A 57,671-nucleotide genomic window follows, 5' to 3' on the forward strand; every position below is an offset into this window, starting at 1 on the left:
AGCCGGTGGCCGTTCATCTATGCGGGCACCATCCCGATGCCGGAGCAAACCCCCGGATCAGGTCGAACCCGTACACCATCTCCCTGGACGCAACCCGCTACGTGATCGCCCCGGAGGCAGCTGGGCAGGGTGTGATCAGATCTCGGCCCTTCGTATCGTATGCGGCGGATTTCACCTGCGCGGTCTGCAACAGGCTGCGGCCGTGGCAGACGACCAGGTGATCGGCGGAACAGTGCGCGTCATCGGCGCGCAGGCCGCGGGGCGCGCCCCCGGTGCCTCCCCCGGCTGCCCGGCCGGGCGAGGACGGTAAGCCTCTTGTCCTTCGAGCGCCACGTCTGCCACGGTCTGTTCGCCGGCCGCGACCAGTCCGAAGGCGTGGGAGCTCTCTCCTGAACAGGCCTCTCCGCCCTTCGCTTTGGGAGAGACGTCGACGGGGTGGAGCCAGGATCATCCTGGCTCCACCCCATGATGCGGGGTGTCACTGGAACTGTGCGAAGAACCTCCAGATCTCTGCTTTGGTCCAGGTGGCGACGCCGCTTTCGCCGGAGGAGCCGTCGACCGGACCGGGTATGTGGCCTCCGTCGAACGCGGCCCACTGAACCGGGTATCCGGCACGGCAGCCCGAGTAAGTGGTGGTGATGTGCGTTCGACTGCCCGGCGCGGGCTCGCGCGGGCTCTGGGGGGTGCAGCCGTTGTTGCTGACGAATTTGTCGCGCAGGGACCGTCCTTGCGCGATGTTGAGGACGGAGTCGCTGATGCCGTGGATTCCGAAGTAGGCGATGGGCTGGGTGCCGCCGCTGCATCCGCTGATCTGAGCCCCGGATATGACCGCGACGGCCCTGAAGACGTTCGCCCGGCTGCATGCGAGTGCGTAGCTCATACCGCCGCCCCAGCTGAATCCCGTGGCGAAACGCTGTGCCGGGTTGACACAGAGGCCGCCCTCGATGCGCCGGATCATGTCGTCGACGAAGGTGATGTCCTCACCGCCCGCATTGGCCCAGCCGTTGCCGAGGCCCTGGGGGGCGACGAGGATCGCGCTGTTGTTCGCCTGTTCCTGTTGGCCGTAGTAGGACCAGGCGTTCCCGCTCGTGCCGCCCGAGGCGACGTCGCCGGCGGTTCCGCCCCGCCAGTGGAACGCGAAGATCAGCCGGTAGCGGTGGCTGTTGTCGTAGTTGGCGGGAACCCTGAGGATGAAGCTGCGGCTCTTGCCGCCGCTCTGAATCGTGTGCGTACCGCTCGCCAGAGTCGGAGCGCTGCCGCATCCGCCGCCGCCACCGGACGACAGCTTGACCAACTGCCATTGCTGGTTGGCGCCGCCCCAGTCGGTGTACTGGACGACGTTGCCTCCGTCGGCGGTGGAGGCGCCCTGCACCTCCACCGCCTTGCTGCTGGTGCGGTTGACCAGCCGGACGTGGCCCGCGTCGGAGTCGGCCAGGCGGAACTGCTGGTTGGCCCCGTTGTGGTCGGCCCACTGCTGGATCGCGGCACCGTCCGCGGTCGAGGCGCCTGCCACGTCGAGAACCTTGCCCGAATGCCGGGCCTTGAGACGGTAGAAGCCGTCGCCGGAGGCCACGAACTGCCACTGCTGGTTGGCTCCGTCGGTGCGCGACCACTGGCTGACCCGCGCGCCGTCGGCGGTGGACGCGCCGGAGACGTCCAGCGCCTTGCCGCTGTTGCGATTGACCAGGACGTACCAGGCATTGGTGTCCACCGTCGCCGCCTCGGCGGGCGCCGGATTCACCGCGTTGAGCATGCCGATCGCGAGGGTCGCCGCCAGCACGGCGGCGATCCGGGACCACCAGCGATGTCTTCCTGGAGGGACGAGACGAGCCGCATCGTAGGCCGTCATCGATTCACCCTTTCGTTTGTGGCCGGCCTCATCAGGTGCGGGTCCAGCGTTGGTTGCTGCCGTTCGAGCAGGAGTAGAGCTGGATCAGGGTGCCGTTGGCGGTGCCGCCCGCGGCGGCGTCGAGGCAGAGGCCGGATTGGACGCCGACGATCGTTCCGTCGGAGTTGAGGCGCCATTTCTGGTTGTCGCCGCCCCAGCAGCTGTAGATCTGGACTTTGGTGCCGTTGCCGGTGCCGGCGGCGTCCAGGCACTTGTTGCCGTAGACCCTGAGCTCACCGGCGGCGGTGTGCGTCCACTGCTGGTTGGTGCCGTTGTGGCAGTCCCACAGGTGGAGCTGGGTGCCGTCGGTGGTACTGGTGCCGGGCACGTCCAGGCAGCGGCCCGACCCGACGCCCTTGATCTGTCCGGAACCCGAAGGGGGCGTGGAGGAACCGCCGTTGAGTGCGTTGAGGACGGCGGTGTAGGCGGGCTTCTTGCTGCCGTCGCCGTTGAACAGCAACGGCGTGTGCTGCGGTCGCCAGGAGTCGGAGTCGCGCACACCCCAGACGGTGATGCCGAGGCAGCGCGGTACGGCCAGGCAGTCGTTGGTCACGTTGGCGTAGGTCGTGGCCGAGGCGCCCTGGATGTCGAGTTCGGTGATGGCCACGTCGACGCCGAGGGCGGCGAAGCTCTGCAGGGTGGTGCGGAAGTTGCTGTTGTAGGGGCTGTCGTTGTTGAAGTGCGCCTGGAAGCCGACGCAGTCGATCGGTACGCCGCGCTGCTTGAAGTCCCGGACCATGGCGTACATGGCCTGGGTCTTGGCCCACGTCCAGTTCTCGACGTTGTAGTCGTTGTAGCAGAGCTTGGCGGCCGGGTCGGCGGCGCGCGCCGTGCGGAAGGCGACCTCGATCCAGTCGTTCCCGGTGCGCTGCAGGTTGGAGTCGCGCCGGGCTCCCGAACTGCCGTCGGCGAACGCCTCGTTCACGACGTCCCACTGGACGATCTTGCCCTTGTAGTGGGCCATCACGCCCTTGATGTGGTCGATCATCGCCTGGCGCAGCGCGCTGCCGCTGAGCGCCTGCATCCAGCCGGGCTGCTGGGAGTGCCAGGCCAGGGTGTGGCCGCGCACCTGCTTGCCGTTCTGCACCGCCCAGTTGTAGACGCGGTCACCGGCGGTGAAGTTGAACTGGCCCCGTTGCGGTTCGGTGGCGTCGATCTTCATCTCGTTCTCGGCCGTCACCGAGTTGAACTCACGGCCCGCGATCGCCGTGTACGCCGAGTCGCCCAGCCTGCCCGAGGCGATGGCGGTACCGAAGTAGCGGCCGCTCTGCGCCGCCGCGGCGCCGAGCGTGCTCTCTGCGGCGTGCGCGGTCGGCGGCGCGACCAGTGCGGTGACCGCACCGAGGACGCCGACGACCAGCGCCAACAGCAGGCCGCGGATCTTCCGGCGGATAGCGGGTCTGGGAAGGGCATACAGGCCCATGGCTGTGCCTCCAAGGTAGACATCACGGATTGACTGGAGCGCGGGGAAAGGGGCGTCCGCTCCCACTCGGCAAACGGATCCCACTCGACGGACGGACGGGGCGGGGCGGAAGCCGGGCCGCACGGAATCACCGGACGCCGAGGTCATGGGACCAGGACGATCTCAACCGGCACGGACGGCGATCGGTCGGCCGCCGGGTGACGTACGGCGGGCGGCAGCGGTGTGTCGACACAGGCACGGTGGCACTCCATCGCGGCTCAGCCGGGGGCCGTCACGCGGCGTCGCGTACCTCTCCGACTGCACGGAGAGCCAGGATGCGCTGGTGCGAACCTCACCGGAACGAAACGGGGTGGCGCAGGTGCTTCGGTGCGCGGATCTGCGGTGCAGCTGTGCGTGATCTGCCGTGCGGCACGGTTTGCCCAGGGTCGGCGTAGTTCGAAATCGCGAACTATGGCCGGTCACTCAGAGAGGGATGTTGAAGGATTGACAGTAACTCGTCAATACTCCTCGCGGAGAAAGTTTCCGTTCCTCGTACGCAACTTTCGAACCCTTCGAGCCGGACGATGAATCCCATCGGTGCCGCCTTCGGCAGATCCCGTAGGGCCTGCGCAGGGACCGGGACGAGCGTGCGGACGCTACTTGCTCACCCATCCTCCCTGTATGGACGCTTGAACTGACGAGCCGTATCGCGAACTCCCGGACTGCTTCCGGCCGGCGCGGCGGCTCGCCGAGCCACCCGGGGGAGGATCTGTTTGTGGACAGATCGGCAACAGACCTTGACCAGAGGGCCCCGCATTCCTAGCTTGTGGCGTCACAGGATCGGGGGACTCTTCGAATGTTTCGAAACTCCCCTTCCCCTCGATTCAGCCGCTTCTCGGTTCATCGGCGTCACCTCGCCCCACCCCCAAGGAGGCCCTCTGATGTGGTTTCGCCACCCACCCCCGGTTCGAATGAGACGCTTACTCGCCGTCCTTTCGCCCTTGCTGCTCGTGGCCACCTTCCTCGGTGCCCAGCCCGCCAGCGCGGCGACCGTAGACCCCAACGCCTCGTATGTGCTGGTCAACCGCAACAGCGGCAAAGCCCTCGATGTCTACAACTTGGCGACCGGCGACGGCGCCCGCATCACCCAGTGGACCAGGAACGATCAGAACCAGCAGCAGTGGCAGTTCGTCGATTCCGGGGGCGGCTACTACCGCATCAAGTCCCGGCATTCGGGCAAGGTGCTGGATGTCCACAACTGGTCCACCGCGAACGGCGGCTCGATCGTCCAGTGGGCCGACCTGAACGCGACCAACCAGCAGTGGAGGCTGGCCGACAGCTCCGACGGCTACGTGAGGCTCATCTCGCGCCACAGCAACAAGGCCCTCGAAGTACAAGGCGCCTCCACCGCCGACAACGCGAACATCGTCCAGTACGACGACTGGGGTGGCAGCAACCAGCAGTGGCAGTTCGTCAAGGTCGGCGCCGGCAACCCCGGCACGTGCGATCTTCCGTCGTCATACCGCTGGACATCAACGGGCGCGCTGGCGCAGCCCAAGCCGGGGTGGGTCTCGCTCAAGGACTTCACCGTCGTCCCCTACAACGGCAGGCAACTCGTCTATGCGACGACGCACGACACGGGGACGCGCTGGGGTTCGATGAACTTCGGCCTGTTCACCAACTGGTCGGAGATGGCCTCGGCCAGCCAGAACACGATGTCGAATTCCACCGTCGCGCCCACGCTCTTCTACTTCGCGCCGAAGAACATATGGGTGCTCGCCTACCAGTGGGGCGGGACCGCCTTCTCCTACCGGACGTCGAGCGACCCCACCAACCCGAATGGCTGGTCATCGGAGCGGGTGCTCTTCTCCGGAAGCATCTCCGACTCCGGAACAGGACCCATCGACCAGACGCTCATCGGTGACGGGACGAACATGTACCTGTTCTTCGCCGGTGACAACGGCAAGATCTACCGGGCCAGTATGCCGATCGGGAACTTCCCGGGCAGCTTCGGCTCGACCTCGACAGTGGTCATGAGCGATACGAGGAACAACCTGTTCGAAGCGCCGCAGGTCTACAAGCTGCAGGGCCAGAACCGCTACCTCATGATCGTCGAGGCGATCGGCGCGCAGGGCCACCGCTACTTCCGCTCGTTCACGGCCACCAGTCTGAACGGCTCGTGGACACCCCAGGCCGCGACCGAGACCAATCCTTTCGCCGGCAAGGCCAACAGTGGCGCCACCTGGACCAACGACATCAGTCATGGCGAACTGATCCGCACCAGCCCTGATCAGACCATGACCGTCGATCCCTGCAATCTGCAGTTGCTCTACCAGGGGCGCAGCCCCAACTCAGGCGGCGACTACGGCCTCCTCCCCTATCGTCCGGGTCTGCTGACACGGCAGCGCTGACGGTATGACACGGGTCCGGCTCCGGTAGGGAGCCGACGTGGCGGGCTCGGCTGAAGGCCGAGCCCGCGCGCGTCAGGCGACAACGTCAGCCCTCAGGCGCGGGCCTCGCGGTACCGCCACGAACCACTCACCAAGATCTGGACCGGGTGCGGCCCAACGCAGCGCGGCACTCGACGTTTTCACTCTTTGTCGCAGGTCAGAAGTGAGGTCAGGTGAGTACCACCAGCAGACGAAGAACCTGCTGGTGTCGTACTGACCGAAGAAGCCAGGTCGTCGCGCGCTCTTTCTCCGCCGTGCCGGCCAGCGCGGTCCCATGGGTGGGCGACGGAAGCCAGAGCGGGCGGCGCCAGGACGACCTGTCTGCCCAGTTGACCGGTGGCGAAGTGCGGCGTGTGCGCTCGATGGTGGCGCAGGAAACACGTCCGGGGTGAGCCACGTCGCATCGGAGCGGGTGAGACTTGCTATGCAACGAGTTGCATAGCACGATCGTCGTCATGGCGCTCGAGCACGCGATCCTGGTGTCGCTCTTGGAGAAGCCGGGATCCGGCTATGAGCTGGCCCGGCGTTTCGACCGGTCCATCGGCTACTTCTGGACCGCGACCCACCAGCAGATCTATCGCGTGCTCAGGCGCATGGAGAACGACGGCTGGGTCGAAGCCCGGGACGTGCCGCAGCAAGGCCGGCCGGACAAGAAGGAGTACTCCGTCGCCGACCTCGGCCGGGCCGCACTGTCCTCGTGGCTGCACGATCCGATCGAGCCGGAGAGCGTCCGCCACGACCTGGCGGTGAAGATCCGGGGTGTCGCCTTCGACGACCCGGCCGCCCTGATCCGCGAGGTGGAGCGGCACCGGCAGGCGCACCGGGACCGGCTGGCGCGGTATCTCGCGGGCGAGGAGCGGGACTTCACGGGGCCCGAGGCGAGCGCGGCCGCTTCGCAAGCGCCGCTCGACGCGGAGCGAGAGCTCCAGCACGTCGTACTGCGCGGCGGCATCGCGTACGAGCGGATGATGATCGACTGGCTGGACGACGTGCTCGCCACGCTGGCCCGGTTCGGCCCTGGCCGCTGACCGCCACCGCCACCGCCACCGCACTCACACCCGCACCCGCACCCGCACCCGCACCCGCACCCGCACCCGCACCCGCCAGTCTCCTCGCCCCCGGCTCCTCAGCCGCCAGATCTCCCGTTCCCCATCCATCCACAGCCGAAAGGGACCCTCACCATGGCTGACCAGCTGCTCTTCAACCCGCGCACCTACGACCCCGCGCACTTCGACCCCGAGACGCGCCGCTTGCTGCGCGCCACCGTCGACTGGTTCGAGGAGCGCGGGAAGCGGCAGCTGATCGAGGACTACCGGACCCGCGCGTGGCTCGGTGACTTCCTCGCCTTCGCCGCGAAGGAGGACCTGTTCGCCACCTTCCTGACGCCGTCGTCCGCCGCAGGGGAGGAAGAGCCCGACAAGCGGTGGGACACCGCCCGTATCGCCGCGCTCAACGAGATCCTCGGCTTCTACGGCCTGGACTACTGGTACGCCTGGCAGGTCACCATCCTCGGCCTCGGGCCGGTCTGGCAGAGCGACAACGCCGCCGCCCGCGCCCGCGCCGCGGAACTCCTCACCCAGGGTGAGGTGTTCGCGTTCGGCCTGTCCGAGAAGGCCCACGGCGCCGACATCTACTCCACCGACATGCTGCTCGAGCCCGACGGCGACGGCGGCTTCCGCGCCACCGGTTCCAAGTACTACATCGGCAACGGCAACGCCGCCGGGCTCGTCTCCGTCTTCGGCCGCCGTACCGACATCGAGGGCCCCGACGGCTACGTGTTCTTCGCCGCCGACAGCCGTCATCCGGCCTACCACCTGGTCAAGAACGTCGTCGACTCGTCCAAGTTCGTCAGCGAATTCCGCCTGGAGGACTATCCCGTAGCGGCCGAGGACGTCCTGCACACCGGCCGCGCCGCCTTCGACGCCGCCCTCAACACGGTCAACGTCGGCAAGTTCAACCTGTGCACCGCCTCGATCGGCATCTGCGAGCACGCGATGTACGAGGCCGTCACCCACGCCCACAACCGCGTCCTCTACGGCCGCCCCGTCACGGCCTTCCCGCACGTGCGGCGCGAGCTGACCGACGCCTACGTCAGGCTCGTCGGCATGAAGCTGTTCAGCGACCGCGCCGTCGACTACTTCCGCTCCGCCGGCCCCGACGACCGCCGCTACCTGCTCTTCAACCCGATGACGAAGATGAAGGTGACCACCGAGGGCGAGAAGGTCATCGACCTGATGTGGGACGTCATCGCCGCCAAGGGCTTCGAGAAGGACAACTACTTCAGCCAGGCGGCCATCGAGATCCGCAGCCTGCCCAAGCTGGAGGGCACGGTCCACGTCAACCTCGCGCTGATCCTGAAGTTCATGCGCAACCACCTCCTCGACCCGGCCGAGTACCCCGGCGTGCCGACCCGCCTCGACGCGGCCGACGACGACTTCCTGTTCCGGCAGGGCCCCGCCCGCGGCCTCGGCTCGGTGCGCTTCCACGACTGGCGCCCGGCCTTCGAGGCGTACAAGCATCTGCCCAACGTCGCCCGCCTGCGCGAACAGGCCGACGCGCTCCGCGAGTTCGTCGCCACGGCAGCCCCCGACGCGGAGCAGAGCCGCGACCTCGACCTCGTTCTCGCGATCGGCCAGCTCTTCGCGCTCGTCGTGCACGGGCAGCTCGTCCTGGAGCAGGCCGCCCTGACCGGTCTCGACGAGGACGTGCTCGACGAACTCTTCGCCGTCCTCGTACGGGACTTCTCCGGGCACGCCGTCGAACTGCACGGGAAGGACTCGGCGACCGAACAGCAGCAGGAGTGGGCGTTGGCCTCGGTCCGCCGCCCAGTCATCGACACGGCACGCACGGAGCGGGTCTGGCAGCGGGTCGAGGCGCTGTCCGGCGCGTACGAGATGGCCCCGTAGGCACGCCGTACGCACGACTGGTGGCCGGGCCGCTTGGGCCCGGCCACCGGTCCGTGAGGGTTCGGCTCCCGTGCGGGACATGGAAAACACCCGCCCCAACACCCCACCGATGCCGCCGGCCCAAGGTCACAGCCCGTTGTCTTTGTGTCCTGGGACCGGAGGTTCCGGGGGCCGGGCGGGCTGCTCCGGAGTTCGCGGGTCGCCGAGGGGGAAAGCGGTACGGCGGACGAGGGCTGCTGCCCCTCCTGCGGCTCCGGCTTCCCGGCCCCCGCCCCGCGCTTGGTGGTCGTCCACGCTGGCTCACCTCGACTTGTTCGCTCATTGATCAGTCCGGGTGAAGTTGGGGCGGCACGCCGAGCCCGGTCCCGGCCGTCGATCCACCGTCATCGGGATACCTCGTTCTCCCGGCATCGCGCGGCCCGCGACAGCCTTCGCGCCCGCGGGGCCGAGGCGCTCCCGGAACCGGCGCGCCCATGACGGCCTCCGGTGTCACTGTGGGCACGCCGAGCGTCTTCCCCGGCCGACGCGCCTGCGCGCCCGCGCGCGCCCGGCAGCGCTGCTTCGCAGGCCGCGAGCAGCGGCGCCTGGTCCGCTCGGGGTTCAGACGTGCAACGAGCGGTAAGCCGCCACCGCCCCGGGGTGCAGGGCGCGTCAGTCCGGCCTCCGGGCCCGCTCCCGTGTCGCGGCGCTTCGATCGGCGGGTACCCAGAGGACCTGGTGACCCGACCTGGTCGCCGGAATGGCCACGGACGCCCCCATGGCGCCCGGGTGCAGCACGGTCAACGTGGTCACTGCTTACCTTCCTGTCGGCAAGTCGGGCCGTCCGCCGGGCGGTCCGGCGGACGGCGTGAGAACCGGTCAGCGGGTCGTGCCGGCCATCTCCCTGACCGGCGCGTCGGTGGCGTCGAGGCTGCGCAGGATGTCCTCGACGCGCTGCTTGGCGTCGCCGAAGAGCATCTGGGTGTTCTCCCGGAAGAACAGCGGGTTCTGCACACCCGCGTACCCGGTCGCCATGGACCGCTTGAAGACCACGACCTGAGCCGCTTCCCACACATGCAGCACCGGCATCCCGGCGATGGGGCTGGCCGGGTCCTCGGCGGCGCCCGGGTTGACGGTGTCGTTGGCGCCGATGACCAGCACGATGGAGGTGGCGGGGAAGTCATCGTTGATCTCGTCCATCTCCAGGACGATGTCGTAGGGCACGTTGGCCTCGGCCAGCAACACGTTCATATGCCCCGGCAGTCGGCCCGCGACCGGATGGATACCGAAGCGCACCTCGACGCCCCGCTCACGCAGCTTGCGCGCCAACTCCGCGACCGGGTACTGGGCCTGGGCGACCGCCATCCCGTACCCCGGGGTGATGATCACCGAGGAGGCGTCACGCAGCAGTTCCGCGGTCTCCTCAGCACTGATCTCGCGGTGCTCCCCCTGCTCGCCGCCGTCGCTCGCCACCACCGTCTCGCCCCCGAAACCGCCCGCGATGACCGAGAGGAAGGAGCGGTTCATCGCCTTGCACATGATGTACGACAGGTAGGCGCCGGAGGAGCCGACCAGCGCGCCGGTGACGATGAGCAGGTTGTTGGCGAGGAGGAAGCCCGAAGCCGCCGCGGCCCAGCCGGAGTAGCTGTTGAGCATCGAGACCACCACCGGCATGTCACCGCCCCCGATGGACGCGACCAGATGCGCGCCGAGGGCGAGCGCGATCACCGTGACGGCGATGAGCAGGCCCATGTGGGGGCGGGCGACGAACGCCACCGTGAGGCCGACGAACGCGACGAGCGCGCCCAGGTTGAGGGCGTGTCTGCCTGGCAGCATGAGCGGACGGGACTTGATCCGCGCCGACAGCTTCAGGTAGGCGACGACGGAACCGGTGAAGGTGACCGCGCCGATGAACACCCCGATGAACACCTCGGCGTGGTGGATGCGCAGCAGTGAACCGCTGAGCTCGGGGTCGACGTCGAGGTAGCCGTTCCAGCCGACGAACGCGGCGGCGAGGCCGACGAGGCTGTGCATGATGGCGATCAGCTCGGGCATGCCGGTCATCTCGACCACCCGGGCCCGCCACAGTCCGATGCCCGCCCCGACCGCCGTGGCCACGGCGATCAGCACGAGACCGGTGACGGTGATGCTGCGGGAGGCGAGTCCGACGGTGGCGGCCAGGGCGATGACCATGCCGGCTATGCCCCAGACGACCCCCGCGCGGGAGGTGCGATGCTGCGACAGTCCGGCCAGGCTGAGGATGAACAACAGCGCGGCGACGACGTAGGCGGCCTCTGCGGCCGTAGCGGTGGTCATCCCTGATCAGCCCTTCGAGAACATGCCGAGCATCCGGCGGGTCACGGCGAATCCGCCGAAGACGTTGATACTCGCCAGCAGGATCGCGGCGAACGACAGCACAGTCACAGCGGTATTGCCGTGCCCGATCTGCAACAGCGCACCCACCACGACGATCCCCGAGATCGCGTTCGTGACCGACATCAGCGGGGTGTGCAGGGCATGGTGCACATGACCGATCACGTAGAAGCCGATGACGATCGCCAGGACGAACACCGTGAAGTGAGCGATCAGTTGAGGCGGCGAAAAGGCCGCCACCAGAAAGAGCGCACACGCACCGGCACCGACGAGGGCGTACCCCGACCACGCGGAGCGGGTCGGCTTCGCCGGCACCTCGGACGCCGTGGCCGGTTCCTGCCCCTGGGCAGGAGCGGGAGTGGGCGCGGCGGACACCTGCACCGGTGGCGGCGGCCAGGTCTTCTCGCCCTCGCGCACGACAGTCATCGACCGCTGCACCACGTCCTCGAAGTCCAGGACGAGCCGGCCGTCCTTGCCCGGGGTCAGCAGCTTCATCAGGTTGACGAGGTTGGTGCCATACAGCTGCGACGCCTGGGCCGGAAGCCTGCCCGGCAGGTCGGTATAGCCAATGATCGTCACATCGTTGTCGGTGACGACCGCCTTCCCCGCAACCGTGCCCTCGACATTGCCGCCCTGAGCCGCAGCCATATCGACGATCACACTGCCCGGCTTCATACGCGCCACATCCTCAGCAGTGATCAGCCGAGGAGCCGGCCGGCCCGGGATCAACGCGGTGGTGATGATGACGTCGACATCGGCCGCCTGCTCCGCGTAAAGCCGCGCGGCGAGCCGGTTGTAGTCGTCCGAAGTGGCCTTCGCGTAACCGTCGCTGCTGACGTCCTGCTCGGCCTGTTCAGGACCTACCTCAAGGAACTCCCCGCCCAGCGAGCGCACTTGCTCAGCGACCTCAGGCCGCGGGTCCGTGGCACGGACCACAGCGCCCAGGCTGCGCGCCGCACCGATCGCCGCCAGCCCGGCCACACCCGCACCAGCCACCAGCACCTTCGCCGGCGGCACCTTCCCGGCAGCGGTCACCTGACCCGTGAAGAAACGCCCGAAAGCATGCGCCGCCTCCACCACAGCCCGGTAGCCAGCGATATTCGCCATCGAACTGAGCACATCCAACGACTGAGCCCGCGAGATACGCGGCACCGCATCCATCGCCAGCACAGTGACCGGCCGCCGCGCCAACTCCTCCACCAACCCCGGGTTCAACGCAGGGCCGATCAGCGCGACCAGCGTCACTCCGTCACGCAGCCGGCCGATCTCCTCACTCGACGGACCATTGACCTTCAGCACGACCTCCGCCGACCACGGGTCACCCAACCGGGCACCCGCCTCCTCGTACGCCGCATCCGAGAAACGGGACAACTCCCCCGCCCCCGGCTCCACCACCACGTCGTACCCCAGCGCGACAAGACGCCCCACAGTGGCCGGAGTCGCCGCCACCCTGGTCTCGCCCGCAGTGGACTCGGCGGGTATGCCGATCCGCTGGGCTTGCTGTTCCGGCTCCCGTTCCGATGGGACCATCGTCTTCCTCTCTGATCGGGTTCGCCCCCCGCCCGAAGGTCTGCCCTCCCTCAGCCGTCGGGAAGCCGAGGTTGATGTCCCCGTGGGACGGGTCGAGCCAGCGCCGGGCGGCGCCCTTGGTGGTACCGGCGTCGGTCAGGTCGAGGCCTTGAGTGCTCGTTCGACGAAGGCCTCATTGCGTGAGGAAGGAAGGAGTGGCGATGCGCCACTTTCCCGTCACCGGGGTGATTTCGGTGGCCCACACCGGATAACCCATCTGCCGGGAATGGCCGGCATCACGGATACCACCAGAAATGACGGCGCCGGCCTCACCCTGCCGCTTGCCCGTCTGCGCCGAGATACCGCCCACATCAGTCGAATCCGTCCGGGCTGATCTCTCCGGTCGGCTCCAATAGCACGTCTTCGACGGGAGCGTCTATCATCGCGGCGAATATCCTTTCCACGTCTCGCATCTCGGACGCCCGTCACCGACTGCAATCCGCGCGGTAACAGCCCGGCCCGTCCGGCGCGTTCGTGCTGATAGCGTGACCCAGAGCTCCGAACGGGTCCAATTCACAGTCTGGGGGTATCGCCATAACCCAGGTGAATAACGTACGGCTCGACCTCAACCTGCTCCTGGTCATCGAAGCCGTCATGCTCGAGCGGAAGTGACACGCGCCGCGACCAGCCTGTCGATGAGCCAGCCGGCCGTCAGCAACGCCCTGCGGCGTGCCCGCAAACTGATGCAGGACCAGTTGTTTCTCAGGGTCTCCGACGGCGTGCAGCCGACATCGCGGATGCTGGCCATCTGGCCCGAGCGCCATCGGTCGCTGGCGACGATCCGGTCCTCGATCGCGCCCCAGCACTTCGCCCCCCGGACGGATCCGACCGGTTTCCGGCTCTCGGTCACGGACAGCCTCGCGTCCGAAGCGGTGTGCGGCATCACGCTGAAGCTGAGAGAGAGTGCGCCCTATGCCCGCGTGGCTTTCGCGTTCCACACCAATGCCAGCTCACTGGACGGTATTGGACGCGGCACGTTGGACTGCTCGGTCGGCATGTTTCCCGCACTTCCTCGCGACATCCACGTGCGGGTTCTTCGCACAGAGCACTATGTGTGCGTGATGCGCCGCGGGCACCCGTTGACGCAGAAGATGACTTTGGATCAGTTCGCGGTGGCCGACCACGTGTTGGTCACGCCATCAGGCATGGATCTGGGCGTGGTCGACGGCTGGCCTGCAGAGTCGCACACGCACCATCGCGGCCGTCGTCAATCACTTCGCCGACGCATTGCGGATCGTGGCGAAGAGCGACCTTCTGACGTGCGTGCCGAGCGGATTCGTCGAAGGGCATGGTCGATCTCTCATCGCCGAGCACGAGTTGGAGGTCGCCCCGTTGCCCTTCGAAAGCGAGAGGCTGGCCTACAAACTCATCTGGCACGCTCCCGGCGCGTCGGCCAGGACCACGCCTGCTCCCGATGCCGTCACTACCTCGTCGGCCAGACCAGGGCCTGAGCGATGATGACGCGTTCGCCGTTGAAAGTGACGGCGGGACCTTCGTACAGTTCGAAGCCAAGGCCGAACGCCTCGCTCACACGCCGGCAGAACGTCTCGTCATCCGGGCCGGTCAGGACTCGATAGGTGGGCAGTCCGTCTGGTGGTGTGCTCATGAGGCGAGGATCTCAGACTCATCCGATCTCATCCGATTGCCTGTCGGTGGCTCTGTGCATGGGTCTGGTCCGGCTCAGGCCAGCACGCGATAGGTCAGGTGTGTGACCAGACTCGCTGACCGAGACCCCACCTGCTCCAGCCTCAGCGGCGGGACGCCCTCGAACAGCCGTGTGCCCGCGCCGAGCGTGAGCGGCACGATGTGCAGGCGCAGTTCGTCGATCAGGCCGGCGGCGAGGTACTGGTTGATGGTGGTCGCGCCGCCCTGGATCGCGACGTCGCCGTCGCCGGCCGCCGCACGTGCCTGAGCCAGGGCCGAGGCGATTCCGTCGGTGACGAAGTAGTACGTCGTGCCGCCGTCCATCGGCTGCGGCTCGCGTGCGTGATGGGTGAGCACGAACACCGGGGCGTGGAACGGCGGATCGTCGCCCCACCAGCCCTTCCACCGCCGATCCCACGCGCCGCGCACCGGGCCGAACATGTTGCGCCCCATGATGAATGCCTTGGCGGCGGTCATCTGGTCGACCTCGGCCCTGTTCTCGTCGGGGGTGTCGAACATCCAGGCGTGCAGCTTGTCGCCCGAGCCGTCGCCACCGTCGTCGCCGAACGGGCGTTCCTCGGTCTGGTTGAGGCCGGCCGAGTACCCGTCGGCCGAGATCGTGATGTCGCAGACCACCCTGCCCATGCGTTTGGTCACCGCCTTCTCCGCGTCGTCGCGGCCTCCGTCGCCACGGCCGTCGTCATAGCATCACCCGTCGGCCTCCACCGGGAAACGCCCCGGCCTCGCGTGCATGGGCCGTGACCACCGTGGCACCCGGTCATTCATGAGCACGACCAGAACGCCAGGCGTACAGCGAAACCGAGCCGTCACCGCCGTCTTCACCTGGCAGGTGCGGCCCGGCCGGGAGGCGCAGTTCGAGGAATGGACGCACGGTGTCACACGGGTCGCCTCGAAGTTCCCGGGCAGCGAGGGTGTCGTCTGGGTCCGGCCCGAGGAGGGGCACCTGTTCCACGCCATCGCGCGTTTCAGCGACCCCGAACGGCTGAAGGCGTGGCTGGTCTCCCCCGAGCGAGCGGCATGGCACCGGCGGATCGCCGACATCGCGACCGAGGTCAGCAGTGAGCGGCAGGCCACGACCGGCATGGAGACCTGGTTCAGCCTGCCGGGCACGACCGTGCACTCCCCGCCCCGCTGGAAGATGGCCCTGACCACCCTGCTGGCCGCCTACCCCCTCGTACTCCTGCTGCAGTGGCTGGTCGTGCCCGCGACCACCGACTGGCCTCTGCCGCTGCGCGCCGCGCTCTTCCCGGCCGTACTCCTGCCGTCCCTGACCTACCTGATCATGCCGTCGCTCAGCCGACTGCTCAGGCTGTGGCTGTATCGCCCACCGTCCTGATACGACGAGCGGCCACTCAGCAGCACGGTTCGCTGCCCCCTACGGGCCCGGCTTGACGGTCTTCATCGTGAAGTGCGAGGTCACGTTCTTGATCCGGGGAATCGTCATGACTCGTCGGCTGAGGAAGGTCTCGTAGGCCGGCAGATCGGCGACAGCCACGCGTACGAAGTAGTCGGGGCTGCCGAACAGCCGCCGCAGCTCCCGTACTTCCTCCGCCTGCGCGAGGGTCTTCTCGAAACGCTCGACCGTCTCCGCGTCCTGCGCCTCGAGACTGAGGTCGATCAGGACCTCGAAGGAACGGCCCACGGAGGCCGGGTCGATCACGGCCCGGTAGCCGCGGATGACCCCGTCGGCCTCCAGCCGCTGCACCCGGCGCAGACAGGGGCCGGTGGTCAGCCCGACCCGCTGGGCCAGCTGCACGTTGGTCAGCCGCCCGTCCTGCTCCAGCTCGGCAATGATTGCCTTGTCGATCGCGTCCACAGTCAGAATGTTGCCGGAAGCGGGCCAGTCACTGCAATATTCGCAACCATCTGCCACGGCTTCTACGGGACGATGGACCCGTGCGACACGACGTACTCCCCCATCCGGCCGCCCCGGCGCCGACCACCCGCCGCATACAGATCGCCCAGGGTGTCCGCGACTCCTTCTCCGCCGGCCTCGGCATCTTCCCCCTCGGTATCGCCCTCGGTCTGCTGATCATCCAGGCCGGGCTGCCCTGGTGGCTCACCCCCGCCCTCTCCCTGGCCGCGTTCGCCGGTTCCCTGGAGCTGTTGCTGGTGGGCATGACGGCCACCGTCACACCGCTTGCCGCGGTCGCCCTCACCGTCCTCGTGGTCAACTTCCGGCACGTCTTCTACGCCTTCTCCTTCCCGCTGTACCTGGTCAGGCACCCGGTGGCCAAGGCGTACGCCGTCTACGCCATGATCGACGAGGTGTACGCCGTCAACGCCTCCCTGCCCGAGCACGAGCGTTCGGCGCCCCGGCTGCTGGCCATGCAGATCGCCTGTGAGGCGTACTGGGTCGGCGGCGGTCTCATCGGCGTCGCCCTCGGCGCGGCCCTCCCGGCCCCCGTGAAGGGCTTGGAGTTCGCCCTGTGCGCCCTGTTCACCGTGCTCACCCTGGACGCGTTCCGCTCCCGCAAGGAGCTTCCGTCCCTGCTGCTGGCGGGTGCGAGCGTCACGGTCGCCCTGATCCTCACCCCGGGCATGGCCATGTTCACCGCACTGCTGCTGTTCGTCGGCCTGCTCCTGGCCCGCCACGCCATCGCCGCCCGCCGTACCTGCCAGGAGGCCACCGGTGCCTAGCACGTCGTATCTCGTCGCCGTCCTGGCGATCGTCTTCGCCATCACCCTCGCCCTGCGCGCCGTCCCCTTCGCCGTGCTGGGCCGACTGCGCGGCTCGGCGGTCGTGCGCCACCTGGCGGTGTGGATGCCGGTCGGCATCCTCGCCATCCTCGCCGTGACCGCCCTGCACGGCACGGTCACGGCCGACCCGCACGGCACCTGGTACGCGCTGCTCGCCGTCGCCGTCACGGCCGGCGTCCACCTGACCTTCGGCCGTCGCACCATCCTCAGCGTGGGCGCGGGCACGGTCGTGTACGTCGTCCTGCTGAACGCCCTCTGAACCCCGCAGCCGGCCTCCGCACATCCGTATACCTCCACAACTCCCCGACTCCCCGACTCCCCAACTCGCCGAGGAGAAAGAACCGTTGATCCCCGACAGCTACTACGAACCCATCGACGACCACCGCTACAAGCCGACGGCCCACGCGAGCGGAGCCTGGAGCACGGACGAGCAGCACTTCAGTCCGCTCGGCGGGCTCGTCGCGCACGCCATCGACCGCCACCGGGCCGCCCGGCCGGACGACGGCCTGCTTCTGTCCCGGATCAGCTACGACATCCTCGGCCGCCTCGCGCTCGACGAGTGCGCGATCGAGGTGGAGACCGTCCGGCCCGGGCGGACCATCGAACTCCTCGAAGCGGTCGTACGGATCGCCGGCCGCCCGGTCGTCCGGGCCCGCGCCTGGTTCCTGTCCGGCCACGACACCACCGCGGTCGCGGGCGGCTCCGACGACCGCCTCACCTCGCCGGAGTCACTCGCCCCGTGGCCGATGTCCGACGTGTGGCCCGGCGGCTACATAGCCTCCCTGGACGTCCGCCCCGTCGCACCGCCCCGACCGGGCCGTGCGACGGTGTGGGCCTCCACGCCACTGGACCTGGTCTCCGGCGTTCCCGTCAGCCCGCTCGCGTCGTATCTCACCCTGGTCGACACGGCCAACGGCATCGCCGTCCGCCAGCAGCCCAGCGCCTGGGTCTTCCCCAATGTCGACCTGACCGTCCATCTCCACCGACAGCCGCGAGGGACCTGGACGGGACTGGACACCACCGTCACCTTCGGCCCTTCCGGACAGGGCCTCACCAGCACGGTCCTGCACGACGTCGACGGCCCGGTCGGTCACGCCCAGCAGATCCTCACCGTCCGACCCGCCTCGGGGGCATGAGGACCTCCCCCTCCAGGCCGCTGGCATCCCCGCCCCCAAGCCACACCCACATCCACATCCGTACAACTATGCCAAAATCGCCTATAAGCATCAGAGGAGAATCCGCGTGAGCAGCTCCGCCGACAAGGTCGACTACGGCAGTATGCGACTGGACCGCACCGGCCAGGCCGAGGCCTTCGACGCCATCGGTGAGCGCTATGACGAGGCCTTTCCCCACAAGGAAGGGCAGGTCGCGTCCGCCGAGTGGCTCGGTGTGTCCCTGCCGGCCGGGTCCCGGGTGCTGGACCTCGGGTGCGGCACCGGGATGCCGACAGCGCGCCAGTTGGCGGAGGCGGGCTTCGAGGTCGTAGGTGTCGATCTGTCGGACGAGATGGTCTCGCTGGCCCGTCGGCAGGTGCCCGCCGGGGAGTTCCATCGGGCGGACATCGCGGATCTGCGGCCCGGAGGCCCCTTGGACCTCGGCCGCTTCGACGCGGTGGCGGCGTTCTTCTCGCTGCTCATGCTCCCGCGCGCCGAGATCCCGCTGGCCCTTCGGACCATCCACCACCTGCTGGTTCCGGGCGGTCTGTTCGCGCTGTCGATGGTGGAGGCCGACGTGGACGACTTCTCGATCCCGTTCATCGGCGAGAGCATCCGTGTCTCCGGCTATCTGAGGGACGAGCTGCGTGACGTCGTCGAGGCGGCCGGCTTCGAGATCACCGACGAGTCCTCGTACACGTACGCTCCCGCGTCCGCGGACGTCCAGCCGGAGGTGCAGATCTTCCTGCGCTGCCGACGGCGCCCTGCCGACGACTCCTGATCCGCCCGCTCCGGCGCGGGCCCGCACGGCGGGAAGGACACGATGACGAAGCGTCTCGGGGCCGGTGAAGGCACCGGCAGGCAGGAGACCGGCGCGCAGCGGCACGCCGGGCTCCCGCATCGGCCGCCTCGGCCGCAGCACTCCGCTCCGTCAGCCCCGTCGCCGTCAGCCCCCTCAGCGCCGTCAGAGCCCTCGACGCCGTCCAGCGACCGTGCCCCGGCAACGCTGCCGACGGCCGCGAGAGCCCCTGCCGCCGGGCTGGGTGATCACCGGCGCGACGTGCCGGACGCCGTCGAGCCGCAGACCGACAGGCTCCGCTATCTCGACGCGGCGACCCGGCAGATCGCCCGCGGTATGAACCTCGACGAGACGTTGTACGAGCTGTGCCGGGTGGCCGTTCCCGCATTCGCCGACGCGGCGTTCGTCCATCTGTACGATCCGCTGCCGGTCGGCGACGAGGTCACCGCCGCTCCCGGCGTCCTGCGGCTGCACACCACGGACCGCGTCTCCCCGCAGGAACCGCCCAGGCCGGCCCTTACGGGCTCCCCTGGATTTCCGGCCGCACCGGAGCTGCCGGACCCCCCTGGCTCCGAGCCGGCCGTGCAGCCCACGGAAGTCGTACGCCCGGCCGCCGACGGTCAGCTCGCCAAACTGCTGGAGGAGGGGCGGCCGGTGCTCGGGAGCACCGCGGGCGTCCCCTCCACCGCGGCCGAGCTGCTGGGCGGCGCGAACGCTCCGCAGGCCATGCCGCCGGGGCAACGGCTGATCATCGCCCCGCTGCACGGCCGTAGCCATGCCCTGGGCAGCGTCGTCCTCCTCCGCGGGCCCGGTCGGGCCGACTTCACCGGCGACGACCTTCTCGTGGCCTCCCAGCTCGCCACCCACACCGCTCTGGGCATCGACAAGGCGATGCTGTTCGCGCGCGAGGCCTCTGTCGCGGACGCGCTGCAGCGCACGATGCTCCCGCCGTCCCTGCCCGAGCCCCCCGGCGTCAGGCTGGCCAGCCGCTACCTGCCGGCCTCGCGGACCGCGCAGGTCGGCGGCGACTGGTACGACGCGATCCCGCTGCCCGGCAACCGTGTCGCCCTCGTCATCGGCGACGTGATGGGCCACTCCATGACATCGGCCGCGATCATGGGCCAGCTGCGCACCACCGTGCAGACCCTGGCCCTGCTCGACCTGCCCCCCGACGAGGTTCTGCACCACCTCGACGAACAGGCGGTGCGTCTGGGCACCGAGCACACGGCGACCTGCCTCTACGCGATGTACGACCCCGTCCTGCACCGGCTGCTGGTCTCCAACGCCGGCCATCTGCCGCCGGTGCTCCTGCACCCCGACGGCCGCGGGGAGATTCTGCGGGTCCCGCCCGGGGCGCCGATCGGCGTGGGCATCGGCGGTTTCGAGTCCACCGAGCTGCACGCGCCGGCCGGGGCGACTCTGCTGCTGTACACCGACGGCCTGGTCGAGTCCCGTGACGCGGACGTGCTGACCGGGGTGGAGCGGCTGCGGGCACGGCTGCGCGCCGTGGCGTCGGGCCCGGTGCCGCCGGTGCTGGAAACGCTGTGCGACGAGGCGCTCGGCACTGTGAGGGCGGGTGACCGGGACGACGACATCGCACTGCTCGCCGCCAGGTTCGAGGGCATCCTGCCGGAGACGGTCGCGTACTGGTACCTGGCGCCTCGCCCGCAGACCGCGGGCCAGGCCCGCCGGCTGACCCGCAGGACGCTCCACCTGTGGGGACTCGACTCCCTGATGGAGTCCACCGAGCTCCTGGTCAGCGAGGTGGTGGCGAACGCCGTACGTTTCGCCTCCCGGCCGATCACGCTACGGCTGCTCTGCACGGACGTCCTGCGCTGCGAGGTCGGTGACGACTCCCCGGTGGTGCCGAGGATGCGGCACGCCCGGCTGAGCGACGAGGGCGGCCGAGGACTGTTCCTGGTCGACCAGTTGGCACTGCGCTGGGGAGCGACGAGGGTGAGCACGGGCAAGGTGGTCTGGTTCGAGCAGCCGCTGCCCGGGGATCAGGGCCGGGGCTGAGGCGTCGAGCCCGCCCCGTGCAGGGCCGCGTGGAGGAACCCCGCCGTGCACGGGATGCTTGAGGGGGGCGACCTACGAGGGCGGCCGGGAGGTGATGGCGGTGATCGCCGTCAACCCGATGGACAGTGCCTCGGTGCTGGCGGCCTTCGGTGCGCTCGGTGTCCTCGTGGTGATCTTCGCGGAGTCGGGGCTGCTGGTGTTCGGCTTCTTCCTGCCCGGTGACACGCTGCTGTTCCCGGCGGGTGTGCTGTGTGCGGGGACCGCCCAGCAGGCGCCTCGACTGGTGCTGTGGCAGGTGTTGCTGTGCGCGGCCGTCGGCGCCGTCGCGGGAGGCCAGGTGGGCTTCCTGCTCGGGCGGCACGGCGGGCGGGCGCTGCTGGCCCGCACCTCCAGACGGGGCGTGCGGGAGACGGCGGCCCGCGCGGAGCGGCTCCTGGCTCGCTACGGCTACGGCAAGGCCCTGGTGATCGGCCGTTTCATCCCGATGGTGCGGACCGTTCTGCATCCGGCGGCCGGCGCGCTCGGTGTGCCCGCTCGGGCCTTCACCGTCTGGCAGGTCGTCGGCGGGCTGCTCTGGTCGCAGAGTCTCGTCCTGGCCGGATACGCCCTCGGGGCCTCCGTCCCCGACGTCGACGACTTCCTGCTGCCGCTGGTCGCCCTCGTCGTCGTGATCTCCCTGCTGCCCCTCCTCCCCCTGCTGACCGAGGCGCGCCGCGCGAGGCGGAATCGCTGACCCTCGTTCGAGACGTTCGACCTGTCGGACATTGTTCGAAACCTCTTGACGCTGCGCCACACCCCGCCTGACACTCTCGCAACACGACGTCACACAGCCGAAACGGCAGGGTGCCCATGGCCGCGGCCGGAGGCCCCGCCATGCCTCAGCAGGGACTCCACATGCCGTACATCGCACGCGACCTCGCACGCGTCCGTGGCCGCGCGAGACGCCTGGCGGGTCGACTCGCCGGACTGACCGCCGCTTCGCTGGTCCTGGGACTCGCCGCGTCCACCGTTCCCGCACTGGCCGCGGACACGGCCGAACCGGCGGAGATCACGGACGGTCTCGCCCTCTGGTACAAGCTCGACGCCGCCTCCGGCAGCACCGTGACCGACGCCTCCGGCAACGGCCGCGACGGCACGGTGAGCGGCGCCGCCGACTGGTCGGGCACCGGTGAGGGGCTCGCCTTCAACGGCTCGGACACCTACGTCAAGGTGCCGAACGACGTCATGAAGGGCATGGACTCGATCACCGTCTCGATGGACGTGCGGATCGACTCCACGCAGTCCACGCCGTACTTCCTCTACGGCTTCGGCAACTCCAGCGGTACCAGCGGCAACGGCTACCTGTTCACGACCGGGAACTCCTACCGGACGTCCATCGCGACCGGCAACTGGTCGACGGAGCAGACCACCCGGCCCGCCGACTCGCACAATCTGACCCGCTCGGTGTGGAAGCACGTCACCTACACCCAGACCGGCGGCACCGGCGTGCTCTACGAGGACGGCGTGGAGGTCGGCCGCAACACCTCGGTCACCATCACCCCCGGCGCCATCGGCTCCGGCACCACCACCGCCAACTACATAGGCAAGTCGGTCTACTCGGGCGACAAGCTCTTCAAGGGCCGCATCCGCGACTTCCGGGTCTACGACCGCGCCCTGGCCGGCTCCGAGGTCGAGCAGCTCGCCCTCCCCGTCGCCATGCAGGGCGTCGCCGACGACAAGGCCGCGCTGAGCCTCGGGGACACCAGTGCCGTCACGGCCGACCTCGACCTGCCGAGGACCGGCACGGCGGGCGGCTCCTCGATCAGCTGGGCCAGCGACAACCCGGCGGTCGTGTCCGACTCCGGCGCGGTGACGCGCCCGGCGGCCGGCGAACCGGACGGCCACGCCACGCTCACGGCGACCCTGAAGAAGGGCACGGTCACCGACACCAAGGCCTTCGACGTCACAGTCCTGCCGGCCTTCGACGACGGGACGGCCACCGAGCAGGCCGCCGAGTCCCTCGCCGTCCACAACCTCGACGACGTACGCGGCAACCTGACACTCCCCGCACAGGGTGACTACGCCACCGACGTCTCCTGGTCCTCCGCGAACCCGGACGTCATCTCCGCCGACGGCGTGGTCCACCGCCCCGCGCACGGCGACGGCGCCACCAACGTCGAGCTGACCGCCACCGTCACCAAGGGCGCGGCGAAGGCGACCCGCGCGTTCACCGCGAAGGTGCCCGAACTGCCGAAGCGCGAGGCCCTCAAGGGCTACATGTTCAGCTACTTCACCGGCGAGGGCACCGCGGACGGCGAGCAGCTCTACGCCGCCCTCAGCAAGGGCAACGACCCGCTGAAGTGGCGGGAGCTGAACGACGGCAAGCCGGTCCTGACCTCCACGCTCGGCGAGAAGGGCCTGCGCGACCCGTTCATCATCCGCTCCCCGGAGGGCGACAAGTTCTACCAGATCGCCACCGACCTCAGGATCTACGGCAACGGCGACTGGGACGCCGCCCAGCGCACCGGCAGCAAGTCCATCATGGTGTGGGAGTCCACCGACCTGGTCCACTGGACGAACCAGCGCCTGGTCAAGGTCTCCCCCGACAGCGCGGGCAACACCTGGGCGCCGGAGGCGTTCTACGACGCGCAGCGCGGTGAGTACGTCGTCTTCTGGGCGTCGAAGCTGTACGACAACGAGGCGCACTCCGGCGACACGTACAACCGCATGATGTACGCGACCACCCGCGACTTCTACACCTTCAGCGAGCCCAAGGTCTGGATCGACCGCGGCTACTCGGTCATCGACTCCACGGTGATCGCACACGACGGGACGTACTTCCGTCTCTCCAAGGACGAGCGGAACAACACCTCCTCCACCCCCAACAGCAAGTTCATCTTCGAGGAGAAGAGCGACTCCCTGCTGGACCTGTCCTGGGACGCCGTCGCCGAGGGCATCGGCAAGGGCGCGATGAGCGCGGCCGAGGGGCCGCTGGTGTTCAAGTCGAACACCGAGGACAAGTGGTACGCGTTCCTCGACGAGTTCGGCGGCCGCGGCTACATCCCCTTCGAGACGACCGACCTGGCCTCCGGCACCTGGACCCCGTCCACCAACTACGACCTCCCGGCCAAGCCCCGCCACGGCACCGTGCTCCCGGTGACGCAGGCCGAGTACGACCGGCTGCTGAAGACCTATCAGCCGGATCAGATCATCACGAGCGCCGAGGACGTCAAGGTCGAGACGCGCGTCGGGGAGGCCCCGGTCCTGCCCGCCACCGTCATCGCCGAGTCCGCAGACGGTGTGAAGCGGCCCGTCGCCGTCACCTGGGAGGACGTGGCCGAGTCGCAGTACGCGCAGGCCGGCACCTTCACGGTCAAGGGCGACCTGGCGGGCGACTCGGCGATCGACGTCAACGCCGAGGTCACGGTCTCGGCGGACGGCCCGGACGTCCCGGCCGACCTGCTCCTGCACTACGACTTCGACGAGACCGGCGGCAACATCGCCCGTGACTCCAGCGGCCACGGCTACCACGGCACCTACGTCCGTACGCCCGACTTCGGGACCGGCGTGGACGGCGGCTCGTTCAAGATGTCCGGCGGCAACAGCGGCTCCAGCTCGCCGTACGTGAAGATCCCGGGCGGGGTGCTGAAGGACACGACCGGCGTCACCGTCTCCACGTACGTCAAGTGGAAGGGCGGCGACAACTTCCAGTGGCTGTTCGGGCTCGGCCCGGACAGCAACAAGTACCTCTTCGCCACCCCCTCCAACGGCGGCGGCAAGCTGTTCTCCGCGATCACCAAGGCCACCTGGTCCGGTGAGAAGCCGATGATCGGCGGCTCGCCGCTGCCCGCCGGTGAGTGGAAGCACGTCACCGTCACCCTGAACGGCGCGACCGAGACGGCGATCCTCTACGTGGACGGCGCCGAGGCGGCCCGGGTGAACGGTGTCACCATCAAGCCGTCCGAACTGTACGACTCGGCCAAGGACTACTCCGGCTACATCGGCAAGTCCCTGTACTCCCCGGACCCGTACTTCGGCGGTGAGGTCGACGACTTCCGGATCTACAACCGGGCCCTGACGCCCGCCGAGGTCCTGGAGCTCAGCGGCAACACCACCGGCATCGCCGCGGCGACCCACCCGGCGCTCAAGGTCGACGCGATCATCAACGACAAGGACAGCAAGGTCGTCCTGCCGTTGACCGAGGGCAGTGATGTCACCGCCCTGGCACCGGAGTTCACCCTGGCCCACGGCGCGCGCATCAGCCCCGCCTCCGGCACCCTGCACGACTTCACCGAGCCGGTGAAGTACGAGGTGACGGGCTCGGACGGGAAGACGCGCACCTGGACGGTGTCCGCGGTGGTCATGAAGAGCCCGGTCCTCCCCGGCCTCAACGCCGACCCGCACATCGTCCGCTTCGGCGACACCTTCTACCTCTACCCGACCACCGACGGCTTCGAGGGCTGGAGCGGTACGCAGTTCAAGGCGTACTCGTCCAAGGACCTGGTCAACTGGACGGACCACGGCGTCATCCTCGACCTCGGACCGGACGTGTCCTGGGCCGACAGCAGGGCCTGGGCTCCGGCGATGGAGGAGAGGAACGGCAAGTACTACTTCTACTTCTGCGCCGACGCGAACATCGGTGTCGCGGTCTCCGACTCGCCGACCGGCCCGTTCAAGGACGCGCTGGGCAAGCCGCTGCTGAAGGCGGGCGACTACCGGGGCCAGATGATCGACCCCGCCGTCTTCACCGACGACGACGGCCAGTCGTACCTCTACTGGGGCAACGGCCGCGCCTATGTCGTCCCGCTCAACGACGACATGGTCTCCTTCGACGCCTCGAAGGTCACCGACATCACCCCCAGCGGCTACAACGAGGGCACCTTCGTCATCAAGCGCAAGGGCACCTACTACTTCATGTGGTCGGAGAACGACACCCGGGACGAGAACTACCGCGTCGCCTACGCCACCGGCCCCTCCCCCACCGGCCCGTGGACCAAGCACGGCGTGATCCTGGAGAAGGACCTCTCCCTCGGCATCAAGGGCCCCGGCCACCACTCGGTGGTCCATGTCCCGAACACCGACGACTGGTACGCGGTCTACCACCGCTTCGCCATCCCCGGCGGCGACGGCACGCACCGCGAGACCACCATCGACAAGATGGAGTTCGGCTCCGACGGCCTGATCAAGAAGATCGTCCCGACCCTGGAGAGCATCGACCCGGTCACCATCGTCCACGCCGGCCCGGACGCCGACGGCAAGGAGGGCGACAAGGTCGAGTTGAACGGCAGGATCTCCGGCGCGGGCAGCCCCAAGTGGACGGTCGAGGAAGGAGCCCCCTGCGCCTTCGCCGACACCGGTTCGGCGAAGACCACGCTCACCTGTACCGACAACGGCACCTACACGGTCACCCTGACCGGGGGCCGCAGCAGCGACACGGCCACCGTCAAGGTCGCCAACGCGGCTCCGGCGATCACGTCCGCGAGCGGGCCTGCGTCCCCGGTGCCGGCCGGCAAGCGCACGGTGGTCACCGCCGCGCTGGCCGACCCTGGCACCGATGACACCCACACCTGCCGCATCGACTGGAAGGACGGCACCGAACCGACGGACGGCACGGTGAGCGGCACCAACTGCCGGGCCGAGCACACCTACACCGGCGCCGGCATCCACCGTCCGGTGATCACGGTCACGGACGACGACGGCGCCTCGGACAGCACCACCCTCCCCGAGCTGATCGTCTACGACCGCGCGGCGGGCCCCGCCCTCGGCACCGGCGTGATCACTTCCCCGGCCGGCGCCCACCCGGCCAAGCCGGACCTGACGGGCAAGGCGGCGTTCTCCTTCGCCGCCGTCTACGCGAAGGGAGCCACGGTCCCCACCGGAAAGGCCGACTTCGACTTCGGTCCGGCGAGGCTGAAGTTCCGCTCCACCGGCTCCGACTGGCTCGTGGTCAGCGGTTCGCGGGCTGTCTACCAGGGCAGTGGCACGGTCAACGGGAGCAGCGGCTACGGCTTCCGCGTCACCGCCACCGACGCCCCGGACACCTTCCGAATCAGGATCTGGAAGAAGTCCACCGGTGACGTCGTCTACGACAACGTCACCGGCGCGAAGGCCGCGGGCTTCGTCACGATCGGCGACGACCGTCGATAGGCCCTACCTGCCCTGAGCCGGCGCCGAGACCTCGGCCTGGCTCAGGGTCAGCAGCGGCAGGGGTCGGTGCCCCACCCCAGGCCGCCGATGTCGTCGTCCCTCAGGGCTCCGGCGTAAGCCTGTACCTCGTCGACGTCACCGTGCAGGAACTCGCCCCAGCCGTCGCCCGCCTTGGCGCGACCGATCTGCAGCGCGCCGGAGCTGTGCAGGCCGTCGGGGAAGGAGGCGGTCGCACCGGCGTTGGTGTGGCCGTCGAGGTAGAGCTTGATCCGGTCGGTCGCGTCGTCGTAGACGACGGCCAGCCGGTGCCCCTGGCCCTCGCCGCCGTCCGCGGCCTCGATCTGCGAGACCACGACCTCGGGCGCGCCCGCCTCGTCCCGCAGCGGCATCACCAGCTGCCAGGAGTGGACCGCCGGGTCGTAGCGCACCTTGAAGACGTCCGTGTGCTCACCGGCCTGCGACAGCACGGTCATCGGGTGGGCCGGTTCGGCGTCGGTGAGGCGGACGACCACGCCGAGGGTGAAGCTGTCGGAGGTGTCCACGACGGGGCCTTCGGTTGCGGCGTACCCGGCCTCGCCGTCCAGCTCGAGGTGGCCGTCGCCGACGAGGGCGTACGGCACGGCCGGGCAGTCCGGGTCGAGCTCGGGCAGGCAGGAGCCGTCGGGGCCGCGGTGGATCGTGGCGCCCGGGCCGAGCGTGAGCGGCGCCTTGCCGCTCTGCTCGGGGCTGACGCCGTCCGTGGCGGTCTCCAGAGACCAGTGGCCGAGCGACGTCGGCTTGCGGTGGGCCAGTTCAGCGGCCTCGTCGGGTACGACGACCCGGTCGTAGGCACGGACGCCGCCGAGTTCGCCGTGCCAGCGGTCGCGGTAGCCGTCGCCGTTGCGGGAGCGGCCGATCTGGAAGGCGCCGGAGGTCGCGGACGGCGTCGCCTCTGCCCTGGTGCCGACTTCCTGGCCGTTGACGTACAGCTGAGCCTGACCGGTCTCCTTGTCGTACAGGCCCAGCAGGTGGGCCCACTCACCGGTCTCGGGGGCGCCGCCCGTGATGCGGGTGCCGCCGACGGTGAACGACCAGAGGGGGCCCTCGTCCCGGGTGCGCAGCCCCAGTTCGAAGGCGGTGGAGTCGCCCGCGTCCTGGCCGGCGACGGCCATGTTCCGGTCCGTCTGCGCGGGCCGCGCCCAGGCGCTGACCGCGAAGGTCTTGCCGGTGTCGACGGCCGGGGCGTCCGGCGTGAGGAAGGCGTGGCTGCTGCCGTCGAGGCTCGCCGCGGAGGCGAGCGACGTCCCGCGCGGTGCGCTCGCGCCGAAGGTCACCCCGGAACCGGCGCCCGCGCCAGGGCCGGTCTCGGCCGCGGCGGTGGTGGATCCGGGGGCGTCGGCGAGGGTCCAGTGGGCGACGGGCGCGCGGCCGGACTTGACCCGGAAGTGGTAAGTCGTGGTCGTGCTGCTGCGGCCGGACCGGTCGATCGCGCGGACGCTCAGGTAGTCCGGGGCGCCCTTCAGCGGCAGGTGGCGGATCGTGACCGGTCCGCCGAGTTCCGTGGGGCGGGCGGTCAGCTGGGGACCGCCGATGAAGCTGTAGACGTACTGCGCGACATCGTCCGACGGCGAGTCCATGGTGAAGCTGCCGTAGACGCCGACGCCGTCCTGCCACTGGTCCTCCGGGTAGTCGGAGGAGGTGACGGCCGCCTTCTCGGGGCTCGCGTCGTCGTACACGAACGCGCAGACCGAGCCGTCGCCCTCGTCGCTCCACGCGGAGGCGGCGGTGCCGTCGTTGGCGCGCACGTGCCAGGAGACGACCGTGTTCGCCGGGATGTCCTCCGGCATGCGCCAGAGCTGCCGGGCGCCGGAGAGCGTCGCGAACGTCGTGTACGTACGGCGCTGCTCGACGCCGTCCGCGCCCGTCCACCAGGCCTCGAACTCGCCCTTGACAAGGTTCGCCTCGGCCGGCTGGTTGTCCTCCTCCGGGTCGTACAGCACGGCGCTGAGGGTGGGCGGTGCCCCGACGTACGCCTTCTGCTCGCCCGTGGCGCACGCCTTGGTGCCGGTCTGCAGGTCCTGGACCAGTGGCTGACGCGGCGGCAGGTTCTCCGCGGCGTGGGCCGTGCCGGGCACGGTCAGCGCCACGGCGGTGACCAGGCAGCCAACGGCGAGCCGTCGGGGTCTGCACCGACTCCCGCCGATTCTGACAGCGTTCACGTATTTCCCTCCCCTGTGGAACCCGTGTCACACGGGCCGCAGGAGGCTAACAGGGCCCACTGACACCGCCGGAACGAATTTCCGCCAGAAGCGGCCCCTTCCGGGCCGCCCGCCACCCTGAAACCGACCTGAAACCGCGCGGAAGGCGGCACGCCGCACGCTCTGCGGCATGAACCAGACGACACCGGCCATCGAGGCCGCAGGGCTGCGCAAGGCGTACGGCGACAAGGTCGTCCTCGACGGCATCGACCTGCGGGTACCGCGCGGCACGATCTTCTCGCTGCTCGGGCCGAACGGCGCCGGCAAGACCACCACCGTCCAGATCCTCTCCACCCTGATCCGTGCCGACGGCGGCACCGCCCGCATCACCGGGCACGACGTGACCGGCGAGCCGCAGTCCGTGCGTGCCGCGATCGGGGTCACCGGCCAGTTCTCCGCCGTCGACAACCTGATCACCGGCGAGGAGAACATGGCGCTGATGGCGGACCTGCACCACCTGGACCGCCGCGAGGGCAGGCGCGTCACCGCCGAGTTGCTCGAACGCTTCGACCTCGTGGACGCCGCGAAGAAGCCCGCGTCCACCTACTCCGGCGGCATGCGGCGGCGTCTGGACCTCGCGATGACGCTGGTGGGCTCTCCCGAGGTGATCTTCCTCGACGAGCCGACGACCGGCCTCGACCCGAGCGCACGGCACGCCGTGTGGCAGATCATCCGCGAACTCGTCGACGGCGGGGTCACGGTCTTCCTCACCACGCAGTACCTGGAGGAGGCCGACCAGCTCGCCGACCGCATCGCGGTCCTGAACGGCGGCCGGATCGTCGCCGAGGGCACCGCGGACGAGCTGAAGCGGCTCGTCCCCGGCGGCCATGTCCGGCTCCGCTTCCTCGACCCGGCCGAACTCGCCCGCGCCGCAGAGGTGTTGGGCGTTGGCCTCAGGGACGAGGAGGCGCTGACCCTCCAGGTGCCGGGCGACGGCAGCGTCCACACCCTGCGCGCCCTGCTCGACGCCCTCGACGGCGCCCGTGTCGCCGTGGACTCCCTGACCATGCACACCCCCGACCTCGACGACGTCTTCTTCGCGGTCACCGGCCGCCCCGAGCACGAGAAGGTGCAGACCCGATGACCACCGCCGCCCAGCCCGCCACCCCGCATCTGCGCGACTCGCTCACCATGCTGCGGCGCAACCTGCTGCACGCCCGCCGCTACCCCTCGATGACGCTCCAGGTCGCGCTCATCCCCGTCTTCCTGCTCCTGCTCTTCGTGTACGTCTTCGGCTCCGCGCTCGGCACCGGAACCGGCCAGGGCGGCGACCGCACCGCCTACCTCGCCTATCTCGTCCCCGGCATCCTGCTGATGACCGCGGGCGTCGGAGCCGTGCCGACCGCGGTCGCCGTGTGCACGGACATGACCGAGGGCATCGTCGCCCGCTTCCGTACGATGGCGATCTCCCGGGCGTCGATCCTGGTCGGCCATGTGGTCGGCAGCGTCATCCAGACGGCGATCACCCTGGTCCTGCTGATGGCCGTCGCCCTCGCCATCGGCTTCCGCCCCGACGCCAGTGCCGTGGAGTGGCTGGCCGCCTGCGGGCTGCTCGCGCTCTTCGTCCTCGCGCTGACCTGGCTCTCGGTCGCCCTGGGACTGATCAGCAAGACGCCCGAGGGCGCCAGCAACGCCCCGCTGCCGATCTCGTTCCTGCTGCCCTTCGTCAGCAGTACCTTCGTGCCGGTCGACTCGATGCCCTCCGGGATCCGCTGGTTCGCCGAGTACCAGCCGTTCACCACCGTCATCGAGACGGTACGCGGGCTGCTGACCGGCACGGGCATCGGCCACAACGGCTGGCTGGCCGTGGGGTGGTGCGTGGCGATCGCCGTCCTCGGGTTCCTGTGGTCGCTCCGCCTCTTCGACCGCGATGCCCACTGAACACCCCTACCGCAGAAGGGCAGTTGCCATGACCGCCGTCCGCCTCACCCCCGAACTCGTCGAGAACCCCGTCGGCGCCTACGCCGGCCTGCGCACCCGCCCCGGCCTCGGCCACGTCCTCCTGCCGGGCCTCGACACCCCCGTACGGCTGGTCACCCGCCACGAGGACGTGCGGGCCGCGCTGAGCGAGCCGCGCCTGATCCGGGACCGGTCGACGATCGCCGGCTCCGACATGCCGGATCCGCAGGCCGAGTTGCTGGCCCAGGGACTCGACGGCCTCCCGCCCGAGTACGCCCGGTACCTCTCCGGTCACCTGGCCCTGTTCGACGGAGACGAGCACACCCGCCGCCGGAGCCCCCTCACCCGCGCCTTCACCGCCCGCCGGGTGGCCGCACTGCGCCCCTTCGTGGAGAAGACGGCACGGGAGCTGATCGAGGCCCTCGCCGGACGCGAACAGGCCGACCTGCTCGGTGAGTTCGCCTATCCGTTGAGCACGGCCGTGATCTGTTCCCTGGTCGGGGTGGACGCGGCCGCCCAGGACAAGGTGTGCGGCTGGATCCGGGACTTCGCGTACGGCGACGGCAGTCGCGTCCTCGAAGGGCTCGGCGGTGTCGTGGAGTACACGAAGGACCTGGTCACCCGGCGCCGAGCAGAACCGGCCGACGACCTGGTGTCGGCGCTGCTGGCCGACGGCGGCATGACCGACGACGAGATCGTCTCCGTCTTCTTCCTGCTGATCAACACGGGCATCACCCCGCCCGCCCTGTTCCTCGCCCACGCCGTCCTCGCCCTGCTGGACCACCCGGACCAACTGGAACGGCTGCGCACCGAGCCGGAGCTGCTCGACCGCGCGGTCCCCGAACTGCTGCGGTACGTGACGCTGGTGCGCATGGGCGCCACGCTGTACGCCACCGAGGACTTCGTGTTCGCCGGCACGCCCCTGTCGAAGGGTGAGGCGGTGACGGTGGCGCTGTTCGCCGCGGACCACGACCCGGCCGCGTACGACGCCCCCGAACGCCTCGACGTGACCCGGGAGTTCGGCCGCGGCGACGGGCACCTCGCGTTCGGGCACGGCCCGCACTACTGCATCGGCGCGGCGCTCGGCCGGCTGGTGACGGGCGTCGTCTTCGAGCAGCTTCTGGTACGGCGCCCCACGGCACCGGAGTTGGCCGTGGAGCGCGTCGGCCTCCGCTTCGGGCACTGGCCCGGCGACGGCTTCCATCTGCTGGGCCTGCCGGTCAGGCTGTGAGCCGGCCCCGCACCAGAGCGAGCGCGGCCTCGCGCAGCCCGTGGTCGTCCAGGGCGGCGTACGCGGACAGCGCGTCCTCGTACGCCGCCTTGTCGGCGTGCTCGGCGTCCTCGCGGGCGCGGGCCGAGGACATCGTGGGCTGGAAGCTGCGCAGATACCGGAACCGCTCGGCGAGCGCGATCAGCCGAACGCCGCCCTCGTCCCCCTTGGCCAGATCGGCCGTGCCGAGCGCGAGCAGCAGCGCGCCGCACAGCGGGAAGTAGGCCGGCTGGACGGCGGGCGAGCGGGTCAGCAGGCTCGTGAGGCGGTCGGGGAAGCCGGCGAGGAGGTGGGCGACGAGGTCCGCCCGGCCGTGCCGGGCGTGTGCGGTCACGGCGACCGACTCCAGCTCCGGCCCCCAGGCCTCCATCACCGATTCTCCCCCGGGTACCGAATGGGCGATGTGCGCCAGCCGGTCCAGGGTCCGGCGCCACAGGCCCAGTCCCGTCTCGATGTCGCCCCGCGCGAGCGCCATCTCGGCACGGGCGCCCAGGTCGGGTGTGAACGGGTCGGACACGGCGCTCTCGCGCTGGTACCGCAGCGCCTCCTCCAGCCAGCGTTCGGCCTCGTCGAGGTCCCCGGCCTGCAGACTGGCCAGCATGATCCCCCAGCGCAGCCCGATCGAGTCGGTCCACTCGCCGTATTCCCGAAGGGCTTCGAGCGCGGCCTTCATGGGCCCGATCGACTCCGCGCCGCGTTCCATCTGCAGGCACAGTTCGGCGAAGCGGGCCCGCGGCCAGATCCGGAGCACCGGGATGTCCTGTTCCCTGACCGCGTCGAGCATCCGGCGGGCGGCCACGAGGGCCCGGTCGGGCTGTCTCTCGTGCTCCCACACATAGCTGGCGGCACCGTTGGCGATGCCCGCGAGCAGCGGCTCGTCGCTGGCGCACAACGCGTGGAGCGTGCCGCGGCCGCCGGGCGCGAGTATCTCCGGCAGGGCGCTGAGCACCGTCGCCACGGCGCGGACCAGGGTGTCCGGCGGGGCGGGCGGCAGGCGGCGCAGCGTCACGAGGGTGCGCGGTGCGCCGGGGCCGAGGCCGAGGAAGGCGTTGGCGGTCAGCAGGGCGGTGGCGGTGCGGGCCGGTTCGACGTACTCGGGGCCCGGCCGGTAGTGGGAGAGCAGCGGCGCGGTGTCCGCCATGAGGGCGATGAGCCGGGCGTAGTTGGTACTGGCCTCGGTGGACCACAGGCTCCCCAGCACGGCCGTGACCGCGGCGACGGTGTCCGCGTCCGCGAGGCCGAGCGCCGGCCGCAGGGCGTGCACGAGGTTGTCCTGCTCGGCGCGGATCAGATGCCAGGACGCGAAGGGGTCGGTCCCGAAGGGCGCGTCGTGGTGGGCGGCCCCGAAGTCCCGTGCCCAGCGCAGGAATCGCTCGGTGACCGCCTCGTCCTCGCCGGCCCGCTCCCGATGGACGGCCGCGAACTCCCGTACGGTCTCCAGCATCCGGAAGCGGGTGCCGTGCGGGGTGTCGGTCACCCTGAGCAGGGACTGGTCGACGAGGTCCTCGAGGATCTCCAAGGCGTCGGGGTCGTCGAGGAGTTGTTCCGCTGTCTCGGCGGTGAAGCCGGCCGGGAAGACCGACAGGGCGCGCAGGGCGGCCTGCCCCGGCTCCTCCAGGAGGTTCCAGCTCCAGTCGACGACGGCGTGCAGGGTGCGGTGGCGGTGCGGTGCGTCGCGGGGGCCGCCGCGCAGCAGGGCGAAGCGGTCCTCCAGGCGGCGGGCGATCTCCGGGACCGAGAGCACGCGGACCCGGGCGGCGGCGAGTTCGGTGGCGAGCGGCAGCCCGTCCAGGCGGTGGCAGAGGGCGGCGACGGTGTCGGCGGGCAGGTCGACGTCGGGGCGGGCGGAGCGGGCGCGCTGCTCGAACAGCTCGACGGTGGTGGCGAGGTCGAGCTCGGGGAGGGGGTAGACGGTCTCGGAGGACAGTCCGAGCGGGGCCCGGCTGGTGGTGAGGACGCGCACCTCCCGCGTCCTCGACACGAGTGCCTGGACGAGGTCGGCGACGCCCTGGACGACCTGCTCGCAGTTGTCCAGGACGAGCAGCGCGGGCCCGGAGCCCAGCGCCCCCACGATGCCGGCGATCAGGTCGCCCCCCGCGGCGGGCCGCAGCCCCTCGCCGACGCCCAGTGCGGAGGCGACCTCGGGGGCGACGTCCGCGTCCTGGCGGACACCGGCGAGCGGCACCAGGTGCACGATCCGCTGCTCGGCATCCCGGGCGACGGCGCCGGCGAGCCGTGTCTTGCCGAGGCCGCCGGGGCCGACGACCGAGGTGACGCGGGTGCTGTTCAGCAGCCGCCGCACGGCTGCGACGTCGGCGTCCCGGCCGAGCAGCGGGTTGGGTTCGTGCGGGACGCCGCGCCGGACGGTGGGCGCCTCGCCGCGCAGCAGTTCCTGGTGCAGTTCCTGCAGGGCGGGCCCCGGATCGGTGCCGAGCTCGTCGCGCAGGCGGCGCCGGTAGGTGTCATACGCGGCCAGCGCGGCGGCCGCGCCCGCCGTGGCGGCCTGACAACGCATCAGCTCCAGCAGCAGCTCCTCGTCGAGGGGATGCGCGCTCACCAGCTCGCCGAGCGGCCCCGCAGCCTCCTCCCGGCGCCCCGAACGCGCCAGCGACAGCGCCCGCAGACGTGTCAACGACCGGTGGGTGACGGCGAGTTCGAGCCGCAGCGCCGCCACGGGGTCGTCGTGGTGCCCTTCTTCCGCGGGGCCGCCGTCCCACAGCGCGAGCCCCTCCTCGGTCTCGGCGACAGCGCCGTGATGGTCGCCGGCCCGCGCCTTCTCCGTGGCCGCGGCGGCGTGCAGCTGGAGGGCCCAGGCGTCGACCTGGTCCTCGCGCAGGGCGACGCGGTAGCCGGTGGGTGTGCTGGCGATGACCTCCCCGCCCAGCAGTGAGCGGGCCCGCGAGACCAGGATCTGCAGCGCCTTGGTCGGGTTCTCCGGCTGCTCGTCCGGCCACAGCCCGTCCACGAGCCGCCCCCTGCCGCATCCGGCCCGCGGCTCCCCGGCCAGCAGCGCGAGCAGGGCGCGCAGGCGGGGAGCGGTGATCTCCTTGCCCCGGTGGGACACGGACGTCAGCAGCGTCAACTCGATGGTCACCCGAGCAGGTTAGTCAGAACGGGTGGTCGGGGCGGGGCCGGAACAGGCGCAACCCTTTCGCAACGTTCCCCGTGCTGCCCTTGCTCCCATGTATGAGGAGACCCCGCGCGTCGAACTCACTCCCGCCGCCGCCGACCTGCTGCGCCGTCTGCGCGCGACGCACGGCCCGCTGATGTTCCACCAGTCCGGCGGCTGCTGCGACGGCAGCGCCCCGATGTGCTACCCGGCGGGCGAGTTCCGCACGGGCGACTCGGACGTGCTGCTCGCGGAACTGGACGTCGAGGGGGTGGCGGAGCCGGTGACGTTCTGGATGGCGCGCAGCCAGTACGAGGCGTGGAGCCACACCCGGCTGATCGTCGACGTCGTCGAGGGCCGGGGCAGCGGCTTCTCGCTGGAGGCACCCGAGGGGGTGCGTTTCCTCACCCGTTCGCGGGTCGTCGGCGCCTAGCAACCCTGCAGGTCATCGCCGTCTGGTGCACTTCCCCTGAGCCCTGGGACATTTGACGAGACATCAGGGGGGACCATGACGCGTCGTCAGAAACGGTTCGGAGCAGGCAGAGCGGCGCTCACGCTGCTCACGGCACTCAGCGCGCTGGCCGGTGCGGCCCTGGCGGGGGCGGCCCCGGCCGGCGCCGCGCAGCGGGGCACTGAAATCGCGCCGGGCGTCGTGTACGACGAGTTCGACATCGCGGCGGCGAAGGGCACCGCACATGCCCATCTGCTCACCGTCGACCTGCGCAATCCGCACGTACGTCTCGATCTGCTGTACCCCGGGGCGGTGGCGGCGCGGGCGACCGTCTCGCAGCAGGCCACCGCGCAGGGTGCCGTCGCGGGCGTGAACGGCGACTTCTTCAACATCAGCGAGGCCCAGCACCCGGGCGTGCAGGCGACCGGCGCGAGCGTGGGTCCGGCGATCGCGCGCGGCCGGGCGCTGAAGGCGGCGGTGCCGGACGGTCAGCGTTTCGGTCCGGCGCTGCCGCCCGGCACGAACACCAAGGACGTGCTCGGCGTGGGCGTCGACCGCAGAGCCCGACTGGACGGCCTGCGCCTGGCCGGCTCGATCCGGACACCCGAGAGCCGGCTGCCGCTGCGCGGGCTCAACCAGTACGCGCTGCCGGTGGGCTCCATCGGGGCGTTCACCGCCGCGTGGGGCAGCGCCTCCCGGGTGCGCGCCACGTGCGGCACGGACACCGACCGGGCGGCTCCGTGCAGCACCGACACCTACGAGGTGACGGTCCGCGGGGGCCGGGTCGTATCGATGGCCGACACCCCGGGGAACGGGCCGATCGCGCCGGGCACCACCGTCCTCGTGGGCCGGGAGAAGGGCGCGCAGCAGCTGCGGAAGTTCTTCGCGGGCGAGCCGGTGAAGGTACGGCACCGGCTGGTGGCGTCGGCGTCACGGGTCCCGTACCGCTTCGCCCTCGGCGGCTACCCCGTGCTCGACGACGGTCAGCCGCTGCCCGGCCTCGACGACCGGACCTCGGCCGTGCGCACCGCCGTGGGCGTCGCGAACGGCGGCCGGCGCCTGCTGCTCCTCGCGCTGGACGGCGCACGGGAGTACCGCACCGGGCTGACCATCGCCGAAGTAGCTTCTGTCATGCGGGAGTTGGGATCGGTCGACGCGTTCAGTCTGGACGGCGGCGGTTCGTCGACGCTGGTCGCCCGCGAGCCGGGAGCGGCGAACGTCTCCGTACGCAACCACCCCTCCGACGGCGTGGAACGCCCTGTCCCCAACGGCATCGGAGTCTTCTCGACTCGCTGAGAGCACTCTCCGACGGTCACGGTCTGAGGCTGCTGACGATGTCCGCCGTGGCCGTCAGACCGCTGTTGATGGTCGGCGCCATGCTCGTGCTGGCCAGGTAGAAGCCGAGCAGCAGACACACCAGCGCATGGGTGATCTTCAGTCCGCCGCTGCGTACGAAGATCACCGCCAGAATGAACAGCAGCAGCACCACAGAGATGGAAATGGCCATCGTCAACCTCCTCCGCCACGCCGCCTTGCCCGGTTCACGGCGTTCGGCCGCAAGTGTGGCGTAGCGGAGGGTTGGTCCGGGCGGCTGAGCTGTACTCCGAACGTGTGGTGTCCCGCGCGGCGTGCCGGGCGGTGCGCCTACGCCGTCCGGTGGGCGTCGAGGAAGGCCTCCAGACCGGCGAGGTCGTCGGTGTTGAGGAAGTCGACGTCGGCGGCGAGCAGCTCGCTCCACAGGGCGTCCCGGGCGGGACCGGCCACGTCCGGGGTGGCCCAGAAGCGCACCTTCTGCCCCCGGGAGTGCGCCGCCCGGACGATGCCGTGCAGTTTCTGCCGCTCGGCGTCCGGGAAGGCACCCACGCCGAGCCAGGTGAAGTTGAGCGTCCAGTTGTCGGAGATCAGCGGGATGAAGGAGGCGGGCGCGGCGCTGCCGAGGTCGGCGAGACGGCCGTCGTAGAAGGCCCGGCGGACGGTCTGTGCCTCCATCGGTACCCGGGCGGCCCGGTCACCGGAGATCACGGCGGTGACCGCGCCGGGGAAGACGCGGCCGTGGGCGTAGGTGGTGAACAAGCGCTTGTAGCGCCGCAGGTGGCGGTCGAGTTCGAGGTACGTCGACGAGCCCTCGGTCTTGATGTCGATGAGGAGTTGGACCGGCTTGCGGTGTCCCCGGTAGACGGAGCCGTGGTTCGCCCTGACCCGGGCGGCGAGCGGGTCGAGGTACAGGGACTCCAGGGTGCGGGCGGGATCGAGGTCCTCGGGGTCGTGGGCGACGAGGAGTTGGTCGCCGACCAGGTAGATATCGGCTTCGAGGCTGCCGAAGCGGTGGTCGAGGGCGTCGAGGAGGGGACGCGGGTGCTCGTAGTCGTTGTGGGCGTGGGCCCGCCACAAGGGGCGCGGGCCGTGCTGCTGTCCGCCCGCCGAAGCACGGGTGACGGGCAGGGCGACCGTGCCGGCGAGGGCGGCGCCGAGGGTGGTGAGTGCTCTGCGACGAGTGGTGGGGGCCATGCTCTGCCTCCCTGACAGGGGTGATCGGGGCGTAGGGAACCGCTGCGAGTATGCGTTCGAGAGGCCCCCAAACAGCAGAGCCGGGCACGGAGTTGGCCGGACTGCCGTCCTGCGTTCACTTCGTCCGTCAGGGCGCGCGCGAGGCACACGAAAAGGCCCGCCCCAGGTGGGGCGGGCTTTCCGCGTGGTTGGCTCAGGTGTACGTCAGGGAGCCTGGAGGTCGACGAGTTCGGCCAGCGCGGCACGGTGGCCGCCCGCGGTGCCGTAGGCGATCGAGTCGGCCTTGGCCCGCTTCAGGTACAGATGGATCGGGTGCTCCCAGGTCATCCCGATGCCGGCGTGCAGTTGCAGCGCCTCCTCGGCGGCGTGCACGGCGACGGGCGCCGCGTACGCCTGGGCGACGGCCACCGCCACGTCGACGTCGTCGCCCGTCGCGAGCGCGTCGGCGGCACCCCGGGCGGCCGCGCGCAGGTTGACGACCTCCAGCCACAGCTGGGCGAGCCGGTGCTTGAGGGCCTGGAAGCCGCCGACGGGACGGTTGAACTGCTTGCGGTCCTTCAGATAGCGAACCGTCTCGGTCAACGTCCAGTCGGCGAGCCCGAGTTGCTCGGAGGCGAGCAGACCGGCCCCGGCCCGCAGCCCTCGCCGTACGGCGGGCTCGGCGTCTCCCAGCAGTCGGCCGGCCGCACCGTCCAGCACCACGGTCGCCACCGGCCGGGTCAGGTCCAGGGACACCTGCGGGGTGACGGTCACGGCGTCGGCGTCCACCGCGTACAGCCCACCGTCGTCCGCGGGCACGAGCAGCACATCGGCGACGGCCGCGTCCGCGATCCCGGTCAACTCACCGTGCAGGGCACCGCCTTCATGCCGTACGACCTGGTAGGCGCCGCCGGGGGCGATGTGCAGGGCGACGGCGAGGGCGCCGATGCGCCGACCGGACGCCAGCTCGGCGAGCAGGCCCCCTTCGCCCTCGCAGGCGAGCAGCGCCTCGGTCGCGACGACGGCGCTCGTCAGATACGGCACCGGAGCGACGGCGCGCCCCAACTCCTCCAGCACGACGGCGACTTCGCGGTGCGTGGCACCCTGGCCGCCCTTCTCCTCCGGCACCAGGAGCCCCGCCAGGCCCATGCCGTCGGCGAGCGCCTTCCAGGCCGCCAGGTCGTGCGGGGCGTCGGACTCCGTGCGCGCGATGACGCCGGGCGCGTCGCAGTGGTCGGCGAGCAGGTCCCGTACGGCGGCCCGCAGCGCCTCTTCCTCCTCCGAGTACAGCAGGTCGGGCTGTGTGCGCTGTGTTGGCGGCGTCTTCATCGGGCCAGGTCCTTCCACGCGACGTCCTTGTCGGTGCGCGGCTCGCTGGGCAGGCCCAGAACGCGCTCGGCGACGATGTTCAGCAGGACCTCGCTGGTCCCGCCCTCGATGCTGTTGCCCTTGGAGCGGAGGTAGCGGTAGCCGGCGTCGCGGCCGGTGAAGTCCACCAGTTCGGGTCGGCGCATGGTCCAGTCGTCGTACAACAGGCCCTCCTCGCCGCGCAGTTCGACCTCCAGGCCGCTGATCTCCTGGTTGAGGCGGGCGAAGGCGAGCTTCATGCCGGCACCCTCGGGGCCGGGCTGGCCCGCGACGAGCTGCTGGCGCAGCCGCTCCGCGGTGAGGCGGGAGACCTCGGCGTCCACCCACAGCTTCAGCAGCCGCTGGTGCAGATCGTGGGTGCGCAGCTCGGGCCGTTCACGCCAGGTCTTCGCGACCGGTCCGATCATGCCGCCCTCGCGGGGCAGCCGCATGCCGCCGATGGCGACGCGCTCGTTGTTCAGCGTGGTCTGCGCGACCCGCCAGCCGTCGCCGACCTCACCGAGGCGACGCGAGTCCGGGATGCGGACGTCGGTCAGGAACACCTCGTTGAACTCGGCCTCGCCGGTGATCTGACGCAGCGGCCGGACCTCGACTCCGGGGTCGGTCATGTCGCAGAGGAAGTAGGTGATGCCCGCGTGCTTGGGCACGTCCGGGTCGGTGCGGGCGATGAGGATGGCCCAGCGGGAGTTGTGCGCGCCGGACGTCCACACCTTCTGCCCGTTGACGACCCACTCGTCGCCCTCACGGGCGGCCCGGGTGCCGAGCGCGGCGAGGTCGGAGCCGGCGCCGGGCTCGCTGAACAGCTGGCACCAGACCTCCTCCCCCACCCACAGCGGCCGCAGATAGCGCTGCTTCTGCTCCTCGGTGCCGTACTTGAGGATCGTCGGGGCGGCCATGCCGAGCCCGATGCCATTGCGGCGCGAGTCGTTGTCGGGGGCTCCGGCGGCCTCCAGCTCGGCGTCCACGACGGCCTGGAGGGAGCGCGGGACACCCAGTCCGCCGAGGCCCTCCGGGTAGTGCACCCACGCCAGGCCCGCGTCGAAGCGGGCGCGGAGGAACTCCAGGCGGTCGGTCGTGGCCGGCGGATGGTCGGCCAGCAACCGGGCCGTACGGCGGCGCAGTTCGGCGGCGTCGATCATGCCGCTCCTCCTTCGGTGAGTCCCGGGATCACCGCGACGCGTCCCGTGGTGACGCCGTCGGCGACCCGCTGCACGGCGGCCGCGGCCGCGCCCAGCGGTACGCGCTCGCTCACCAGCGGCTTGATGGCGCCGCGGGCGGCCAGCTCGGTGAGCTGCTCGTGGCAGTGCTGGATCAGCTTCGGGTTCTTGGTGTTGTACAGGCCCCAGTGCAGGCCGAGGATCGAGTAGTTCTTCACCAGGGCGTGGTTGAGCCCCGGGCTGGGGATCGTGCCGCTCGCGAAGCCGACGACCACGATCCGCCCCTCGAAGGCGACGACCTTGGTGGACTGGGCGTAGGCCTCACCACCGACGGGGTCGTAGATGACGTCGGCGCCACGGCCGCCGGTTGCCTCTTTCACGGCGGCGATGACGTTCTCGCCGCGCCGGTCGACGACGACGTCGCAGCCCAGCTCCCGCGCGACGGCCGCCTTCTCGGCGCCGCCGACGACACCGATGACGGTGGCGCCGGCGGCCTTCCCGAGCTGCACGGCCGCGCTGCCGACCCCTCCTGCGGCAGCGTGGACGAGCAGGGTCTCCCCGGCCTCCAGCCCGGCCCGGCGGTGCAGGCCGAACCAGCCGGTCTGGTAGCCGATGTGCAGGGCGGCGGCCTCCGCGTCGTCCAGCGCCTCGGGCGCGGGCAGGACGGCGGCGGCGTCCGCGACGGCGTACTCGGCGAAACCGCCGTACGGCAGCGCGGGGTTGGCGATCACGCGGCGCCCGTCCTCGGTCTCGCCGCAGATCTCCACGCCCGGCGTGAACGGCAGCGGCGGCCTGACCTGGTACTGCCCCCGGCACAGCAGCGCGTCCGGGAAGTTGATGTTCGCGGCACGCACCTTCAGCAGGACCTGGCCGTCACCGGGCGTGGGCGTCTCGACGTCCTCGAGGCGCATCACCTCGCTCGGCTCGCCGTTCTCGTGCACTTGCCATGCCTGCATGCGGGGCCTCCACGGGGGACTGCTTCGTCTGACCGGGGTCGGTTCGCATACTAAGCGGTCGCTTGCTGATCAGGGAACAGGTGGCCGCGGAACAGTGCGGAACAGTAGCGAGCGTCACGACCGCCGGGGCTTCGCCCGTACGTGCATCCGCTCCCCCTGCGGCCCGAACAGACTCAGGAACTCCGCCGGCCCCTCACCCGTCGACCCGAACCAGTGCGGCACCCGCGTGTCGAACTCCGCCGCCTCCCCCGCCGTGAGCACCACGTCATGCTCGCCCAGCACGACCCGCAGCCGCCCGGACAGCACGTACAGCCACTCGTAGCCCTCATGGGTGCGGGGCTCGGGCTCTTCCCTGCGCTCCGGTACCAGCACCTTGAAGGCCTGGAGGCCGCCGGGCTGGCGGGTGAGCGGCCAGTAGGTGCGCCCGTGCCGTTCGAGGGGCTTGGCCCGCACCCGCGGGTCGCCCACCGGGGGCGTGCCGACCAGCTCGTCCAGCGGCACCTGGTGGGCCTGCGCGATCGGCAGCAGCAACTCCAGGCTGGGCTTGCGCAGCCCGGACTCCAGCCGGGACAGGGTGCTCACGGAAATCCCGGTCGTCTCGGACAGCGCCGCGAGGGTCACCTCCCGGTCCTTGCGCAGCCTCCTGAGCCGTGGCCCCACTTCGGCGAGAACGTCGTCGGTACTCATGGCCTTATTGCAGAATCGGCAAAGATGTTTGTCAATCCCGCGCCTCCGGGGCGACCGTCGTCGTGGAGGTGGTCACCATGACCGAGAAGCACACCGATCAGTACGAGGTCGTAGTCGTCGGGGGCGGCGCGGCCGGCCTGTCCGCCGCGCTCGTCCTGGGCCGCGCCCGGCGCCGCACCCTGGTCGTCGACGCCGGCGAGCCACGCAACGCGCCCGCCGCCCATATGCAGGGCTATCTGTCCCGGGACGGCATGCCGCCCGCCGAGTTCCTGGCCGCCGGGCGCGAGGAGATCGCGCGGTACGGCGTCGAGCTGGTCCGGGACCGGGTGGTGGACGTCGAGCGCGGCGAGGGCTTCGCGGTCGCGCTGGCCGGCGGACGGCACGTGCACGCCCGACGGCTCGTCATCGCCACCGGCCTCAAGGACGAGCTGCCGGACGTCCCCGGCGTCGCCGAGCGCTTCGGCAAGGACGTGCTGCACTGCCCGTACTGCCACGGCTGGGAGGTCCGCGACCAGGCCTTCGGCGTGCTGGCGAGCACTCCGATGAGCGTGCACCAGGCGCTCATGGTGTCGCAGTGGTCGAAGGACGTGACGTTCTTCCTGCACGAGGTCGCCGACGAGGAGTTGTCGGACGACGATCTGCGCAGGCTCGCGGCGGCCGGGGTGAAGGTGGTGCCGGGCGAGGTGGCGGAGCTGGTGATCGACGGGGACCGGCTCACCGGCGTGCGACTGGCCGATGGCACGGTGCACACGCGCGAGGTCGTGTTCACCGCGCCCCGGGCGGTCCCGCAGACCGGGCTGCTGGAGAGACTCGGCGCCGAAATGCAGGAGACCCCCTTCGGCTCGTACCCGGTGGTCGACGCGACCGGACTCACCTCCATACCGGGCGTCTGGGCGGTCGGCAACGCGATGGGCTTCTCGGAGCAGGTCATCAACGCGGCGGCGGGTGGCTACCGGGCGGGGGCCTTCATCAACGGGGAGCTCCTCTTCGCGGACCTCGACGCGTGAGCGAACCCAGCCTGCGGGCAGTCGTGCCGCTGGGGCGGCACGGGTGGGCGCAGGCGGCACCCCGCTAGCGCCGGGCTGCGCGACCCACCCGCCCCCGACCCCCACGTAGCCCAGGGTGTAAACCGGCGGAGCCCGTTGCACCATGGGCTGCATGCTGCTGACCCGGCTGACCCAGGTGTCCCAGGAGGTCGCCGCGACCTCGGCCCGGTCCCGGAAGATCGCTCTGCTGGCGGAGCTCTTCCGGGACGCCGAGGCGGACGACGTGCCGATCGTCATCCCGTATCTGGCGGGACGGCTGCCGCAGGGGCGGCTCGGCATCGGCTGGAAGGTGCTCAGCCGCCCGGTCGCCCCGGCCGCCGAACCGTCCCTCACCGTGCGCGAGGTGGACGCGCGGCTCACCGAACTCGGCAAGGTGTCCGGCACCGGTTCGCAGGCCGAACGGGCCCGGCTGGTGGGCGAGTTGATGGGTACGGCCACGGAGGGCGAGCAGCGTTTCCTGCTCGGGCTGATCACCGGCGAGGTGCGGCAGGGGGCGCTGGACGCCGTGGCGGTGGAGGGCCTGGCCCAGGCGACCGAGGCACCGCCGGCGGACGTGCGGCGGGCGGTGATGCTCGCCGGGTCGCTCCAGACGGTGGCCCAGGCCCTGCTCTCCGAGGGCCCCGCCGCCCTCGCCCGCTTCCGGCTCACCGTCGGCCGCCCGGTCCTGCCGATGCTGGCGCACACCGCCTCCGCGGTGGCCGAGGCGGTCGACAAACTCGGCGCCTGCGCGGTCGAGGAGAAGCTGGACGGCATACGGGTGCAGGTCCACCGCGACGGCGACACGGTGCGGATCTACACCCGCACCCTCGACGACATCACCGACCGCCTCCCCGAACTCACGGCCGCCGCACTGGAGTTGAGGGGCGAGCGCTTCATCCTGGACGGCGAGGTCATCGCTTTCGACGACGCGGGCCGCCCCCGCTCCTTCCAGGAGACCGCGGGCCGCGTCGGCTCCCGGGTGGACGTGGCGACAGCGGCGAAGGAGGTCCCCGTCTCGCCCGTCTTCTTCGACGCCCTGTCGGTCGACGACCACGACCTGCTCGACCTGCCGTTCACCGAGCGGCACGCGGAACTGGCCCGGCTGGTCCCGGAGCCGATGCGGGTGCGCCGCACGCTAGTGTCCGGCCCCGAGGACCTCGCGCAGGCCGAGGACTTCCTCACCGAGACCCTGAGCCGCGGCCACGAGGGCGTGGTCGTCAAGGCCCTCAACGCCCCCTACAGCGCGGGCCGGCGCGGCGCCTCCTGGCTGAAGGTCAAGCCCGTCCACACCCTCGACCTGGTGGTGCTGGCCGCCGAATGGGGCCACGGCCGCAGGACCGGCAAGCTCTCCAACCTCCACCTCGGGGCCCGCACGGCGGACGGCGGTTTCGCCATGCTCGGCAAGACCTTCAAAGGCATGACCGACGTGATGCTGACCTGGCAGACCGAGCGGCTGGAGGAGCTGGCCGTCGAGCACAAGGGATGGGGCGTGACCGTACGCCCGGAACTCGTCGTCGAGATCGCCTACGACGGTCTGCAGCGCTCCACCCGCTACCCGGCCGGCGTCACCCTCCGCTTCGCGCGCGTGGTCCGCTACCGCGAGGACAAGCGGCCGGAGGAGGCCGACACGGTCGAGACCCTGCTCGCCGCCCACCCCGAGGTGAAGCCGTGACAGCGGGAGTGAAGCCGTGACGTCGTCCCGCGGAAAGCACAGCGCCGGCCTGCTCCTGTTCCGCCGCACCGATGACGGCCTGGAGGTGTTGCTCGGCCATATGGGCGGCCCGTTCTTCGCCAAGCGCGACGCCGGGGCGTGGACGGTCCCGAAGGGCGAGTACGACCCCGACGAGCCCGCCTGGGAAGCGGCTCGCCGCGAGTTCCGGGAGGAGCTGGGGCTGGCGCCGCCCGACGGGGAGGCCGTACCGCTCGGCGAGGTCAGACAGGCGGGCGGCAAGGTCGTCACGGTGTGGGCGGTGGAGGCCGACCTCGACCCGGCGACGGTCGTCCCCGGCACGTTCGTGATGGAGTGGCCGCCGCGCTCGGGGCGGACGCGGGAGTTCCCGGAGCTGGACCGGGTGGAGTGGCTGGGCGTCGACCGGGCGCGCGAGGTGATCGTCAAGGCCCAGGCCACGTTTCTCGACCGGCTGGCGGAGCACTCGGCCTGAGCGGCCGTACACGCGTTGCGGTACCCACCGCCGCGCGCGAAGGTCGAAGCATCAGCCCGCTCCCAGGAGGTCGGTCATGCCCATCGCAACGGTGAACCCGGCGAACGGCGAGACGCTCAAGACGTACGAGGCCATGAGTGCCGAGGAGATCGAGCGCAGGCTCCAGCTCGCCGAGGCCACGTTCCGCACGTACCGGATGACGAGCTTCGTCGACCGCGGGCGCCTGCTGGTCCAGGCCGCGAACCTCCTGGAAGCCGACCAGCAGGACATCGCCCGGGTGATGACCACCGAGATGGGCAAGCCCATCAAGCAGGCGCGCGCGGAGGTCGCCAAGTGCGCCAAGGCGATGCGCTGGTACGCCGACCACGCCGAGGACCTGCTCGCCGACGAGGAGCCGGCCGAGTCCGACGTCAAGGACTCGGGTGCCTCGCGGGTGCGGGTGCGCTATCGCCCGCTGGGCCCGGTACTCGCGGTGATGCCGTGGAACTTCCCCCTGTGGCAGGTGATCCGCTTCGCCGCCCCCGCGCTGATGGCGGGCAACGTCGGCCTCCTCAAGCACGCCTCGAACGTCCCCCAGACCGCCCTCTACCTGGAGGACCTGTTCCACCGGGCGGGCTACACGGAGGGCTGCTTCCAGACCCTGCTCATCAGCTCCGGACAGGTCGACGAGATCCTGCGCGACGACCGCGTGAAGGCGGCCACGCTGACCGGCAGCGAGCCCGCCGGCCGCGCGGTCGCCGCCACCGCCGGGGAGATGATCAAGAAGACGGTGCTGGAACTGGGCGGCAGCGACCCGTACGTCGTCATGCCGTCGGCCGACCTCGACCGGGCCGCGCAGACCGCGGTGACCGCGCGCGTGCAGAACACCGGGCAGTCGTGCATCGCCGCCAAGCGGTTCATCGTGCACCGGGAAGTCTACGACGCCTTCGCCGAACGGTTCGTCGAGGGCATGAAGGCGCTGGTGGTCGGCGACCCGATGCGGGAGGAGACGGAGGTCGGCCCGCTGTCGACCGAGCAGGGGCGAGCCGATCTGGCGGAACTCGTCGACGACGCCCGGCGCAGCGGAGCGGCCGTGCTGTGCGGCGGTCACCAGCTCCGCCGGCCCGAACTACCGGGCTGGTACTACGCGCCCACCGTCCTCGCCGACATCACCCGTGAGATGCGGATCCACCGGGAGGAGGCGTTCGGCCCGGTCGCCACGCTGTACCGGGCGGGCGACCTCGACGAGGCGGTGCTGATCGCCAACGACTCGCCCTTCGGGCTGAGTTCGAACGTCTGGACGCGCGACGAGGCCGAGGTCGACCGGTTCGTACGCGATCTGGAAGCCGGGAGCGTGTACGTCAACGGGATGACGGCGTCCCATCCGGCGTTCCCGTTCGGCGGCGTGAAGCGGTCCGGCTTCGGGCGTGAGCTGTCCGGGCACGGAATCCGCGAGTTCTGCAACATCACTACCGTTTGGCACGGTGCGTGAACGCTGCGGAGCTACGATCCCGAGTGTGAACCGCGAAGTTACTCTGCCGCTGATCGTCGATGCCCACGGGACCTTGCAGGTGGCTGCCGCCGATGTGAGCAAGCTGCTGCGCACCGTGGGCGGGCGATGGCTGCACCTCGTCGAGGCCGGGGAGGACGGACTCGACGAGGACACGGTGGCTGCGCTGACCATCGAGCTGGCGAAGCTCGCGGATCGTATCGACGTGGCCTGCATCGCGCACAGCAGCGGGGGTACGCCGTAGGGCAACGGTTCGGTGACGCGCCCAAGGGGCGCGGGGAACTGCGCGACCAGCCACGGACCAGCCGCAGACCGCATCGCGCAGCAACCACTACGGCGCTACCGAATCGACATCCCCGACAACGTACGGGCGATCACGAGCCGCTGGATCTCACTTGTCCCCTCGAAGATCGTGTAGATCGCGGCGTCACGGTGCATCCGCTCCACCGGGTACTCCCGCGTGTAACCGTTGCCCCCGAGGATCTGTATCGCCTGCGCCGTGACCTTCTTCGCCGTCTCACTCGCGAACAGCTTCGACATCGACCCCTCGGCCGCGGTGAACGGCTTCCCGTTGATCGCCATCCAGGACGCACGCCACACCAGCAGCCGCGCGGCATCGATCTGCGTCCGCATCTCGGCCAACTGGAAGGCCACACCCTGGTTGTCGATGATCGGCCGCCCGAACTGCTCACGCGTCATCGCGTAGTCGAGGGCGACTTCGTACGCGGCACGGGCCGTGCCGACGGCCATCGCACCCACGGCCGGCCGCGAAGCCTCAAAGGTGGCCATCGCCGCGTTCTTCACGCGCTCACCGCCCGCCTTGGCCCGCTCACGGGCCCGCGCCAGCCGCTCGTCCAGCTTCTCCTTGCCGCCCAGCAGGCAGGAGCCCGGCACCCGCACGTCGTCCAGGATGACCTCGGCGGTGTGCGAGGCACGGATGCCGTGCTTCTTGAACTTCTGGCCCTGGGCAAGACCCGGCGTGTTCGGCGGGATGATGAAGGACGCGTGCCCCTTGGAGCCCAGCTCCGGGTCGACGACCGCGACGACCACGTGGACATTGGCGATACCGCCGTTGGTCGCCCAGGTCTTCGTGCCGTTGATCACCCACTCGTCCTTGGCCTCGTCGTACACGGCACGCGTCCGCATCGAGGCCACATCCGACCCGGCGTCGGGCTCGGAGGAGCAGAACGCGGCCAGCTTGACATCGTTGGCGTCGCCGTACATCTGGGGCACCCAGGTGCCGATCTGCTCCTCGGTGCCGTTGGCCAGGACGCCGACGGCGGCGAGGCCGGTGCCGACGATCGACAGGGCGATGCCCGCGTCACCCCAGAAGAGCTCCTCCATCGCCATGGGGATGCCGAGACCGGTGGAGTCGAAGTACTGCTGGGCGTAGAAGTCGAGCGAGTAGATGCCGACCTTCGCGGCCTCCTGGATGACCGGCCAGGGAGTCTCCTCACGCTCGTCCCATTCGGCGGCCGCGGGGCGGATCACATCGGCGGCGAAGCCGTGCAGCCAGTCCCGGACCTCCTTCTGTTCGTCGTTGAGCTCCATGGTGAACTCGGCCATGTCCCCTCCAGCGGCGTACGTGCATGCTTTGATGCTTGTTACTTGCGGTAACGCTAGTTTGTTACCCGCGAGTAGTAAAAGTCAACCTCTGATGACCGATCGGCAGCCCGTTCGATGATGGAGGCAGGCTGAGTGTTAGTTTGCGCAGGCGTCACCGATACAGGGGGAGAGCTCATGGACACCACACAGCGGACCGAACAGCAGCGGTCGGCCGACCGCCGTCGGCGCGAGCTGCTGGAGGCCGCCGACCGGGTGGTGCTGCGCGACGGCCCACAGGCCTCGATGAACGCGATCGCGGCGGAGGCGGGCATTACGAAGCCGATTCTGTATCGGCACTTCGGGGACAAGGGCGGACTTTACGCGGCGTTGGCCAAGCGCCACACGGACGCGCTGCTGGACTCACTGAGGGCGGCGTTGGACGCCCCGGCGGACCGGCGGGAGCGGGTCGAGGCCACGCTCGACACCTACCTCGCGGCGATCGAGGCGCGGCCTCAGGTGTACCGGTTCCTGATGCATCCGGCGGAGGGCGGCCAGCCGGGCGACCCGGGCTTCGACGTCGGCAAGCACAGTGCGCCGTTGCTCCGCAGGATGGGCGAGGAGCTGGCCACCGTCATCGAGGAGCGGTTGGATCTCGGGCCCGGGAGTCAGCAGCTGGCTCGGGTGTGGGGGCATGGGATCGTCGGGATGATGCATGCCGCCGGGGACTGGTGGTTGGGGGAACGGCCTTGTTCGCGTGCGGAGTTGGTGCGCAGTCTGGCTGACCTGTTGTGGGGTCGGCTGGCTGCGGCTGGGGACAAGATGGGCGGTCCGGGGTTCTGACGGTCGCCTTCCGGGTGCGGCTGAGTGGGGGCTGGTCACGCCCACGCGGCGGAGCCGCATGTTGATACAGCCCCGCGCCCCTAGGTGAGCGTCCCCGGCCTGCGCCAAGAGGCTCGGGCCACTTGGCGCATCAAGCGTCTGTGGCGCCAACCCGTCACGCGGTCCGCGTACACCGTGCCCTCCACGTGGTCGCACTCGTGCTGGAGGCAGCGGGCGAAGAACCCCGTGCCATGGATCGTCACCGGCTCTCCCGTCATCGTGAAGCCCTCCACCACCGCGTGGTCGTACCGCTCCGTGCCCGCCTCCAGCCCCGGCAAAGACAGGCAACCCTCCGGACCCCGGATCACCACCCCGTCCGTCTCCACCAGGCGCGGGTTCACCACGTGTCCCAGGTGTCGTACGTCCTCGTCGTCCGGGCAGTCGTATACGAAGACCCGCAGCGACTCCCCCACCTGGTTCGCGGCGAGGCCCACGCCCTGCGCCGCGTACATCGTCGCGAACAAGTCCTCCACCAGCGTCCCCAATTCGGGGCCGAAGTCGGTGACCTCCTCACAGGGCGCGTGCAGCACCGGGTCGCCGAGCAGGCTGAGGGGACGGACGCGCCCGTGCGCGCCCGGAATGGAGGCGTTTCGCATGGCCGCAAGGGTACGGCGATTCGGGAGTGCGAATGGATCTCGATAGGCTGACCACCACCACGTTGCCGTAGGGCAGAAGCGCGGCGCGTACGCAAGGAGGATCGAGAACTGATGGCAGGCAACTCGGACCCGCTCACGCCGCGGGCCAAGCTCGCCGTGACCGCGGGCAAGGCGGTCGCGGCGGCATCGCGTGCTGCGGGACGCGGCAGCGGTTCGGTGATCGGCGGCCGGGTGGCGCTCAAGCTCGACCCCGACCTGCTCGCGCGGCTCGCGCAGAACCTGGACGTGGTCCTGGTGTCGGCGACCAACGGCAAGACGACGACCACCCGGCTCATCGCCGAGGCGCTGCGGGCCGCCGGGCCCGTCGTGTCCAACGCGCTCGGCGCCAACATGCCGGCCGGTATCACCTCGGCGCTCGCGGGCAGCTCGGACGCGCGCTACGGCGTCATCGAGGTCGACGAGAAGTACCTCGCCGGGGTCGCCCGGGACACCGACCCCAAGTGCATCGCGCTGCTCAACCTCTCCCGCGACCAGCTGGACCGCGCCGCCGAGACCCGCATGCTCGCGGAGAACTGGCGCGAGGGGCTGTCGGGTTCGAAGGCCGTGGTCGTCGCCAACGCCGACGACCCGCTCGTCGTATGGGCGGCCTCGTCGTCCCCGAATGTGATCTGGGTCGCCGCCGGGCAGATGTGGAAGGACGACGCCTGGTCGTGCCCGTCCTGCGGTGGTGTGATGCAGCGGCCGGGAGACGACTGGTTCTGCGGCGAGTGCGGGTTCCGGCGGCCCACGCCGAGCTGGGCGCTCTCCGGTGACCATGTCCTCGACCCGCACGGCTCCGCCTGGCCCATTCACCTTCAGCTGCCCGGGCGCGCCAACAAGGCCAACGCGGCGTCGTCGGCTGCCGTGGCCGCCGTGTTCGGGGTGCCGCCGCAGGTCGCCCTGGAGCGGATGTACCAGGTGCAGGCCGTGGCGGGGCGCTACGACGTCGTCCAGTTCCAGGAACGGGATCTGCGGCTGCTGCTCGCCAAGAACCCGGCCGGCTGGCTCGAGACGTTCTCCCTCATCGACCCGCCGCCGACCCCGGTGATCCTCTCGGTGAACGCGCGCGGCGCCGACGGCACCGACACCTCCTGGCTGTGGGACGTCGACTACACGCGGCTGACCGGGCACCCGATCTGTGTCATCGGCGACCGCAAGCTCGACCTCGCGGTGCGTCTGGAGGTCGCGAACCAGCAGTTCCAGGTGTGCGACAACCTCGACCAGGCCGTGCAGATGAGCCCACACGGCCGGATCGAGGTCATCGCCAACTACACCGCGTTCCAGGACCTGCGCCGCCGCGTCGGCAACTGAGCCAAGAGACTTCAGGGGACTTAAGTGAGCGACAACCAACTGCGGGTCGTCTGGATCTACCCGGACCTGCTCAGCACCTACGGCGACCAGGGCAACGTCCTTGTCGTGGAGCGCCGGGCCCGGCAGCGCGGCCTCGACGTGGCCCGCCTCGACGTGCGCAGCGACCAGCCGATCCCGACCTCCGGCGACATCTACCTGATCGGCGGCGGTGAGGACCGTCCGCAGCGGCTGGCGTCCGAGCGGCTGCGCCGGGACGGCGGCCTGCAGCGGGCCGTCGAGAACGGCGCCATCGTGTTCTCCGTCTGCGCCGGTTACCAGATCCTCGGGCACGAGTTCATCAACGACCTCGGTCAGCGTGAGCCCGGCCTCGGGCTGATCGACGTCGTGTCGGTGCGGGGTGAGGGCGAGCGGTGTGTCGGTGACGTGCTCGCCGACATCGACCCGCGGCTCGGCCTGCCCCCGCTGACCGGCTTCGAGAACCACCAGGGCGTCACCCACCTCGGCCCGACCGCCCGCCCCTTCGCCCAGGTCCGCCTGGGCAAGGGCAACGGCACCGGTGACGGCACGGAGGGGGCGTACAACGACACCGTCTTCGGTACGTACATGCACGGTCCGGTGCTGGCGCGGAACCCGCTGATCGCCGATCTGCTGCTGAAGCTGGCGCTCGATGTGAACGCGCTGCCGCCGACCGACGACCGCTGGTACGACGCGCTGCGGAGCGAGCGCATCGCGGCCGCGCAGCAGCCTGCGTGACCTGCCTTCCAGCCCCTGGAAAGCAGCCCGTCTGACGGCCCGTCCGCACAGGTGAGCGGGGTCGTCCAGCAGGCGGACGCGTGCTTCGGCCCCGCCCCCTGATGCCGCTAGGGTGGCGGGGATTCGAGCCGGACAGCGTGGTCCGGTCCCGGCCCACGTGGAGAAGGTTTTTCGGGCTATGCGCATTGGTGTCCTCACGTCCGGCGGCGACTGCCCCGGCCTGAACGCCGTCATCCGGTCCGTCGTGCACCGCGCCGTCGTGGACCACGGCGACGAGGTCATCGGCTTCCGGGACGGCTGGAAGGGCCTCCTGGAGTGCGACTACCTCAAGCTCGACCTCGACGCGGTGGGCGGCATCCTCGCCCGCGGCGGCACGATCCTCGGTTCCTCCCGGGTCCAGCCCTCGCATCTGCGGGACGGTGTGGAGCGGGCCAAGGGCCATGTCGAGGAGCTCGGCCTCGACGCGATCATCCCGATCGGCGGCGAGGGCACGCTGAAGGCGGCCCGGCTGATGTCGGACAGCGGTCTGCCCGTGGTGGGTGTGCCGAAGACCATCGACAACGACATCGCGGTCACGGACGTCACCTTCGGTTTCGACACGGCCGTCGGTGTGGCCACCGAGGCCCTGGACCGGCTCAAGACCACCGCCGAGTCCCACCAGCGGGTGCTGGTCGTCGAGGTCATGGGGCGGCACACCGGCTGGATCGCGCTGCACTCCGGCATGGCGGCCGGCGCGCACGCCATCGTCGTACCGGAACGCCCCTTCGACATCGAGGAGTTGGCGCAGCGGGTCGGCGAGCGGTTCGAGGCGGGCAAGCGCTTCGCGATCGTCGTGGCGGCCGAGGGCGCCAAGCCGCGGCCCGGCTCCATGGAGTTCGACGAGGGCGGCAAGGACATCTACGGGCACGAGCGGTTCGCCGGGATCGCGCGCCAGCTGTCGATCGAGCTGGAGCACCGGCTCGGCAAGGAGGCGCGGCCGGTGATCCTCGGGCATGTGCAGCGTGGCGGTACGCCCACCGCGTACGACCGGGTGCTGGCGACTCGGTTCGGGTGGCATGCGGTGGAGGCCGTGCACCGGGGCGAGTTCGGTCACATGACCGCGCTGCGGGGGACGGACATCGTGATGGTGCCGCTCGCGGAGGCCGTGGAGACGCTGAAGACGGTTCCCGTGGAGCGGTACGAAGAGGCCGAGTGCGTCCTCTAGATCAGGTCTAGATCACGTCGTACGGAACTGAGTCGTACAGAACTCAAGTGTCTGCCCCCGGCCGCGGCTGCGGCCGGGGGCAGTTCTAGTCTGTGTGCGGACAGACTTGCACAACCCCCACGAATCAGGAGCCGCCGGAATGGATCACAGCGGGCACGGCATGATGATGGATCTGCCGCCGTTCACGCTGGGGCGGGGTCTTCAGTGGTCGGCCGACCCGTTCTTCCTCGTCGCCTGCCTGGTGGGGCTCGCGCTGTATGCGTGGGGTGTGGTGCGGCTGCGGCGGCGTGGCGACTCGTGGTCCGTCGCGCGGACCGTCTCGTACGTCGCCGGGGTGCTGACCATCATGCTCGTCATGTGCACCGGTCTGAACGACTACGGCATGGTCATGTTCAGCGTGCACATGGTGCAGCACATGGTGATCAGCATGCTGTCGCCGATCCTGATCCTGCTCGGCGCCCCGGTCACGCTCGCACTGCGGGCGCTGCCGCCGGCGGCGCGGGGGCGCAAGGGGCCACGGGAGTTGTTGCTGGCCCTTCTGCACAGCCGGTACATGCGGATCATCACCCATCCGGCGTTCACGATTCCGCTGTTCATCGCCAGCCTCTACGCGCTGTACTTCACCCCGCTCTTCGATTTCCTGATGGGCTCCAAGACGGGGCACATCGCGATGATGGTGCACTTCCTCGCCGTGGGCGTGGTGTTCTTCTGGCCGATCATCGGCGTGGATCCCGGTCCGCACCGGCCGGGGTATCTGATGCGGATGCTGGAGCTGTTCGCGGGTATGCCGTTCCACGCGTTCTTCGGTATCGCGTTGATGATGGCGTCGGAGCCGATGGTCGAGACGTTCAAGAACCCGCCCGCCTCGCTCGGCATCGAAGCGCTCTCCGACCAGAACGCGGCCGGTGGCATCGCCTGGGCATTCAGTGAGATTCCGTCCGTGCTGGTGCTGATCGCACTGCTGTTCCAGTGGTACGGCTCGGAGCAGCGGCAGGCCAGGCGCAAGGACCGGGCCGCCGACCGGGACGGGGACAAGGAACTCGAGGCGTACAACGCCTATTTGGCCTCATTGAACGCACGCGGAAACTGAGGAAACCGAAAGGCGTCGCCTTTCAGTAGCATGAAGCGCGTCGGGGGAACCGCCGGGGGGAGCGGTAATGGCGCTTCGCGTTTTCGTGCACAGGGCCGGGAAATCGGGGATTCGGAAGATCACCGTCCTGTCCGTCATCGTCATGGTGCTCAGTCCGATGCTCAGCGGGTGCGATCGGGACGCACCGTGGGCAGCGGTGAGGGCGGTGGCCTCGGGCGTTCCGTCGCTCGCGCCGTTCTTCGACGAGAGCCAGGGGCTGGGGCGAGACCAGCAGGTCAGGGCGCGGACGGCGCACGGCGGCCTGCAGCAGGGGGACACTCCTGGTCTGTACGGGGGTTCCAAGCAACCGACGATCTGTGACGTCGTACGGCTCAAACGGTTCCTCACCGATCCCGCCAACGAGCGGAAGGCGCAGGCGTGGGCAGTGGCGCTCTCGCTCACCACCGACCGGATTCCGGATTATCTGGATCGCCTCACGCCGGTACTCCTGCGTCACGACACTCTCGTGAAGAACCACGACTACAAAAAGGGCAAGGCCGTCCCCTTCAACGCACTTCTTCAGACGGGAATCGCGATTCTCGTCGATACGGAAGGGCTTCCCGCCGTGAAGTGTTCGTGCGGAAATCCGCTGCGGCCCTTCGAGGGTGACACGACCCGGATAAAGGTCGAATTCGACGACCGCAACGAGGAGTGGAAGGGGTACGAAAAGGCGTCCGTGGTGGCCGTGCGGCCCGCCGGGCGGGAAGTGGAGCGGCTCGCTCTCGTCGACGTCCATGAACCGGACCGGGGCATCGACCGCCCCGTCGGCACCACGGGCGAGGACGACACCGCGTTCGACACGCGGGCGCGGCGCTCGGTGCCCGACCTCACCGGGAAGACGTTCGGGCAGGCCAGTCGGCACCTGGTCGGCGAGGGGCTCGCGGTCGCCTACGGCGGCGGGGGGCTGCCGCCGGACGACGCCCGGGTCACGGCGTCGGACCCCCCGGCCGGGACCGAGCTGCGGTTCGGGGAGTACGTGATGGTGAGCGTTGCCGGGGGCAGCGCTTCCGGTGATTCGTCCGGTGTGACGTCCACGCCTCCGGGCTCGGGGCCGACGCCGCAGCCGACGAAGGATCCGACCTCGACACCGCCGCCGTCGCCGCCGCCGTCCTCCCCGTCCTCCCCGTCCTCCCCGTCCTCCCCGTCCTCCCCATCCTCGCCGTCCACCTCGACGCCGCCGCCCTCGTCCTCCGCTCCGCCCTCCTCGAATCCTCCGCCCACCTCCGCCCCGCCCCCGCCCCCCAAGGACCCCACGTCCAGCTCGCCACCCGCGTCCGATACGCCCGTGACCAGCCCACCACCGCAGACCACGAGCTCGCCCCCGACCAGCGCCCCGGTCACCAGCAGCGTCCCGCCGCCCGAGACGAGCGTGCCCGCCACGACCGATCCGGCGACCGGCGCCCCGTCCACGGGCGAGCCCGCCTCGCCCACGAACGCATAGCAACCGCACGCCACCACGCAGCGCCCCTGCAGATCGCGGAACCCGGGAGTCACCGGATGCCTTCAGGATCATCGACGTCGGGAGTGGGCCGGGTCATCGCCGGCCGTTATCTGCTGCTGAACCGGCTGGGCAGCGGTGGAATGGGCCATGTCTGGCTCGCCCACGACCAGAGACTGGCCTGCGAGGTCGCGCTCAAGGAGATCGTGTTCCGGGACCCGGCCGAGGCCGACGAGCGCGAGGCCCGGGTGGCCCGCGCCCGCGCGGAGGCCCGGCACGCGGCGGGCCTGCGCGGGCATCCGCATGTGGTGACCGTGCACGACGTGCTGGAGCACGAGGGGCTGCCATGGATCGTCATGGAGTACGTGGCCGGCGCCGTCAACCTGCGTGATCTCGTCGACCGGCGCGGCCCGCTCGCGCCCGCCGAGTGCGCCCGCGTCGGGCTCGCCGTACTAGACGCGCTGACCGCCGGTCACGAGCGGGGCGTGATGCACCGGGACGTGAAACCGGCGAACATCCTGCTGGCGCCGGACCGCACCGGGGCGCCGTACGGGCGGGTGCTGCTCACCGACTACGGCATCTCGGTGCAGCCGGACGCCGGGGAGACGCGGTACACGCTGGCATCGGTGCTCGTGGGGACGTCGGGCTATCTGGCGCCGGAGCGGGTCACGGGCGGGGCGCCCACGCCGGCCACCGATCTGTTCTCGCTGGGCTGCACGCTGTACTACGGCGTCGAGGGCCGGGCTCCCTTCGACCGCGCGTCACATCTGGCGGAGATCACGGCAGTGGTCATGGAGGAGCCCCGGCCGGCCACGCGGGCCGGCGCTCTGGGCCCCGTCCTCGGGGCGCTGCTGGAGAAGGATCCGCAACGGCGGATGTCCGCGGCGCAGGCCGAGGAGGCGCTGTCGCGGATCGTCACGCCGGAGGTCGACGCGTACGCGCGGACCCAGACCGACCTCGGTTCGCAGCCGCACTGGGGTGGCGCGGTGCCGGCGCCGGGGTCCGCGCCCGACGCGGCGGGCTTCGGCGCGCAGCCGACGCCGGATCGGCCCGGTGGCGGACAGGGCTTCCGTCCCACGTCCGAGCAGGCTGAGAACGCGCATGGCGCGGACTACCTGGCCGGGCAGTCCGGCGGGCCGCAGGCGCCGGGGTCTACGGACTGGAAGCCCGACCGGCCGCACGAGGCAGGGCCTACGGCCTGGCATCCCGACCGGCCACAAGAGGCAGAGCCCATGGCCTGGCACCCCGGCGGTCAGCCGCAAGGCCCGGGTTCCGTGGCCGCACAACCCGGCGGGCTGCCGGGCTTCCTCGACCGGCCCGGTGCGCGGCGTCGTACCCGTCCCCGCGTCCTGCACGCGGTTCTCGCGGGACTCCTCGGGCTGGCGCTCGCGGGGGCCGGGGTCTGGTACGCCATGGCGCAGGGCTCCGAGACCGGCGGGGCGCAGCGGCC

47 protein-coding genes (1 of these 47 running past the window's edge) are annotated in these 57,671 nt (G+C 70.4%); 29 read left to right on the top strand and 18 right to left on the bottom strand.

Annotated features, from left to right (window positions below):
• Nucleotides 1-478 precede the first annotated feature (478 nt).
• Nucleotides 479-1,780 (bottom strand): RICIN domain-containing protein, encoded by a 1,302-nt coding sequence (locus tag ACIREI_RS31730; RefSeq protein WP_403340674.1) that lies wholly within the window; start codon nucleotides 1,778-1,780, stop codon nucleotides 479-481.
• 100 nt (nucleotides 1,781-1,880) lie between these two features.
• Nucleotides 1,881-3,311 (bottom strand): endo-1,4-beta-xylanase, encoded by a 1,431-nt coding sequence (locus tag ACIREI_RS31735; protein WP_403340068.1) that lies wholly within the window; start codon nucleotides 3,309-3,311, stop codon nucleotides 1,881-1,883.
• Nucleotides 3,312-4,231: 920 nt separating this feature from the next.
• Here ACIREI_RS31735 and ACIREI_RS31740 point away from each other — a divergent pair.
• The 3 genes from ACIREI_RS31740 (at nucleotide 4,232) to ACIREI_RS31750 (ending at nucleotide 8,646) form a co-directional block, all read left to right on the top strand.
• On the top strand, nucleotides 4,232-5,701 hold the full coding sequence (locus tag ACIREI_RS31740; protein WP_403340071.1) for a non-reducing end alpha-L-arabinofuranosidase family hydrolase: 1,470 nt from the start codon (nucleotides 4,232-4,234) through the stop codon (nucleotides 5,699-5,701).
• Between the two features lie 494 nt (nucleotides 5,702-6,195).
• Nucleotides 6,196-6,768 (top strand): PadR family transcriptional regulator, encoded by a 573-nt coding sequence (locus tag ACIREI_RS31745; RefSeq protein WP_403340073.1) that lies wholly within the window; start codon nucleotides 6,196-6,198, stop codon nucleotides 6,766-6,768.
• Between the two features lie 153 nt (nucleotides 6,769-6,921).
• On the top strand, nucleotides 6,922-8,646 hold the full coding sequence (locus ACIREI_RS31750) for an acyl-CoA dehydrogenase family protein (protein ID WP_403340076.1): 1,725 nt from the start codon (nucleotides 6,922-6,924) through the stop codon (nucleotides 8,644-8,646).
• Between the two features lie 858 nt (nucleotides 8,647-9,504).
• On the opposite strand, the gene pntB is transcribed toward ACIREI_RS31750, so the two are convergent.
• The 3 genes from pntB to ACIREI_RS31765 all read right to left on the bottom strand — a co-directional run bounded on the left by pntB (nucleotide 9,505) and on the right by ACIREI_RS31765 (nucleotide 12,877).
• Nucleotides 9,505-10,941 carry a Re/Si-specific NAD(P)(+) transhydrogenase subunit beta gene (gene pntB, locus ACIREI_RS31755; RefSeq protein WP_403340079.1) on the bottom strand — a complete coding sequence of 479 codons (1,437 nt, stop codon included), beginning with the start codon at nucleotides 10,939-10,941 and terminating at the stop codon, nucleotides 9,505-9,507.
• A 6-nt stretch (nucleotides 10,942-10,947) separates the two neighbouring features.
• Complete coding sequence (locus ACIREI_RS31760) at nucleotides 10,948-12,528, bottom strand: Re/Si-specific NAD(P)(+) transhydrogenase subunit alpha (protein ID WP_403340081.1); 1,581 nt, start codon at nucleotides 12,526-12,528, stop codon at nucleotides 10,948-10,950.
• 172 nt (nucleotides 12,529-12,700) lie between these two features.
• A complete protein-coding gene (locus tag ACIREI_RS31765) occupies nucleotides 12,701-12,877 on the bottom strand; it encodes a hypothetical protein (protein WP_403340084.1) in 177 nt (58 codons plus the stop codon).
• A gap of 298 nt (nucleotides 12,878-13,175) precedes the next feature.
• On the opposite strand from ACIREI_RS31765, the gene ACIREI_RS31770 reads away from it, so the two are divergent.
• The gene (locus ACIREI_RS31770; RefSeq protein WP_403340086.1) at nucleotides 13,176-14,018 is read left to right on the top strand and encodes a LysR substrate-binding domain-containing protein; all 843 of its coding nucleotides are present in this window, start codon (nucleotides 13,176-13,178) and stop codon (nucleotides 14,016-14,018) included.
• On the opposite strand, the gene ACIREI_RS31775 is transcribed toward ACIREI_RS31770, so the two are convergent.
• The gene (locus tag ACIREI_RS31775) at nucleotides 13,991-14,173 is read right to left on the bottom strand and encodes a DUF1737 domain-containing protein (protein WP_403340089.1); all 183 of its coding nucleotides are present in this window, start codon (nucleotides 14,171-14,173) and stop codon (nucleotides 13,991-13,993) included. The genes ACIREI_RS31770 and ACIREI_RS31775 overlap by 28 nt on opposite strands.
• Nucleotides 14,174-14,247: 74 nt before the next feature.
• Nucleotides 14,248-14,868 carry a dihydrofolate reductase family protein gene (locus ACIREI_RS31780; RefSeq protein WP_403340091.1) on the bottom strand — a complete coding sequence of 207 codons (621 nt, stop codon included), beginning with the start codon at nucleotides 14,866-14,868 and terminating at the stop codon, nucleotides 14,248-14,250.
• A gap of 127 nt (nucleotides 14,869-14,995) precedes the next feature.
• Here ACIREI_RS31780 and ACIREI_RS31785 point away from each other — a divergent pair, with 127 nt between their 5' ends.
• Nucleotides 14,996-15,568: an antibiotic biosynthesis monooxygenase gene (locus tag ACIREI_RS31785; RefSeq protein WP_403340093.1), complete on the top strand. Its 573-nt coding sequence runs from the start codon at nucleotides 14,996-14,998 to the stop codon at nucleotides 15,566-15,568.
• A 39-nt stretch (nucleotides 15,569-15,607) separates the two neighbouring features.
• Here ACIREI_RS31785 and ACIREI_RS31790 read toward each other — a convergent pair whose 3' ends face one another.
• A complete protein-coding gene (locus tag ACIREI_RS31790) occupies nucleotides 15,608-16,048 on the bottom strand; it encodes an Lrp/AsnC family transcriptional regulator (protein WP_403340096.1) in 441 nt (146 codons plus the stop codon).
• Nucleotides 16,049-16,128: 80 nt separating this feature from the next.
• Here ACIREI_RS31790 and ACIREI_RS31795 point away from each other — a divergent pair, with 80 nt between their 5' ends.
• The 7 genes from ACIREI_RS31795 (at nucleotide 16,129) to ACIREI_RS31825 (ending at nucleotide 27,030) form a co-directional block, all read left to right on the top strand.
• Nucleotides 16,129-16,872, top strand: a complete 744-nt coding sequence (locus ACIREI_RS31795) for an AzlC family ABC transporter permease (RefSeq protein ID WP_403340098.1) — start codon at nucleotides 16,129-16,131, stop codon at nucleotides 16,870-16,872.
• Nucleotides 16,865-17,191, top strand: a complete 327-nt coding sequence (locus ACIREI_RS31800; protein ID WP_403340101.1) for a branched-chain amino acid transporter permease — start codon at nucleotides 16,865-16,867, stop codon at nucleotides 17,189-17,191. The genes ACIREI_RS31795 and ACIREI_RS31800 overlap by 8 nt, the downstream gene beginning before the upstream one ends.
• Nucleotides 17,192-17,276: 85 nt before the next feature.
• Nucleotides 17,277-18,068: a thioesterase family protein gene (locus tag ACIREI_RS31805; protein WP_403340104.1), complete on the top strand. Its 792-nt coding sequence runs from the start codon at nucleotides 17,277-17,279 to the stop codon at nucleotides 18,066-18,068.
• Between the two features lie 142 nt (nucleotides 18,069-18,210).
• Nucleotides 18,211-18,867: a class I SAM-dependent DNA methyltransferase gene (locus tag ACIREI_RS31810; RefSeq protein ID WP_403340677.1), complete on the top strand. Its 657-nt coding sequence runs from the start codon at nucleotides 18,211-18,213 to the stop codon at nucleotides 18,865-18,867.
• 279 nt (nucleotides 18,868-19,146) lie between these two features.
• A complete protein-coding gene (locus ACIREI_RS31815) occupies nucleotides 19,147-20,904 on the top strand; it encodes a SpoIIE family protein phosphatase (RefSeq protein ID WP_403340107.1) in 1,758 nt (585 codons plus the stop codon).
• Between the two features lie 100 nt (nucleotides 20,905-21,004).
• On the top strand, nucleotides 21,005-21,637 hold the full coding sequence (locus ACIREI_RS31820; protein ID WP_403340680.1) for a DedA family protein: 633 nt from the start codon (nucleotides 21,005-21,007) through the stop codon (nucleotides 21,635-21,637).
• A 161-nt stretch (nucleotides 21,638-21,798) separates the two neighbouring features.
• Nucleotides 21,799-27,030 (top strand): family 43 glycosylhydrolase, encoded by a 5,232-nt coding sequence (locus ACIREI_RS31825; protein ID WP_403340110.1) that lies wholly within the window; start codon nucleotides 21,799-21,801, stop codon nucleotides 27,028-27,030.
• A 47-nt stretch (nucleotides 27,031-27,077) separates the two neighbouring features.
• Here ACIREI_RS31825 and ACIREI_RS31830 read toward each other — a convergent pair whose 3' ends face one another.
• A complete protein-coding gene (locus ACIREI_RS31830) occupies nucleotides 27,078-28,646 on the bottom strand; it encodes a LamG-like jellyroll fold domain-containing protein (RefSeq protein WP_403340682.1) in 1,569 nt (522 codons plus the stop codon).
• Between the two features lie 751 nt (nucleotides 28,647-29,397).
• Here ACIREI_RS31830 and ACIREI_RS31835 point away from each other — a divergent pair.
• From ACIREI_RS31835 to ACIREI_RS31845, 3 genes are read left to right on the top strand one after another with little or no spacing between them, the layout of a single operon-like run.
• On the top strand, nucleotides 29,398-30,351 hold the full coding sequence (locus ACIREI_RS31835; RefSeq protein WP_403340112.1) for an ATP-binding cassette domain-containing protein: 954 nt from the start codon (nucleotides 29,398-29,400) through the stop codon (nucleotides 30,349-30,351).
• Entirely contained in the window at nucleotides 30,348-31,148 is an 801-nt protein-coding gene (locus tag ACIREI_RS31840) for an ABC transporter permease (protein ID WP_403340115.1), read from the top strand. The genes ACIREI_RS31835 and ACIREI_RS31840 overlap by 4 nt, the downstream gene beginning before the upstream one ends.
• 28 nt (nucleotides 31,149-31,176) lie before the next feature.
• Nucleotides 31,177-32,397, top strand: a complete 1,221-nt coding sequence (locus tag ACIREI_RS31845; RefSeq protein ID WP_403340118.1) for a cytochrome P450 — start codon at nucleotides 31,177-31,179, stop codon at nucleotides 32,395-32,397.
• Here ACIREI_RS31845 and ACIREI_RS31850 read toward each other — a convergent pair.
• A complete protein-coding gene (locus tag ACIREI_RS31850; RefSeq protein ID WP_403340120.1) occupies nucleotides 32,387-35,530 on the bottom strand; it encodes an ATP-binding protein in 3,144 nt (1,047 codons plus the stop codon). The two genes, ACIREI_RS31845 and ACIREI_RS31850, sit on opposite strands and share 11 nt — an antisense overlap.
• Nucleotides 35,531-35,618: 88 nt before the next feature.
• On the opposite strand from ACIREI_RS31850, the gene ACIREI_RS31855 reads away from it, so the two are divergent.
• The gene (locus tag ACIREI_RS31855; protein WP_403340123.1) at nucleotides 35,619-35,978 is read left to right on the top strand and encodes a DUF779 domain-containing protein; all 360 of its coding nucleotides are present in this window, start codon (nucleotides 35,619-35,621) and stop codon (nucleotides 35,976-35,978) included.
• A 75-nt stretch (nucleotides 35,979-36,053) separates the two neighbouring features.
• Nucleotides 36,054-37,292 (top strand): phosphodiester glycosidase family protein, encoded by a 1,239-nt coding sequence (locus tag ACIREI_RS31860; protein ID WP_403340126.1) that lies wholly within the window; start codon nucleotides 36,054-36,056, stop codon nucleotides 37,290-37,292.
• 16 nt (nucleotides 37,293-37,308) lie between these two features.
• Here the strand turns inward: ACIREI_RS31860 and ACIREI_RS31865 are convergent, their stop codons facing one another.
• The 6 genes from ACIREI_RS31865 to ACIREI_RS31890 all read right to left on the bottom strand — a co-directional run bounded on the left by ACIREI_RS31865 (nucleotide 37,309) and on the right by ACIREI_RS31890 (nucleotide 42,651).
• Nucleotides 37,309-37,503: a hypothetical protein gene (locus ACIREI_RS31865; protein WP_128430433.1), complete on the bottom strand. Its 195-nt coding sequence runs from the start codon at nucleotides 37,501-37,503 to the stop codon at nucleotides 37,309-37,311.
• Between the two features lie 137 nt (nucleotides 37,504-37,640).
• Nucleotides 37,641-38,504, bottom strand: coding sequence for a phosphatidylinositol-specific phospholipase C/glycerophosphodiester phosphodiesterase family protein (locus ACIREI_RS31870; RefSeq protein ID WP_403340129.1), 864 nt, complete (start codon nucleotides 38,502-38,504; stop codon nucleotides 37,641-37,643).
• Between the two features lie 204 nt (nucleotides 38,505-38,708).
• Complete coding sequence (locus ACIREI_RS31875) at nucleotides 38,709-39,812, bottom strand: acyl-CoA dehydrogenase family protein (RefSeq protein ID WP_403340132.1); 1,104 nt, start codon at nucleotides 39,810-39,812, stop codon at nucleotides 38,709-38,711.
• On the bottom strand, nucleotides 39,809-40,990 hold the full coding sequence (locus tag ACIREI_RS31880) for an acyl-CoA dehydrogenase family protein (RefSeq protein WP_403340135.1): 1,182 nt from the start codon (nucleotides 40,988-40,990) through the stop codon (nucleotides 39,809-39,811). Before ACIREI_RS31880 ends, ACIREI_RS31875 begins: the two co-directional genes overlap by 4 nt.
• On the bottom strand, nucleotides 40,987-41,964 hold the full coding sequence (locus tag ACIREI_RS31885) for an NADPH:quinone oxidoreductase family protein (protein WP_403340138.1): 978 nt from the start codon (nucleotides 41,962-41,964) through the stop codon (nucleotides 40,987-40,989). The genes ACIREI_RS31880 and ACIREI_RS31885 overlap by 4 nt, the downstream gene beginning before the upstream one ends.
• Nucleotides 41,965-42,078: 114 nt before the next feature.
• Nucleotides 42,079-42,651: a helix-turn-helix domain-containing protein gene (locus ACIREI_RS31890; protein WP_302002624.1), complete on the bottom strand. Its 573-nt coding sequence runs from the start codon at nucleotides 42,649-42,651 to the stop codon at nucleotides 42,079-42,081.
• A 77-nt stretch (nucleotides 42,652-42,728) separates the two neighbouring features.
• Here ACIREI_RS31890 and ACIREI_RS31895 point away from each other — a divergent pair, with 77 nt between their 5' ends.
• The 5 genes from ACIREI_RS31895 to ACIREI_RS31915 all read left to right on the top strand — a co-directional run bounded on the left by ACIREI_RS31895 (nucleotide 42,729) and on the right by ACIREI_RS31915 (nucleotide 47,571).
• Complete coding sequence (locus ACIREI_RS31895) at nucleotides 42,729-43,658, top strand: NAD(P)/FAD-dependent oxidoreductase (protein WP_403340140.1); 930 nt, start codon at nucleotides 42,729-42,731, stop codon at nucleotides 43,656-43,658.
• A 151-nt stretch (nucleotides 43,659-43,809) separates the two neighbouring features.
• Complete coding sequence (locus ACIREI_RS31900) at nucleotides 43,810-45,348, top strand: ATP-dependent DNA ligase (RefSeq protein ID WP_403340143.1); 1,539 nt, start codon at nucleotides 43,810-43,812, stop codon at nucleotides 45,346-45,348.
• Between the two features lie 16 nt (nucleotides 45,349-45,364).
• A complete protein-coding gene (locus ACIREI_RS31905) occupies nucleotides 45,365-45,838 on the top strand; it encodes an NUDIX domain-containing protein (RefSeq protein ID WP_403340146.1) in 474 nt (157 codons plus the stop codon).
• 76 nt (nucleotides 45,839-45,914) lie between these two features.
• Nucleotides 45,915-47,309 carry an NADP-dependent succinic semialdehyde dehydrogenase gene (locus tag ACIREI_RS31910; RefSeq protein ID WP_403340148.1) on the top strand — a complete coding sequence of 465 codons (1,395 nt, stop codon included), beginning with the start codon at nucleotides 45,915-45,917 and terminating at the stop codon, nucleotides 47,307-47,309.
• A gap of 25 nt (nucleotides 47,310-47,334) precedes the next feature.
• Entirely contained in the window at nucleotides 47,335-47,571 is a 237-nt protein-coding gene (locus ACIREI_RS31915; RefSeq protein WP_403340150.1) for a DUF6213 family protein, read from the top strand.
• A gap of 95 nt (nucleotides 47,572-47,666) precedes the next feature.
• Here ACIREI_RS31915 and ACIREI_RS31920 read toward each other — a convergent pair whose 3' ends face one another.
• Entirely contained in the window at nucleotides 47,667-48,893 is a 1,227-nt protein-coding gene (locus ACIREI_RS31920) for an acyl-CoA dehydrogenase family protein (RefSeq protein ID WP_403340153.1), read from the bottom strand.
• Between the two features lie 174 nt (nucleotides 48,894-49,067).
• On the opposite strand from ACIREI_RS31920, the gene ACIREI_RS31925 reads away from it, so the two are divergent.
• On the top strand, nucleotides 49,068-49,712 hold the full coding sequence (locus tag ACIREI_RS31925; protein WP_302002618.1) for a TetR family transcriptional regulator: 645 nt from the start codon (nucleotides 49,068-49,070) through the stop codon (nucleotides 49,710-49,712).
• 80 nt (nucleotides 49,713-49,792) lie between these two features.
• Here the strand turns inward: ACIREI_RS31925 and def are convergent, their stop codons facing one another.
• A complete protein-coding gene (gene def, locus ACIREI_RS31930) occupies nucleotides 49,793-50,347 on the bottom strand; it encodes a peptide deformylase (RefSeq protein ID WP_403340157.1) in 555 nt (184 codons plus the stop codon).
• Between the two features lie 111 nt (nucleotides 50,348-50,458).
• On the opposite strand from def, the gene ACIREI_RS31935 reads away from it, so the two are divergent.
• From ACIREI_RS31935 to ACIREI_RS31960, 6 genes are all read left to right on the top strand, one after another.
• Nucleotides 50,459-51,697 carry a MurT ligase domain-containing protein gene (locus ACIREI_RS31935; RefSeq protein ID WP_403340160.1) on the top strand — a complete coding sequence of 413 codons (1,239 nt, stop codon included), beginning with the start codon at nucleotides 50,459-50,461 and terminating at the stop codon, nucleotides 51,695-51,697.
• Between the two features lie 24 nt (nucleotides 51,698-51,721).
• Entirely contained in the window at nucleotides 51,722-52,450 is a 729-nt protein-coding gene (locus ACIREI_RS31940; RefSeq protein ID WP_403340163.1) for a type 1 glutamine amidotransferase, read from the top strand.
• Nucleotides 52,451-52,628: 178 nt separating this feature from the next.
• A complete protein-coding gene (locus tag ACIREI_RS31945) occupies nucleotides 52,629-53,654 on the top strand; it encodes a 6-phosphofructokinase (RefSeq protein WP_403340165.1) in 1,026 nt (341 codons plus the stop codon).
• A 139-nt stretch (nucleotides 53,655-53,793) separates the two neighbouring features.
• Nucleotides 53,794-54,744, top strand: a complete 951-nt coding sequence (locus ACIREI_RS31950; protein ID WP_403340168.1) for a cytochrome c oxidase assembly protein — start codon at nucleotides 53,794-53,796, stop codon at nucleotides 54,742-54,744.
• A 67-nt stretch (nucleotides 54,745-54,811) separates the two neighbouring features.
• Nucleotides 54,812-56,224, top strand: a complete 1,413-nt coding sequence (locus ACIREI_RS31955) for a DUF6777 domain-containing protein (protein WP_403340171.1) — start codon at nucleotides 54,812-54,814, stop codon at nucleotides 56,222-56,224.
• Nucleotides 56,225-56,280: 56 nt separating this feature from the next.
• Nucleotides 56,281-57,671, top strand: partial view of a protein kinase gene (locus ACIREI_RS31960; RefSeq protein WP_403340173.1) — the 5' portion only. 703 nt of this gene lie beyond the right edge of the window; the window shows 1,391 of its 2,094 coding nt (coding positions 1-1,391); the start codon lies at nucleotides 56,281-56,283; the stop codon falls past the right edge of the window.

Origin of the sequence: Streptomyces sp. NPDC093591 (assembly GCF_044764885.1) — a bacterium.
Lineage (GTDB): Bacteria > Actinomycetota > Actinomycetes > Streptomycetales > Streptomycetaceae > Streptomyces.

Coding starts and splice junctions, on each gene's coding strand:
- ACIREI_RS31735 (WP_403340068.1), bottom strand. CDS start 3,311: ATGGGCCTGTATGCCCTTCCCAGACCCGCTATCCGCCGGAAGATCCGC.
- ACIREI_RS31740 (WP_403340071.1), top strand. CDS start 4,232: ATGTGGTTTCGCCACCCACCCCCGGTTCGAATGAGACGCTTACTCGCC.
- ACIREI_RS31745 (WP_403340073.1), top strand. CDS start 6,196: ATGGCGCTCGAGCACGCGATCCTGGTGTCGCTCTTGGAGAAGCCGGGA.
- ACIREI_RS31750 (WP_403340076.1), top strand. CDS start 6,922: ATGGCTGACCAGCTGCTCTTCAACCCGCGCACCTACGACCCCGCGCAC.
- pntB (WP_403340079.1), bottom strand. CDS start 10,941: ATGACCACCGCTACGGCCGCAGAGGCCGCCTACGTCGTCGCCGCGCTG.
- ACIREI_RS31760 (WP_403340081.1), bottom strand. CDS start 12,528: ATGGTCCCATCGGAACGGGAGCCGGAACAGCAAGCCCAGCGGATCGGC.
- ACIREI_RS31775 (WP_403340089.1), bottom strand. CDS start 14,173: ATGAGCACACCACCAGACGGACTGCCCACCTATCGAGTCCTGACCGGC.
- ACIREI_RS31785 (WP_403340093.1), top strand. CDS start 14,996: ATGAGCACGACCAGAACGCCAGGCGTACAGCGAAACCGAGCCGTCACC.
- ACIREI_RS31810 (WP_403340677.1), top strand. CDS start 18,211: ATGCGACTGGACCGCACCGGCCAGGCCGAGGCCTTCGACGCCATCGGT.
- ACIREI_RS31825 (WP_403340110.1), top strand. CDS start 21,799: ATGCCGTACATCGCACGCGACCTCGCACGCGTCCGTGGCCGCGCGAGA.
- ACIREI_RS31830 (WP_403340682.1), bottom strand. CDS start 28,646: ATGGACTCGCCGTCGGACGATGTCGCGCAGTACGTCTACAGCTTCATC.
- ACIREI_RS31835 (WP_403340112.1), top strand. CDS start 29,398: ATGAACCAGACGACACCGGCCATCGAGGCCGCAGGGCTGCGCAAGGCG.
- ACIREI_RS31840 (WP_403340115.1), top strand. CDS start 30,348: ATGACCACCGCCGCCCAGCCCGCCACCCCGCATCTGCGCGACTCGCTC.
- ACIREI_RS31845 (WP_403340118.1), top strand. CDS start 31,177: ATGACCGCCGTCCGCCTCACCCCCGAACTCGTCGAGAACCCCGTCGGC.
- ACIREI_RS31855 (WP_403340123.1), top strand. CDS start 35,619: ATGTATGAGGAGACCCCGCGCGTCGAACTCACTCCCGCCGCCGCCGAC.
- ACIREI_RS31860 (WP_403340126.1), top strand. CDS start 36,054: ATGACGCGTCGTCAGAAACGGTTCGGAGCAGGCAGAGCGGCGCTCACG.
- ACIREI_RS31865 (WP_128430433.1), bottom strand. CDS start 37,503: ATGGCCATTTCCATCTCTGTGGTGCTGCTGCTGTTCATTCTGGCGGTG.
- ACIREI_RS31870 (WP_403340129.1), bottom strand. CDS start 38,504: ATGGCCCCCACCACTCGTCGCAGAGCACTCACCACCCTCGGCGCCGCC.
- ACIREI_RS31875 (WP_403340132.1), bottom strand. CDS start 39,812: ATGAAGACGCCGCCAACACAGCGCACACAGCCCGACCTGCTGTACTCG.
- ACIREI_RS31880 (WP_403340135.1), bottom strand. CDS start 40,990: ATGATCGACGCCGCCGAACTGCGCCGCCGTACGGCCCGGTTGCTGGCC.
- ACIREI_RS31885 (WP_403340138.1), bottom strand. CDS start 41,964: ATGCAGGCATGGCAAGTGCACGAGAACGGCGAGCCGAGCGAGGTGATG.
- ACIREI_RS31890 (WP_302002624.1), bottom strand. CDS start 42,651: ATGAGTACCGACGACGTTCTCGCCGAAGTGGGGCCACGGCTCAGGAGG.
- ACIREI_RS31895 (WP_403340140.1), top strand. CDS start 42,729: ATGACCGAGAAGCACACCGATCAGTACGAGGTCGTAGTCGTCGGGGGC.
- ACIREI_RS31900 (WP_403340143.1), top strand. CDS start 43,810: ATGCTGCTGACCCGGCTGACCCAGGTGTCCCAGGAGGTCGCCGCGACC.
- ACIREI_RS31910 (WP_403340148.1), top strand. CDS start 45,915: ATGCCCATCGCAACGGTGAACCCGGCGAACGGCGAGACGCTCAAGACG.
- ACIREI_RS31920 (WP_403340153.1), bottom strand. CDS start 48,893: ATGGCCGAGTTCACCATGGAGCTCAACGACGAACAGAAGGAGGTCCGG.
- ACIREI_RS31925 (WP_302002618.1), top strand. CDS start 49,068: ATGGACACCACACAGCGGACCGAACAGCAGCGGTCGGCCGACCGCCGT.
- def (WP_403340157.1), bottom strand. CDS start 50,347: ATGCGAAACGCCTCCATTCCGGGCGCGCACGGGCGCGTCCGTCCCCTC.
- ACIREI_RS31935 (WP_403340160.1), top strand. CDS start 50,459: ATGGCAGGCAACTCGGACCCGCTCACGCCGCGGGCCAAGCTCGCCGTG.
- ACIREI_RS31945 (WP_403340165.1), top strand. CDS start 52,629: ATGCGCATTGGTGTCCTCACGTCCGGCGGCGACTGCCCCGGCCTGAAC.
- ACIREI_RS31950 (WP_403340168.1), top strand. CDS start 53,794: ATGGATCACAGCGGGCACGGCATGATGATGGATCTGCCGCCGTTCACG.
- ACIREI_RS31955 (WP_403340171.1), top strand. CDS start 54,812: ATGGCGCTTCGCGTTTTCGTGCACAGGGCCGGGAAATCGGGGATTCGG.